Annotated in this window: 59 protein-coding genes (2 of these 59 only partly in view); 42 read left to right on the top strand and 17 right to left on the bottom strand. The window is 32.3% G+C overall.

The window, feature by feature from the left end; translation table 11 throughout:
• A protein-coding gene (locus FQU21_RS04565; RefSeq protein ID WP_147676808.1) for a DUF2911 domain-containing protein crosses the window boundary here: on the top strand, positions 1-532 show its 3' portion. Its footprint begins 320 nt before the window's first position; 532 of the gene's 852 nt are visible here — the last part of the coding sequence; the start codon falls outside the window, past its left edge; its stop codon occupies positions 530-532.
• Positions 533-827: 295 nt separating this feature from the next.
• Here FQU21_RS04565 and FQU21_RS04570 read toward each other — a convergent pair whose 3' ends face one another.
• The 3 genes from FQU21_RS04570 to FQU21_RS04580 are packed head-to-tail and all read right to left on the bottom strand — an operon-like array spanning position 828 to position 2,163.
• Positions 828-1,271 carry a MarR family winged helix-turn-helix transcriptional regulator gene (locus FQU21_RS04570; protein WP_147676809.1) on the bottom strand — a complete coding sequence of 148 codons (444 nt, stop codon included), beginning with the start codon at positions 1,269-1,271 and terminating at the stop codon, positions 828-830.
• A 2-nt stretch (positions 1,272-1,273) separates the two neighbouring features.
• Positions 1,274-1,804, bottom strand: coding sequence for an NADPH-dependent FMN reductase (locus FQU21_RS04575; RefSeq protein ID WP_147676810.1), 531 nt, complete (start codon positions 1,802-1,804; stop codon positions 1,274-1,276).
• Between the two features lie 2 nt (positions 1,805-1,806).
• Entirely contained in the window at positions 1,807-2,163 is a 357-nt protein-coding gene (locus tag FQU21_RS04580) for a DoxX family protein (protein ID WP_147676811.1), read from the bottom strand.
• A gap of 144 nt (positions 2,164-2,307) precedes the next feature.
• Between FQU21_RS04580 and FQU21_RS04585 the strand changes: the two genes are divergently transcribed.
• The 5 genes from FQU21_RS04585 to FQU21_RS04605 all read left to right on the top strand — a co-directional run bounded on the left by FQU21_RS04585 (position 2,308) and on the right by FQU21_RS04605 (position 8,277).
• Positions 2,308-3,936, top strand: a complete 1,629-nt coding sequence (locus FQU21_RS04585; protein ID WP_147676812.1) for an acyl-CoA carboxylase subunit beta — start codon at positions 2,308-2,310, stop codon at positions 3,934-3,936.
• Between the two features lie 68 nt (positions 3,937-4,004).
• Positions 4,005-4,490: a SixA phosphatase family protein gene (locus tag FQU21_RS04590; protein WP_147676813.1), complete on the top strand. Its 486-nt coding sequence runs from the start codon at positions 4,005-4,007 to the stop codon at positions 4,488-4,490.
• A gap of 167 nt (positions 4,491-4,657) precedes the next feature.
• Positions 4,658-6,721 carry a polyphosphate kinase 1 gene (gene ppk1 / locus FQU21_RS04595; protein WP_147676814.1) on the top strand — a complete coding sequence of 688 codons (2,064 nt, stop codon included), beginning with the start codon at positions 4,658-4,660 and terminating at the stop codon, positions 6,719-6,721.
• Between the two features lies 1 nt (position 6,722).
• Entirely contained in the window at positions 6,723-7,628 is a 906-nt protein-coding gene (locus tag FQU21_RS04600) for a Ppx/GppA phosphatase family protein (RefSeq protein WP_147676815.1), read from the top strand.
• Positions 7,629-7,749: 121 nt separating this feature from the next.
• Positions 7,750-8,277: a porin family protein gene (locus tag FQU21_RS04605; protein WP_147676816.1), complete on the top strand. Its 528-nt coding sequence runs from the start codon at positions 7,750-7,752 to the stop codon at positions 8,275-8,277.
• Between the two features lie 27 nt (positions 8,278-8,304).
• Here the strand turns inward: FQU21_RS04605 and miaE are convergent, their stop codons facing one another.
• From miaE to smpB, 7 genes are all read right to left on the bottom strand, one after another.
• Positions 8,305-8,886: a MiaE family protein gene (miaE, locus tag FQU21_RS04610; RefSeq protein ID WP_147676817.1), complete on the bottom strand. Its 582-nt coding sequence runs from the start codon at positions 8,884-8,886 to the stop codon at positions 8,305-8,307.
• A gap of 154 nt (positions 8,887-9,040) precedes the next feature.
• Positions 9,041-9,298, bottom strand: coding sequence for a DUF6952 family protein (locus FQU21_RS04615; protein ID WP_147676818.1), 258 nt, complete (start codon positions 9,296-9,298; stop codon positions 9,041-9,043).
• Positions 9,299-9,346: 48 nt separating this feature from the next.
• Positions 9,347-9,655, bottom strand: coding sequence for a thioredoxin family protein (locus FQU21_RS04620; RefSeq protein ID WP_147676819.1), 309 nt, complete (start codon positions 9,653-9,655; stop codon positions 9,347-9,349).
• Between the two features lie 60 nt (positions 9,656-9,715).
• Positions 9,716-10,354 (bottom strand): peroxiredoxin, encoded by a 639-nt coding sequence (locus FQU21_RS04625; protein WP_147676820.1) that lies wholly within the window; start codon positions 10,352-10,354, stop codon positions 9,716-9,718.
• Positions 10,355-10,494: 140 nt separating this feature from the next.
• The gene (gene nhaC, locus FQU21_RS04630) at positions 10,495-11,961 is read right to left on the bottom strand and encodes a Na+/H+ antiporter NhaC (protein ID WP_147676821.1); all 1,467 of its coding nucleotides are present in this window, start codon (positions 11,959-11,961) and stop codon (positions 10,495-10,497) included.
• Positions 11,962-12,143: 182 nt separating this feature from the next.
• Positions 12,144-12,707, bottom strand: a complete 564-nt coding sequence (locus FQU21_RS04635) for a hypothetical protein (RefSeq protein WP_147676822.1) — start codon at positions 12,705-12,707, stop codon at positions 12,144-12,146.
• Between the two features lie 6 nt (positions 12,708-12,713).
• Positions 12,714-13,172, bottom strand: coding sequence for an SsrA-binding protein SmpB (gene smpB, locus FQU21_RS04640; protein WP_147676823.1), 459 nt, complete (start codon positions 13,170-13,172; stop codon positions 12,714-12,716).
• 393 nt (positions 13,173-13,565) lie between these two features.
• Between smpB and FQU21_RS04645 the strand changes: the two genes are divergently transcribed.
• The 3 genes from FQU21_RS04645 (at position 13,566) to FQU21_RS04655 (ending at position 16,601) form a co-directional block, all read left to right on the top strand.
• Positions 13,566-15,143, top strand: coding sequence for a S41 family peptidase (locus tag FQU21_RS04645; RefSeq protein WP_147676824.1), 1,578 nt, complete (start codon positions 13,566-13,568; stop codon positions 15,141-15,143).
• A 93-nt stretch (positions 15,144-15,236) separates the two neighbouring features.
• Positions 15,237-15,911 carry a toxin-antitoxin system YwqK family antitoxin gene (locus FQU21_RS04650; protein ID WP_147676825.1) on the top strand — a complete coding sequence of 225 codons (675 nt, stop codon included), beginning with the start codon at positions 15,237-15,239 and terminating at the stop codon, positions 15,909-15,911.
• 69 nt (positions 15,912-15,980) lie between these two features.
• Entirely contained in the window at positions 15,981-16,601 is a 621-nt protein-coding gene (locus FQU21_RS04655; protein WP_147676826.1) for an L-threonylcarbamoyladenylate synthase, read from the top strand.
• 131 nt (positions 16,602-16,732) lie between these two features.
• On the opposite strand, the gene FQU21_RS04660 is transcribed toward FQU21_RS04655, so the two are convergent.
• The 3 genes from FQU21_RS04660 to FQU21_RS04670 form a co-directional block, all read right to left on the bottom strand.
• Complete coding sequence (locus FQU21_RS04660; RefSeq protein ID WP_147676827.1) at positions 16,733-17,569, bottom strand: OmpA/MotB family protein; 837 nt, start codon at positions 17,567-17,569, stop codon at positions 16,733-16,735.
• A 106-nt stretch (positions 17,570-17,675) separates the two neighbouring features.
• Entirely contained in the window at positions 17,676-18,662 is a 987-nt protein-coding gene (locus tag FQU21_RS04665; protein ID WP_147676828.1) for a glycosyltransferase family 2 protein, read from the bottom strand.
• Between the two features lie 98 nt (positions 18,663-18,760).
• On the bottom strand, positions 18,761-19,234 hold the full coding sequence (locus FQU21_RS04670; RefSeq protein ID WP_246124760.1) for a type I restriction enzyme HsdR N-terminal domain-containing protein: 474 nt from the start codon (positions 19,232-19,234) through the stop codon (positions 18,761-18,763).
• A gap of 82 nt (positions 19,235-19,316) precedes the next feature.
• Between FQU21_RS04670 and holA the strand changes: the two genes are divergently transcribed.
• Positions 19,317-20,321, top strand: coding sequence for a DNA polymerase III subunit delta (holA, locus tag FQU21_RS04675; protein ID WP_147676829.1), 1,005 nt, complete (start codon positions 19,317-19,319; stop codon positions 20,319-20,321).
• Here the strand turns inward: holA and FQU21_RS04680 are convergent, their stop codons facing one another.
• On the bottom strand, positions 20,322-20,756 hold the full coding sequence (locus FQU21_RS04680) for a DUF1801 domain-containing protein (protein WP_147676830.1): 435 nt from the start codon (positions 20,754-20,756) through the stop codon (positions 20,322-20,324).
• 68 nt (positions 20,757-20,824) lie between these two features.
• Between FQU21_RS04680 and FQU21_RS04685 the strand changes: the two genes are divergently transcribed.
• On the top strand, positions 20,825-21,499 hold the full coding sequence (locus FQU21_RS04685) for a uracil-DNA glycosylase (protein ID WP_147676831.1): 675 nt from the start codon (positions 20,825-20,827) through the stop codon (positions 21,497-21,499).
• A gap of 31 nt (positions 21,500-21,530) precedes the next feature.
• On the opposite strand, the gene FQU21_RS17395 is transcribed toward FQU21_RS04685, so the two are convergent.
• Together FQU21_RS17395 and FQU21_RS04690 are read right to left on the bottom strand one after the other, a co-directional pair.
• Positions 21,531-21,698, bottom strand: a complete 168-nt coding sequence (locus tag FQU21_RS17395) for a hypothetical protein (protein WP_187269321.1) — start codon at positions 21,696-21,698, stop codon at positions 21,531-21,533.
• A gap of 154 nt (positions 21,699-21,852) precedes the next feature.
• Positions 21,853-22,974 carry a C1 family peptidase gene (locus FQU21_RS04690; RefSeq protein ID WP_147676832.1) on the bottom strand — a complete coding sequence of 374 codons (1,122 nt, stop codon included), beginning with the start codon at positions 22,972-22,974 and terminating at the stop codon, positions 21,853-21,855.
• 55 nt (positions 22,975-23,029) lie between these two features.
• On the opposite strand from FQU21_RS04690, the gene FQU21_RS04695 reads away from it, so the two are divergent.
• From FQU21_RS04695 to scpA, 27 genes are all read left to right on the top strand, one after another.
• Entirely contained in the window at positions 23,030-23,869 is an 840-nt protein-coding gene (locus FQU21_RS04695) for a 1,4-dihydroxy-2-naphthoyl-CoA synthase (RefSeq protein WP_147676833.1), read from the top strand.
• The gene (gene menA / locus FQU21_RS04700) at positions 23,870-24,772 is read left to right on the top strand and encodes a 1,4-dihydroxy-2-naphthoate octaprenyltransferase (protein WP_147676834.1); all 903 of its coding nucleotides are present in this window, start codon (positions 23,870-23,872) and stop codon (positions 24,770-24,772) included.
• A 41-nt stretch (positions 24,773-24,813) separates the two neighbouring features.
• On the top strand, positions 24,814-25,491 hold the full coding sequence (locus tag FQU21_RS04705; protein ID WP_147676835.1) for a metal-dependent hydrolase: 678 nt from the start codon (positions 24,814-24,816) through the stop codon (positions 25,489-25,491).
• A 232-nt stretch (positions 25,492-25,723) separates the two neighbouring features.
• Positions 25,724-26,770 (top strand): o-succinylbenzoate synthase, encoded by a 1,047-nt coding sequence (locus FQU21_RS04710; RefSeq protein ID WP_147676836.1) that lies wholly within the window; start codon positions 25,724-25,726, stop codon positions 26,768-26,770.
• Positions 26,761-27,717, top strand: a complete 957-nt coding sequence (locus FQU21_RS04715; RefSeq protein WP_147676837.1) for a CPBP family intramembrane glutamic endopeptidase — start codon at positions 26,761-26,763, stop codon at positions 27,715-27,717. Before FQU21_RS04710 ends, FQU21_RS04715 begins: the two co-directional genes overlap by 10 nt.
• A gap of 2 nt (positions 27,718-27,719) precedes the next feature.
• Positions 27,720-28,790, top strand: a complete 1,071-nt coding sequence (locus FQU21_RS04720) for an AMP-binding protein (protein WP_147676838.1) — start codon at positions 27,720-27,722, stop codon at positions 28,788-28,790.
• A 152-nt stretch (positions 28,791-28,942) separates the two neighbouring features.
• Entirely contained in the window at positions 28,943-30,706 is a 1,764-nt protein-coding gene (sppA, locus tag FQU21_RS04725) for a signal peptide peptidase SppA (RefSeq protein WP_147676839.1), read from the top strand.
• A gap of 321 nt (positions 30,707-31,027) precedes the next feature.
• Positions 31,028-32,332, top strand: a complete 1,305-nt coding sequence (locus FQU21_RS04730; RefSeq protein ID WP_147676840.1) for a voltage-gated chloride channel family protein — start codon at positions 31,028-31,030, stop codon at positions 32,330-32,332.
• 318 nt (positions 32,333-32,650) lie between these two features.
• Positions 32,651-33,271: a MarC family protein gene (locus FQU21_RS04735; RefSeq protein WP_147676841.1), complete on the top strand. Its 621-nt coding sequence runs from the start codon at positions 32,651-32,653 to the stop codon at positions 33,269-33,271.
• A gap of 49 nt (positions 33,272-33,320) precedes the next feature.
• On the top strand, positions 33,321-34,184 hold the full coding sequence (locus tag FQU21_RS04740) for a helix-turn-helix domain-containing protein (protein ID WP_147676842.1): 864 nt from the start codon (positions 33,321-33,323) through the stop codon (positions 34,182-34,184).
• Between the two features lie 100 nt (positions 34,185-34,284).
• On the top strand, positions 34,285-34,734 hold the full coding sequence (locus FQU21_RS04745) for a MoaF-related domain-containing protein (RefSeq protein WP_147676843.1): 450 nt from the start codon (positions 34,285-34,287) through the stop codon (positions 34,732-34,734).
• Positions 34,735-34,737: 3 nt separating this feature from the next.
• Positions 34,738-35,367, top strand: coding sequence for an O-methyltransferase (locus FQU21_RS04750; RefSeq protein ID WP_147676844.1), 630 nt, complete (start codon positions 34,738-34,740; stop codon positions 35,365-35,367).
• A 4-nt stretch (positions 35,368-35,371) separates the two neighbouring features.
• Complete coding sequence (locus tag FQU21_RS04755) at positions 35,372-35,563, top strand: hypothetical protein (RefSeq protein ID WP_147676845.1); 192 nt, start codon at positions 35,372-35,374, stop codon at positions 35,561-35,563.
• Positions 35,564-35,709: 146 nt separating this feature from the next.
• On the top strand, positions 35,710-36,324 hold the full coding sequence (locus FQU21_RS04760; protein WP_147676846.1) for a ferric reductase-like transmembrane domain-containing protein: 615 nt from the start codon (positions 35,710-35,712) through the stop codon (positions 36,322-36,324).
• Position 36,325: 1 nt separating this feature from the next.
• The gene (locus FQU21_RS04765; RefSeq protein WP_147676847.1) at positions 36,326-37,054 is read left to right on the top strand and encodes an SIP domain-containing protein; all 729 of its coding nucleotides are present in this window, start codon (positions 36,326-36,328) and stop codon (positions 37,052-37,054) included.
• Between the two features lie 2 nt (positions 37,055-37,056).
• Positions 37,057-38,205, top strand: a complete 1,149-nt coding sequence (egtB, locus tag FQU21_RS04770) for an ergothioneine biosynthesis protein EgtB (protein WP_147676848.1) — start codon at positions 37,057-37,059, stop codon at positions 38,203-38,205.
• Position 38,206: 1 nt separating this feature from the next.
• Positions 38,207-39,208, top strand: coding sequence for an L-histidine N(alpha)-methyltransferase (locus FQU21_RS04775; RefSeq protein WP_246124762.1), 1,002 nt, complete (start codon positions 38,207-38,209; stop codon positions 39,206-39,208).
• Between the two features lie 20 nt (positions 39,209-39,228).
• The gene (locus tag FQU21_RS04780; RefSeq protein WP_147676849.1) at positions 39,229-39,897 is read left to right on the top strand and encodes an aspartate/glutamate racemase family protein; all 669 of its coding nucleotides are present in this window, start codon (positions 39,229-39,231) and stop codon (positions 39,895-39,897) included.
• Between the two features lie 76 nt (positions 39,898-39,973).
• On the top strand, positions 39,974-40,822 hold the full coding sequence (locus tag FQU21_RS04785) for an SDR family oxidoreductase (RefSeq protein ID WP_147676850.1): 849 nt from the start codon (positions 39,974-39,976) through the stop codon (positions 40,820-40,822).
• Positions 40,823-41,227: 405 nt separating this feature from the next.
• Positions 41,228-41,632, top strand: coding sequence for a methylmalonyl-CoA epimerase (mce, locus tag FQU21_RS04790; protein ID WP_147676851.1), 405 nt, complete (start codon positions 41,228-41,230; stop codon positions 41,630-41,632).
• A 41-nt stretch (positions 41,633-41,673) separates the two neighbouring features.
• Positions 41,674-43,233, top strand: a complete 1,560-nt coding sequence (locus tag FQU21_RS04795) for an acyl-CoA carboxylase subunit beta (protein ID WP_147676852.1) — start codon at positions 41,674-41,676, stop codon at positions 43,231-43,233.
• Positions 43,233-43,592: an OadG family protein gene (locus tag FQU21_RS04800; protein WP_147676853.1), complete on the top strand. Its 360-nt coding sequence runs from the start codon at positions 43,233-43,235 to the stop codon at positions 43,590-43,592. Before FQU21_RS04795 ends, FQU21_RS04800 begins: the two co-directional genes overlap by 1 nt.
• Positions 43,593-43,595: 3 nt before the next feature.
• Entirely contained in the window at positions 43,596-44,015 is a 420-nt protein-coding gene (locus FQU21_RS04805) for an acetyl-CoA carboxylase biotin carboxyl carrier protein (RefSeq protein WP_147676854.1), read from the top strand.
• A gap of 61 nt (positions 44,016-44,076) precedes the next feature.
• The gene (locus FQU21_RS04810; protein ID WP_147676855.1) at positions 44,077-45,399 is read left to right on the top strand and encodes a sodium ion-translocating decarboxylase subunit beta; all 1,323 of its coding nucleotides are present in this window, start codon (positions 44,077-44,079) and stop codon (positions 45,397-45,399) included.
• A 58-nt stretch (positions 45,400-45,457) separates the two neighbouring features.
• The gene (locus FQU21_RS04815; RefSeq protein ID WP_147676856.1) at positions 45,458-46,747 is read left to right on the top strand and encodes an acetyl-CoA hydrolase/transferase family protein; all 1,290 of its coding nucleotides are present in this window, start codon (positions 45,458-45,460) and stop codon (positions 46,745-46,747) included.
• Between the two features lie 11 nt (positions 46,748-46,758).
• Complete coding sequence (locus FQU21_RS04820; RefSeq protein WP_147676857.1) at positions 46,759-48,558, top strand: methylmalonyl-CoA mutase family protein; 1,800 nt, start codon at positions 46,759-46,761, stop codon at positions 48,556-48,558.
• Positions 48,555-50,687: a methylmalonyl-CoA mutase gene (gene scpA, locus FQU21_RS04825; RefSeq protein ID WP_147676858.1), complete on the top strand. Its 2,133-nt coding sequence runs from the start codon at positions 48,555-48,557 to the stop codon at positions 50,685-50,687. Before FQU21_RS04820 ends, scpA begins: the two co-directional genes overlap by 4 nt.
• A 210-nt stretch (positions 50,688-50,897) precedes the next feature.
• Here scpA and mgrA read toward each other — a convergent pair whose 3' ends face one another.
• Positions 50,898-51,911 (bottom strand): L-glyceraldehyde 3-phosphate reductase, encoded by a 1,014-nt coding sequence (gene mgrA, locus FQU21_RS04830; protein ID WP_147676859.1) that lies wholly within the window; start codon positions 51,909-51,911, stop codon positions 50,898-50,900.
• Positions 51,912-52,061: 150 nt separating this feature from the next.
• On the opposite strand from mgrA, the gene FQU21_RS04835 reads away from it, so the two are divergent.
• From FQU21_RS04835 to FQU21_RS04850, 4 genes are all read left to right on the top strand, one after another.
• A complete protein-coding gene (locus FQU21_RS04835; RefSeq protein ID WP_147676860.1) occupies positions 52,062-53,615 on the top strand; it encodes a DEAD/DEAH box helicase in 1,554 nt (517 codons plus the stop codon).
• A gap of 47 nt (positions 53,616-53,662) precedes the next feature.
• On the top strand, positions 53,663-54,637 hold the full coding sequence (locus FQU21_RS04840; RefSeq protein ID WP_147676861.1) for an MBL fold metallo-hydrolase: 975 nt from the start codon (positions 53,663-53,665) through the stop codon (positions 54,635-54,637).
• Positions 54,638-54,703: 66 nt separating this feature from the next.
• Entirely contained in the window at positions 54,704-55,813 is a 1,110-nt protein-coding gene (locus FQU21_RS04845) for an MBL fold metallo-hydrolase (protein WP_147676862.1), read from the top strand.
• Positions 55,814-56,084: 271 nt separating this feature from the next.
• Positions 56,085-57,671 carry the start of a PAS domain S-box protein gene (locus FQU21_RS04850; RefSeq protein ID WP_147676863.1) on the top strand. 2,751 nt of this gene lie beyond the right edge of the window, so only the first 1,587 of its 4,338 coding nucleotides appear in the window; the start codon lies at positions 56,085-56,087; its stop codon lies beyond the right edge, outside the window.

A 57,671-nucleotide genomic window follows, 5' to 3' on the forward strand; every position in this document is an offset into this window, starting at 1 on the left:
ATTTATTTTCTATAAAGATACCAACAACTGGGGTACACCAAAAACTATAGAGGCTAACAAAATAGCAACCACAGCAAAAGTTGAGGTGGAAAAAATTCCGTTTACAGTTGAAAATTTAACGATTGATATAAATAATATGACTAATAATGGTGCCACATTAGAGCTTATCTGGGAAAACTCGTATGCTGCTGTACCATTTACGGTGCCTACAGAAAAACTAGTTTCTGCAGCTATTGATAAAGTAATGAATGGACCAGGTGAAGCAGATTATTATGCGGCGGCTGCCTATTATTTATCCGAAGGTAAAAACATGGCAGTGGCCATGGAGTATATCGATAAAGCGGTTGAAATGACAAAGGATAAACCAAAATTCTTTTATTTGCGTCGTCAAGCGTTAATTCATGCTGCAAATGGCGATAAATCAGGGGCTATTAAAGCTGCTAAATTATCTTTAAAACTATCTGAAGAAGCAGAAAATGCTGGATATATTAAAATGAATAAAGCATCGCTAAAAGCTTGGGGTGCACTATAGTTTTAACGATTTTAAATAGTATATAAAAGCAAAAGCCTGAACATTATAAAAATGTTCAGGCTTTTTTATGAAATAATATTACCAAATAGGTTGTTGTTTTTTGGGTTATATTTTGATATTCTAAGGAGATGTTTTTAAAATAAATCTGCTATATTTTTATACTATTATTCAGTAGGATTCTCATACAATTTTGTGGGAAAAGTGTTGGTTATTTGGTCTAAGCATCTTTAAAAGTATAATGCTCTATGGGAATAATACATATACTAATTGGAGTTTTGCAATAATCATATGGTATTTATAGTATGCGCATTTTATCCAATAAATCACTTAACTGTTCCGCTTCATCTTCATTTAAATTTTTAAATAAATCGGAATTAAGATTTGAAGGAATTTCAGACAATAAATCTTTCCCTTCCTGTGTAATCTCAATATGTACCACACGTCGGTCATGCTCGCAAGCTAAACGCTTAATATAGTTTTTAGCGTGTAATTTATCCATTAATCGCGTGGCATTTGGAGCGCGCTCTACCATACGTTCTTTAATGACTTGAACACTTAAGGCCTGATTTGCACCATTCAAAATTCGTAAAATATTGAATTGCTGTGGCGAAATACCAAAGGGTTTAAAATATTCATTTTGTAAACTCGAAATCCAATTGGCTGTATAAAGGATATTCAGCAAAGCTTTCACCTTGTTGTTCGGAAATTTCGAATTTATATCTTTACTAATATTGCCCACTTTTATAGACTGTTTTGAAATTTAGTCGCCGCACTTTGCAATTGTGTGTTCAATGCTTCATCTACTATTTTATTAGCCTTAAAATGTGCTCCGAAAAAAGGTAATGAAAAACTTTCTATAATGTTAGCATCATGGAAAGGGAATCTGCCTTTTGCTATGTCTAAAACCGATAAACCACCGCGACCTCCGGGAGAAGTAGCCATTAATAACATGGGTTTTTTAAAGAATAATTTTCCATCAATTCGAGACATCCAATCGAATAGATTTTTAAAAGCGGTTGAGTAAGCCCCGTTGTGTTCTGCTAAGGATAAAATAATCCCATCTGTGTTTTTTAATAGACCGATAAATTTATGAGCATTTTCTGGAATGCCGTGTTCATTTTCATAATCGATACCGTAAAGCGGTAATTCAAAATCGTTTAAATCTAATACGGTCGTTTCTACTTTTTCTACTAAACTGGCTGCATAAATGGCGAGTTGTTTATTAATTGATGTTTTGCTATTACTTCCAGCGAAAGCGATAATGTTTTTCATAATTATTTGTTTATTTTTTTGTTGAATATATACGATACTATAAGTAAAATCATGGCTACTAAGGCTGCTCCTTGTCCACCATCATGCACCATAATATGTGCTGTAAAGGCTAAAATTATGGCAAAAAAGAATGCAGAATACGCCCATTCTTTAATAATTCTAAATTTTGGATGCCATAGCGCAAACAAGCCGAATAACTTTAAAGAGGCATAAGGATATATAATATATGTTGGATATCCTAAATGTGTAAATGCTTTTTCAATATTTTCATGATTAAAAAAATACATACCAGCAGAAAATAGGATGATTACCGAAAATAACCCGGTAGCAATGTAAAATATTATGTTGTTTGTTTTCATAATTTGCTATTAATGGAGACATCAAAAGTATTCATATTAATTATATATTCCAAGGAATATATTTCCGTGGATTGTTTTTTAACAAAATATTCGCTTTATAATTGGTTTTTGGTTTTGTAAATTCGTGCACACAAAATTTCGACAATGGATATTAACTTCAATAAAAACGAAGATCATAACAAGCTTTTACTTTCCGAATTAAAAAAACGATTGGTTAAAGTAAAACTAGGAGGCGGGAAAAGTCGTATTGAAAAACTGCATGCTAAAGGAAAAATGACGGCTCGAGAGCGTATTGATTTTTTATTGGACTCCAAGAGAGAATCGATTGAAATAGGAGCTTTTGCCGGAGAAGATATGTATGCCGAGCATGGCGGATGTCCTTCTGGAGGCGTGGTTGTAAAAATAGGTTATATACAAGATAAGCAATGTATTGTAGTGGCTAATGATGCTACCGTAAAAGCAGGAGCGTGGTTTCCTATTACTGGGAAAAAGAACTTACGTGCACAAGAAATAGCTATTGAAAACAAATTACCCATAATCTATTTAGTAGATTCGGCAGGTGTGTATTTGCCTTTACAAGATGAAATTTTTCCAGATAAGGAACATTTTGGACGTATTTTTAGAAATAATGCCAAAATGAGTAGTATGGGAATTACTCAAATTGCAGCGGTTATGGGAAGTTGTGTGGCTGGAGGTGCTTATTTACCTATTATGAGTGACGAAGCTTTAATTGTTGATAAAACAGCCAGTATTTTTCTTGCCGGAAGTTATTTAGTAAAAGCCGCTATTGGTGAAAGTATAGATAACGAAACTTTAGGAGGCGCTACGACACATTGCGAAATTTCGGGAGTGACGGATTATAAAGCAAAAGATGATGCTGATGCTTTAACGACCATTAAAAATATTATCGATAAAATTGGTGATTTTGATAAAGCAGGCTATAATCGACGTGAAGCCAAAAAACCTAAAGAAAATCCGGAAGATATTTACGGAATCTTACCTAAAAGTCGTGCCGATCAATATGATACTTATGAAATTATAAAGCGGCTTGTTGACGATTCGGAGTTCGATGAATATAAAGCGGGTTACGGCAAAACCATTATAACCTGTTATGCAAGAATAGATGGTTGGGCGGTTGGTATTGTCGCTAATCAACGGAAATTAGTGAAAACGGCTAGCGGAGAAATGCAGTTTGGTGGTGTTATTTATAACGACAGTGCCGATAAAGCTACGCGTTTTATTGCCAATTGTAATCAAAAGAAAATTCCGTTAGTGTTTTTACAAGATGTTACCGGTTTTATGGTGGGCAGTAAAAGTGAACACGGGGGTATTATTAAAGATGGAGCAAAAATGGTAAATGCTGTGAGTAATTCGGTAGTGCCAAAATTCACCATTATTATGGGAAATAGTTACGGAGCAGGAAATTATGCCATGTGCGGAAAAGCTTATGATCCTAGATTAATTGTAGCGTGGCCAAGCGCCGAACTTGCGGTTATGAGTGGGAATTCGGCAGCTAAAGTGTTGCTTCAAATAGAAACCGCTTCATTAAAAAAGAAAGGGGAAATTATTACGCCAGAAAAAGAAGCTGAATTATTTAATAAAATTAAGGCAAGGTATGATAATCAAGTATCACCGTATTATGCGGCGGCACGTATTTGGACCGATGCTATTATAAATCCGTTAGATACAAGAACGTGGATTAGCATGGGGATTGAAGCTGCTAATCATGCGCCAATTGAAAAGCCTTTTAATTTAGGCCTTTTACAGGTTTAGTGATTTGTATAGTTGTTGAATATTTTAAATATATTCATTAAAAAATAATACACGATTAATTCTATTTTATGAAAAAACTAATTTTAGTACGTCATGCCAAGTCTTCTTGGAAACATGATGTTATCGATCATGAACGTCCTCTAAACGATCGCGGATTGAAAGATGCGAATCTTGTTTCTAAACATATTAAAGCGCATTTGGATAAACCAGACGTGGTACTTTCAAGTGATGCTTATCGAGCAAAACATACAGCAGAAATTTTTATTTCTAATTTAAAGATAGCCTCAGAAATAGTTTCCTTTAATCATAATTTATACGATTTTTCGGGTGAAATGTTAACCGAAGTTATCAAATCTTCTCCCAAAACCGTTGATTGTTTAATGGTTTTTGGTCATAATCATGCTATTACAGACTTTGTAAATACTTGCGGCGATCAATTTATAGAGAACGTTCCAACTAGTGGACTTGTCATTATAGACTTTGATAGTAGCGATTGGCAGACTATAAAATCTGGACATATCATTAAAACGGTATTTCCAAAAGATTTAAAATAAGACGATTAGCTTAGTCTTAAACTTTTCGTGTTTTTATTTATTAAAATATCGTGTTAATATTATGATTATAATTCAAAATTTTAGAATTTGATAACTCTAAATGTTTCTTATTTTAGATGTAAATAGAATATATTTGTTATACACATGTTTTTCAACTTAAAAGTACAATGATAAAAACGACACCACCAACAAATAGCTATATAAATAGAGAGGTAAGCTGGTTACAATTTAACGCAAGAGTTTTACAAGAGGCTTCGTCTGCCAATGTACCCTTAATAGAACGTTTACGTTTTTTAGGTATTTTTTCGAATAACTTAGATGAGTTTTTTAAAGTACGCTATGCTACAGTTAAACGTATTGTGGAAGCTGGAAAAGGAGGTAAAAACGAATTAGGAGGAATAAAAGCTAAAGAATTACTAGATATTATTACTCAAATTGTAATTAAACAGCAAAGTGATAGTTTGGATATTCTAACCGATGTAAAATCTAAACTTGAAAAAGAAAATATTTATATTATTGATGAAACGCAAATAGAGGCCTCTCAGCACGATTTTATTAATAATTATTTCATTAAAACGGTAAGTCCTGCATTGGTTACTATTATTCTTAATGATTTGGTGGTATTGCCAAATTTAAAAGATAGTGCAGCTTATTTGGCCGTACGTATGGTAATGGCCGATGATAAAAAGCAATTTGCACTTATAGAAATTCCAAAATCGATAGATCGTTTTATTGAATTACCAAAACAGGGAGATAAAAGTTATATTATTTTAATTGATGATTTATTAAGGCATTGTTTACGAGATATTTTTAATATATTCGATTATAAGACAATATCGGCTCATATGGTTAAAATTACTCGCGATGGCGAATTAGATTTTGATAGTGATTTAAGCAAAAGTTTTATTAATAAAATATCCGATAGTGTTAAACATAGACAGCTAGGTGAACCTGTGCGATTTGTATATGATAAAACCATACATAAGGAAACTTTACAGTTTTTAATGTCTAAAATGGGAATTGATGATACCGATAGTATTATTCCTGGAGGACGTTATCATAACCGACGTGATTATATGGGATTCCCAAGTTTAGGGAGACAAGATTTACTTTATGATAAAATAGAACCTTTACCTATAAAAGGATTAAGTTTTCAGGAGAGTATTTTTGAGGCTATAACAAAAAAAGATTATTTGCTTTATACACCGTATCAAACATTTTCTTACGTTGTTAAGTTTTTAAGAGAGGCGGCATTAGATCCAAAAGTAAAAACTATAAAAATAACCATTTATAGACTCGCTCAAATTTCTCATATAGCAAGTTCATTGATAAATGCGGCTATTAATGGCAAAGCGGTTACAGTATCTATCGAGCTACGTGCCCGTTTTGATGAACAAGCTAATATTGATTATGCAGAGCAAATGCAAAGTGAAGGTATTAACTTAATTTTTGGTGTTGCTGGCCTTAAAGTACACAGTAAAATGTGTGTTGTGGAACGTGAAGAAGGTAAAAAACTGAAACGTTATGGTTTTGTTAGCACTGGAAATTTTAATGAATCTACTGCTAAAATTTATACGGATTATACATTATTTACGGCAGATCAGCGTATTTTAAAAGATGTTAATAAAATATTTAGCTTTTTTCAAGCCAACTATAAAATATACAGTTATAAGCATTTAATTGTTTCGCCTCATTATACTCAAAAAAAGGTTTTTAAATTAATTGATAAAGAGATTGAGTATGCTAGAAATGGACAAGAAGGACTAATTCGTTTAAAAATGAATAGTATTTCGAGTTATACCATGATTGATAAACTTTATGAAGCAAGTCGGGCAGGAGTTAAAATACAAATGATTGTTCGAGGTATTTGTTCTTTAATTCCTGGAATTAAAGGCATGAGCGAAAATATTGAAGTTATTAGTGTTGTCGATAAATTTTTAGAGCATTCTAGAGTTTATATGTTTGGAAACGGCGGTGATTTAAAAATTTATATTTCGTCTGCCGATTGGATGAGTAGAAATATTGAAAATAGGGTTGAAGTAAGTTGCCCTATTTATGATGAAGATGTAAAACAGGAAATTATAGATACATTTAATATTAGCTGGAGCGATAATGTAAAAGCTAGAATATTATGCGAAACACAAGAAAATAAATATAAAGTAAGTGATAAAGAGAAGGTAAGATCTCAATTTGTTGTTTACGATTATTATCTAAAAAAATTAAAAAATTAATATGCTTTCAATTAAAAAATACGCGGCCATTGATATTGGTTCAAATGCAGTAAGATTACTCATTTCAAATATTATTGAACAGAAGGGCAAACCCGTGCAGTTTAAAAAAAACTCATTGGTTCGTGTGCCCATTCGTTTAGGTGCCGATGTATTTATTAAAAATAAAATATCAAAAGAAAATACAGCTCGTATTTTAGACACCATGTTAGCGTTTAAATTATTAATGAAATCGCATAAAGTGGTTAAATATAAGGCTTGTGCAACTTCAGCAATGCGCGAGTCTGATAACGGCAGTAAAGTGGTTGCCGCAGTTTTGGAACATGCAGGAATAAGTATTGATGTAATTAATGGTGAAGAAGAAGCCGCTATAATTGCAGCTACAGATTTAAACAAATTTATAGACCCAAATAAAATTTATTTATATGTTGATGTTGGAGGGGGAAGTACTGAATTTACAGTAATAGACCATGGTAAACAATTAGCTTCTAGATCGTTTAAAATTGGTACGGTACGCTTGTTGAATGATATGGTTAAAAAGGAAACCTGGAAAGAATTAGAAGCTTGGATTGGTGTAAACGCCAAACATTATGATAAAATAGAAGTTATAGGGTCTGGAGGGAATATTAATAAAATATTTAAAATATCAGGAAAAGCTATTGGAAAACCGTTGACGTATTTTTATATGACATCCTATTACAATACATTACAAAGCTACTCCTATGAAGAACGTATTACAGAATTAGACTTAAATCAAGATAGAGCAGATGTTATTATTCCAGCCATGCGTATATATATGTCTGCCATGAAATGGAGTGGAGCAAAGAATATTTATGTTCCAAAGATTGGTTTGGCCGATGGTATTATTAAAAGTATTTATTATGATACAGTATCAAGTAATACACAGTAGATTTTAGTATTTTAACCTGTTAATTTGAGCATTTCATTTTTTGCGTTTATCTTAGTTCTTTAGAATAAAAACGTACAAATAGATTTTAGTTTTTATATTTATCCTCTAAAAAAAATGTTTTATGAAAAAAAAATTATTAATTCTTTTATGCGTGGCTGTTTCTATCGTGGCTTCAGCACAAGAAACATCCTTTGGTATTAGAGCCGGTATTAACGTTTCTAATTTAGATATTGATCCTTATCCTACAGTAGAGAATGGACATAGAAATGGTTATTTCTTTGGAGGGTTCGTTAACTGGAGGCTTTCAGATCAATCGGCACTTCTTACAGAGTTACAATACTCACAAGAAGGAGCAAAGGCAGAAGCTTTACACGGCGATTATATTCAAATGCCCCTTATGTTTAAATTTCAAGTAACGCCTGGTGTTTCTGTTGGAGCAGGAGCTATGCCAGCAGTAAAAACTTGGGGTTTTGAAGATGGGTTTTCAACATTTACTTTTTCTGGTATTGCTGGTGTTGAGTATTTATTTAGCGATATGTTATTTGTAGATGCCAGACTTCATTATGGTTTAACCAGTGTGTTTGATGAAAAATCGGCTAACGACGCAACTAATGTTACTTTACAATTTGGTATAGGTATTAAAATTTAAAATAATATTGTATTAATTATGTCTTATTTAGCCATGAACGGTTTCCGATTTACCTAAATTTTTCATAATATCAGCTTCATATTCAAGAAGTTGCTGCCATTTGGTGTCAACTTCTTTTTTTTCTCCATATTGTCTGGCAAAACCTAAAAACATGGTATAGTGGTTTGCTTCACTAATCATTAAGTTTTTGTAAAATTCAGCCAATTCTTTATCTTGAAGTTCTAAAGAGAGTAGTCTAAAACGTTCGCAACTTCTAGCTTCAATTAAAGCAGCGTATAGTAGGCGGTGCACTAATTGAGTTGTTCTACTACCTCCTTTTGGGAAAAATTTTAATAATGCTATAACATAGTCGTCCCGACGATCTCTACCTAAGGTCCATCCGCGTTCTAAAATTTTATCGTGTACCATTTTAAAATGGCTAATTTCTTCCTTTACCAAGGCCACCATTTCTTGTACAAGTTCGGTGTATTCTGGAAAACTAACAATTAAGGAAATAGCTGTACTTGTTGCTTTTTGTTCGCAAAAAGCATGATCGGTTAATATGTCTTCAATATTTTTTTCTACTATATTTACCCAGCGTGGGTCTGTTGGTAATTTTAAGCCTAGCATAATAAAAAGTATTTAAAGCAAATTTATTTCTTTAATTCTAATTTCGGCATATCTCTAGCCTAAAATATTAAAGAATGATGATTTTTATAAATAAAAAAAGGTTAAACTATAAATAGCCTAACCCGTTCTCTTTTCTTTTTCAATTTTTCTTTTACTATTTGTCAATAGAGCCTAAAACACGTTGCATAAAACCGTTTATGGCTTCTTTTTTCGGGGTGCCTTCTTTTATCATTTTGTTCACTTCTATGGCGCCGTACATATTAGAAATAAGCTCACCAATAACATCTAATTCTTCATCTTTTAGTGAAGAAACTTCGGTTAAAGCTTCTAATGTTTCAATAGTTTCAACAACGTAATCCTCGTCGTTTTCTTCAATAAATTGTGTTAAATGTTTTATTACTGGTAATTTCATAAATAATATTCTTTTTTTTTCCGCGAAGGCGAGAATCTTTTTGACTTGTTAGATAACTTCGCTAACTAATTCTTTTAAAACATCGAATTTGTTAGTTTGAACTTGATTAATCAACTTTCCTCCTTTGAAAGCGGCAAAAGTTGGTAAATTATCAACAGTAGCTAATTTTCTAGACTCAGGAAATTTTTCAGCGTCAGCAATAACAAAAGATACACCTTCATTTTCTGTTGCTAATTTTTTGAATTTAGGTTTCATAATTCTACAGTTTCCACACCATGTAGCAGAAAATTGCACAATTACCGTATCATTATCAGAAACGATTTCCCCTAAATTATCTTGGTTTAATTCATTTATCATAATTCTTTTTTTTAGAAAGACTTATCCGGTTTTTTAAACCGGATAAGTCTTTAATGTTTACTAGTGAGATGCTAAATAAGCAGCAGTTCCTTTAGCATTAGGTGACATAGCGTCTTTTCCTTCTTCCCAGTTTGCAGGACAAACTTCACCTTTTTCTTGTACGTGAGTTAAAGCATCTACTAAACGAATGTACTCACCAACATTTCTACCTAAAGGCATGTTGTTAATGCTTTCGTGTTGCACAATACCATCTTCATCAATAATGTATGTAGCTCTGTAAGTTACGTTATCACCTTCAACTTGTACCGTTCCAGTTTCTTCATCAAAGGTTTCGTTGGTAATGTCTAAAATCCCTAAAATACTAGATAAGTTTCTGTTGCTATCTGCTAAAATAGGGTAAGTTACACCTTCAATACCACCGTTATCTTTGGCTTGGCTTAACCATGCAAAATGTACTTCAGGCGTATCACATGAGGCTCCAATTACTACGGTGTTACGTTTTTCAAATTCTGGTAGTGCTGCTTGGAAGGCGTGTAATTCTGTTGGGCATACAAAAGTAAAATCTTTTGGGTACCAAAATAATACTACTTTTTTCTTATTGTTAACCGCTTCTTCTAGAACGTTTACTTTAAAAGTATCGCCCATTTCGTTCATTGCGTCAACGTTTAAATCTGGAAATTTTTTTCCTACTAATGCCATGTTTTTATGTTTTAATTGTTAAATATTTTCTTGATACAAATATAAAACACATTAAAGGTTTTTAGTGGATTCCAAAATTTTAATTTTTTATTATAGTATAGTTTTTGTCTATGAGATCAAAATTTAATGATAATTTAACTCTATTTATGTTTAAGTTGTTTTATTTTGATATTTAAGGCAGCAAACAGAAGTGTGGTAAACGGACTTAACCAGTTAAAAATAGCGTAAATAAAATACTCTGAAATACCAACACCAAGAACGCCAGATTGATAAGCTCCACAGGTATTCCACGGGATTAAAACAGAAGTTACTGTTCCAGAATCCTCTAAAGTTCGGCTTAAATTTTCGGGTGCTAAACCACGATCTTCATAGGCTTTTTTAAACATTTTTCCGGGAATTACTATTGCTAAATATTGGTCGGATGCGACAATATTTAAACCTAAACAACTTACTACAGTACTGGCAAATAAACCAAAAATAGTACTGGCTATAGATAGAAGAGCTTTAGTAATTCTGGCTAAGGCGCCAATACCGTCCATGGTACCTCCAAAAATCATGGCACAAATAATTAAATATATAGTCCAGAGCATACCTTCCATACCACCAGCGGAAAACAGCTCATTAAGTTTGTCATTATCAGTTGTAATCTGTGTATCTGTTAAAATAGCAGTAATTATTGTCGATGTTTTAGATTGTCCTAAATTACTAAGTATTTCTGACTGAAAAATAAAAGCAAAAATGGCAGCTAATAAAACACCAGAAACTAATGCGATTAGTGGTTTTGTTTTTAATAAAATTAACGCTATTACCGTTATTGGAACAAGAAATAGCCAAGGTGTAATATTAAAGGTGTTTGCTATAGTTGCTAGTAAATTAGAGACATCGGCGCTTCCTGTTGTTTCAACACGCATACTTAAAATAGCGAATGCTATTAAAGTAATTGCTATGGTAGGTATGGTGGTCATGGACATATACCTTATGTGTGTAAATAAATCTGTGCCTGCCATAGCAGGAGCCAGATTGGTAGTGTCGCTTAAAGGGGACATTTTATCGCCAAAATAGGCTCCTGAAATTACTGCTCCGGCAATCATACCAGGAGTGATACCTAAAGCTGTGCCAATACCAACTAGCGCAATACCAACGGTAGCCGACGTGGTCCAGGAGCTTCCCGTTGCAATAGAAATTACAGCGGCAATAACGACCGATGCAGGCAAGAATATATTAGGGTTTAAAACTTGCAAACCATAATAAACCATAGCTGGAATAACACCACTTATTAACCAAGTTCCTGCCAAAGCTCCAACTAAGAAAAGAATCATTATTGGGATAAAAACGCTTTTTAAGTTTTCCCAAATTTCATAAAGGATATTGTTAAAAGAGGCCTTATTATAGATACCAACAGCAGCAGCTATAAGGCCTCCAATAAGTAAAATTAATTGGTTGGAATAAGCACCAAACCATTCACCATCTTTAAAGGTAATATTGTAAAACAACAAGCTCATTAAGATAATAACAGGAATTAGGGCTTCGTATATGTTTAATTCCGAATTTTCAATAATAGTTTCATGGTCTGCATTTATTTTAGAAATATTCTTGTCGTCTTGCATATTATCAATTTAGTGTTGTAATGTTACGGTTTTAGTTGAATTTATGCAAATAGAAAAAAGCCCTTTTATTGAAAAAGCACCTGTTTTGCTACTATTTGTAGCCAAATAAAACAGTAGTAGGCTAAATTATTTTCTATTAAAATAAAACCTTAATTCTAAAAAGATATCTTACCTATTAAAAGTTAATCTAAATATTTTCCAGGAATAGGGTGCAACCAAGTTTCGTGACTCCAATATAGGTTAAGAATCCACCAGCGTTCACCATCATTTAGTAATTGAATACTATAAATACCACGTATAATAGGTGCTTCATCGGTTTTACTATTAAAAGCTTCAAAAGTGCTAAATACATGAGCCATTTTTCCAAAAACCTCCGATTTTCTATGAATTTCTTTTTCAATAAAACCATTAGAAATCATCCATTTTTCAGAACTTTTAATGTAGTCGCCACTTCCCATAAATTTTACTTGAAATTGACGTTCATCATTCTTTCCCGCAGTAATTAATTTGGCATCAGGATGAAACAAGAATTTAAATAACTTCCAATCACGTTCATCCTCTTTTTCACCAGAAATTTCATGATAAAATGTTTCAATGACATCACTTACGGTGGCTACATTTTTTGAATAATCAACAACGTGTTCTTTATGTTCTTCGCCCTGTTTATTAGGGTTTTCCTTGTTTTTTTGTGCCGAAACAGAAATTGAAATAACACTTAAAAAAAGTATAAAAACGTATTTTTTCATAGAAATTTATTTGTAAATTTTCTTTATCCTGTCTAAGTTTCGCTTGTTATCACGGTCCTTAATAGTTTCACGTTTATCATATAGTTTTTTACCTTTAGCTAAGGCAATAACTAATTTGGCGTAACCATTATCGTTAATAAATAAGCGTAATGGAATTATAGTTAACCCCTTGTTTTGCACTTCTTTATGTAGTTTTTTTAACTCCTTTTTATTAAGTAGTAACTTGCGTTCTGCTTTGGGTTTATGGTTGTAATAATTACCATAAATGTACTCTTCAACGGTCATGTTTATTACAAAAAGTTCGCCAGCCTCATTAAACTCGCAAAAACTTTCAGCAATAGATGCACGACTACTTCTAATCGATTTAATTTCAGTACCCGAAAGTACAATTCCCGCGGTGTACTTATCTAAAATCTCGTATAGAAAGCGCGCCTTTTTGTTCTGTATGTTTACCTTATTTTGCATGACCAACAAAATTACAAAAATTATTATGGCATTCCCTTTTTTAATGCTATAAGATTTTTAAAAATAAAACCTTATAGCTTTAAAAAACGTCGGGCTATACGCTACAAGTCCTCGCGCTACCAATTCTCATTGGTAGCACTGTGGGCTTTCCACTTCTATCCCTAATGCGAGTGCCAAGGTTATATTAAACAATAACCATTGTGGCCTCCTGCTATTTTTTTTTAATGTTAATTTAGAATTATTATTAAAACGCATGAAACCATTATACACTATAATTCTGTTATTTCTCTACCCGAAATTCTCATTTTTTATAGAAGCTTAAGCGCATAATTTTAACTAAATTTGAAATTAATATATCACAGATTTCAAACAATAATTCAACACTTTGCTTCTATGCGAAAACTAATTTTGTTTTTATTTTTTATTCTTCAACTCGTATCCTGCGTTAGTGTAAAAAAACACAATGAACAGATTGAAACTTTACATTCACCAGAAAGCTTACGTCGCGATATAGACCAAGTTTATAATCAATTAAAAAAGCATCATCCTAATCTTTATCAATACACTTCAAAAACCGACTTAGATTTTAAATTCGACAGCTTAAAAAAAGCCATACAAACCCCTATTAATTCGCGCGACTTTTACAAAAAGCTAGCACCAGTAGTGGCGCAAGTAAAACAAGGACATGTTTCCTTAGGTTCGGCGTACCAGGAATTTACAAGGAAGGAACGAAAAACATTGAAAAAGAAAAAATTTGAATTTTATGATTTGGATTTCGAATATTTAAATAACAAACTTTGGGTAGTAAATACCAAAGGAAAAGATTCTTCTTTAATAGGTGCAGAGGTACTAAAAATTGATAACGAAAATGTTTCAAATATTATACAAAGTATTAAAACTCGTTTCGCTTCAGATGGTTACAATCAAACTTTATATAATAGAGTGGTTGGACGTCATTTTTCAACCTATTACTATAAAGAAAAAGGTTTTATTGATAGTTTGAATATCCAATTTAAGTTGAAAGATTCTATTTTTTCAAAACTATTAAAGCGTATTTCAAAACATAAAAAAGAAGCAGAAAAGGATTCATTTCCTCAAAAACCAGCAATAAAATTAACCAAATTAGAACGTAAGCAAAATAGAATTGCCGCTAAAAACAAACGTAAAAAAGATAGAATATTTGGTTTTATACCAAAGGAAAAAGAATACACACGAAACTTTAATTTTATTGGTAAGGACAGCAGTACAGCTTACATGAAAATTAGAAGTTTTAATAACGGAAACTATCGTAAATTTTATAAAGACAGTTTTAAAAAACTAGATTCGGCCAAAACTAAAAACCTAATTATCGATTTACGTGATAATGGGGGTGGGCGTATAGCCGAAATAAATTATTTGTACGCTTATTTAAGTAAAACAGCATATACTTTTATGGCACCAAGTCAGGTGAATAATAGATTGTCTTTTTTTCCTGCGTTTATGAATAATACCAAATCTATTTCATTTAAAATGGTGACAGGAATTTTTTCACCCCTTATTGTCATCGATAATATATTAAAAACAAAAAAACAAGACGGGAAATGGCATTATAATTTTCGATATGCCAAAGTTCAAAAACCAAAAAATCTAAATTATACAGGCAACTTGTATGTATTAATTAATGGAAATTCGTTTTCGGCATCCTCGTTAATTTCAACAAATTTACAAGCAACAAATAGAGCTATTTTTGTTGGAGAAGAAACCGGAGGCGCTTTTAATGGCTGCGTTGCAGGTTTGTATAAAATATATCAATTACCCGAGTCGAAACTAAAAATTAGAATGGGGTTAATGCAAATAGAAACCCCTTTTAAACAAAATCCCGATGGTTATGGTGTAAAACCAAATATTGAAATTACTCCAACTATTTCGGATAGACTTTCAGGTAAAGACCCAGAAATCGATTGGGTTTTAAAGCACATTTCCGAAAAGTAAGAATGTTTGATTATATATTGCGGTAAAACAATTTAAGAACAATAATACCGTTTTAAATAGCCTAACAATCCATATTAAATTAAGATTTTAAACATGAATTTATTTAAAATAGTAGCAGCAGTATTTTTTCTTTCAAGCTTAGCGCTTTCAGCTCAAAATATCAATCAGTTTGATAGTGACGGAAAGCGTCATGGTATTTGGACTAAAAACTTCGAAAATACGGATGTTATTCGTTACGAGGGCGAGTTTTTTCATGGTAAAGAAGTAGGAACATTTAAATTTTATAAAAACATTAAAATGAAACCTGTATTATCTGCGGTAAAACAATTTAATAAAGAAAACAATATAGCGGAAGTTTCTTTTTTAGCTTCAACAGGAAAAGTGATTAGTACTGGTAAAATGGCAGGGAAGGCTTACATTGGTACATGGAAATATTATCATAAAAATAACGATAACCTACTTATTTTAGAGCATTTTGATGATTTGGGACAATTAACCGGAGAGCGTTTTGTTTATTATGAAAACGGACAAATTGCTGAAAAACAATTTTATATTTCAGGGGAATTACATGGAGAACTCATTGGTTATTCTGAAAAAGGAGTGGTTTTAAAATCATTCATTTACGAAGCTGGTGAACTTCACGGACTTTCAAAAGTATTTAACGGAAAAGGCGAATTAATTATTGAAGGAGCATATAAGCGCGGTAAAAAATATGGAGCTTGGAAATACTATGAAAACGGTAAATTAAAAGAGGAAAAAAGATTTTAATAATATACAGTATGTTAAAAATTAATATTTACTTTGTACTTGTAAATATCACAAAGTAAGATTGTTATTATGGCTGAGTTTATTAGAATTTATGAGGAAAATCCTAACCCGAAGGAGATTGAAAAGGTTGTTGCTATTTTAAAACAAGGCGGACTTATTATTTACCCGACAGATACGGTTTATGGATTAGGTTGCGATATTACTAATGTAAAAGCTTTAGAGAAAATTGCAAGGATTAAAGGGGTTAAACTTGAAAAGGCTAATTTCTCTTTTGTATGTCAAGATTTAAGTAATTTAAGCGACTATGTAAAGCAAATAGATACGTCTGTTTTTAAAATATTAAAACGCGCTTTACCGGGACCGTATACTTTTATTTTGCCTGGGTCTAAAAATTTACCAAACCCGTTTAAAAAACGAAAAACCGTTGGAATTCGAGTTCCTAACAATGCTATTGCATTGGATATTGTAAAACTTTTAGGTAACCCAATAATTTCAACATCTATTCATGATGAGGATACCGTTTTAGAATATACTACCGATCCCGAATTAATACATGAAAAATGGGATAACTTGGTCGATTTAGTTATCGATGGTGGTTATGGTGATAACGAAGCTTCTACAGTTATAGATCTTTCCGATGGTGATCCTGTGGTTTTACGGGAAGGCAAAGGAGCCTTAGATATTTTATAAAAAGTTTACAATGTAGTTTAAGCTAGTATAAAGTAGAGATATAAAAAAATCCACTTCAAATTGAAGTGGATTTTTTTATAACTAAAATTCTTAAAAAAAGAATTATGCTTAAATTATAATAACTATAAAGCTTATTGTCCTGCTTCTAAGTTTTTCATTTCTTTTTCAATCATCTCGTAAAACTGATCAATTTTTGGTAATAAAATAACGCGTGTTCTACGGTTTCTTGCTCTATTTGCAGCGGTATCATTATCAACTAAAGGCGTGTAAGAACTACGCCCTGCAGCAACTAATTGAGTTGGACTTACATCATATGATTGTAAAATACGGACTACAGATGTTGCACGTTTAACACTTAAATCCCAATTATCTAATAGTAAACCTTTTTGGTAAGACCTGCTATCTGTATGGCCTTCAATCATAGCTTCAAAATTAGGTTTGCTATTTATTACTTTGGCTACTTTAGCTAATATTTCTTTAGCTTTTGCTGTAACGGTATAGCTACCACTTTGGAAAAGTAATTTATCTGCAATAGAAATAAATACTACGCCCTTTTCAACGCTAACCTCAATATCAGGATCATTAATTCCAACTTCACGTTTTAAACTAGTCACCAAAGCTAAAGTAATACTATCTTTTTTGGTTACTGCTTCTTGTAAACGTGAAATTTTAAGTTCTTTTTCTTTTATACTTTCTAATGTTTTCTCTATACTACTAGCGCCTTTGGCAGATAATATTTGTAGGTTGTCATTATTTTTACGTAAATCACTTACTTGAGATTCTAGTACACCAACTTTTGCTGTTGCAGCTGCACGATCTTCTAAACACGAGTTTAATTTTACAGTAGCCGAGTTAAGCAGGTCTTGAGTTTCCTTTTGTTTAGCTTGTAAATCAGTAAATTGTCTTTTGGTTACACATGAGCTAAGAAGTAACATGGTTGACACACTTAGTAATAACACTTTTTTCATAAGTTATTTTATAATTATTGGGTTTAAAAAAATACGTTGATAATTAACAAAAGTATATAAAAATAGGTTGTTAGCAGAGTTATTAACAAAACTTTTACTAATTTTTTTAACTTTTGTAATACTTATTTTTATTTACGAAGTAATCTATTACAATAGACGTTTTTTGGTAGTAAATAATTTTATTTTTTATGTTTTTACGCGGTTTTAATAGTTTTTTTAAATTTTTGTAATAATTAAAGTGCGCTTTTAAAATAGCTAAAGTATGTTTGGGTTTTAATTCGAATAAAAATTTTACACCAGCAATGCCATCGAGAACCAAGCGAATAAAAATTATATAAAATAAAGGTCCCGTAGCGTTTTTGGTAAGAGCAAAAAGACTATTTCTAAAATTGAGGTAGGTTTTTTTAGGATTTAAAGCGTTAAGTGTAGCTCCACCAACATGATATATAGTAGATGTGCCAACGTATTTTATACTATACCCTTCGTTTTTTGCGCGCCAACAAAGATCTATTTCTTCCATGTGAGCAAAGAAAGATTCATCAAAACCATTCAATTTATTAAAGACGTCACTTTTTATAAATAAACAAGCGCCAGATGCCCAGAAAATTTCAGTGGTATCATTATATTGTCCGTTATCCTTTTCTAGAGTATTAAAAATTCGGCCACGACAATAAGGGTATCCAAATTTATCCAGAAATCCACCAGCCGCACCGGCATATTCAAAGTTGGTTTTGTTTTTAAAATCTAATAGTTTAGGTTGAAGTATGGCTGTATTTGGATTGTTTTTAAAGGTGTTTACAATAGGAGTTAACCAGTTTCTTGTTACTTCTACATCGCTATTTAATAAGCAAAACACATCGGCTTTTATATGCTTTAGGGCATCATTATACCCTTTGGCATAACCGCCATTTTCTATATTCTGAATAATTTTAACTGAAGGAAAATGAGTTTTCACAAATGTTACAGAATCATCAGTAGAAGCGTTATCGGCCACATAAATTTCGGCGTCTTTCGAGTTTTCAATAACCGAAGGTAAAAACTGCTCTAAAAGTGCTTTTCCATTCCAGTTTAATATAACGATGGCAAGTTTCAATAGTTATTTTTTTTGTTTTAAGTTAATTAAAGATTTATGTATTTATGATATTTTAAATAATTTAGGCGACTGCGACTGCGACTGCGACTGAAAACTAATTACCGTCTAGCATATTCGGGAATATCTTTTAAAAATTGATACCGCTCATTTTCAAAATCCATTTGGCAATAATAATGATTTAATCCGTTAGTCACCATTAAATAGCTCGCGTTTAACTCGGTATTATAACGAGCAATTTGATCGAATGTACTCTGGGTAATATTTATTTTGGGAGCTTTGCATTCTACAATTATATGAATGCTACCATTGGGATTAAAAATGACAATATCGTAACGTTTTTTTAAATCGTTAATAGTGAGTTCTTTTTCAACATTAATTAAAGAAATAGGATAGCTTTTAACCTCCATTAAATAACGTACGCAATGTTGCCGCACCCATTCTTCGGGTTGTAAAATCACAAATTTTTTGCGAATGCAATCGAATATAGATACTTTATTTTCGCTATTTTTGAAGCGAAATGAAAACTCAGGAAAATTTAATTCTTGTAACACTGAAATTGTAACTTTTTTCAAAGTTAAGGAATTAATCAATTTTTAAGGACTGTAAATTGTTTCTTAGTAAATTGAAATTTATAATTAGGAATTTATACCAGATTTGGACGAAGTAAAGCAAATAGCAGCAGACATAAAAAATAAAAACTTAAAGCCTATTTATTTTTTAATGGGTGAAGAGCCTTATTATATTGATAAAATTTCCGATTATATTGAAAGCTCTGTTTTGGATGAAGCCGAACGCGGGTTTAACCAAATGCTAATCTATGGTCGTGATGCCACAATTGATGATATTGTTGGGCATGCCAAACGCTACCCGATGATGGCAGAATACCAAGTGGTTATTGTTAAAGAAGCTCAAGATTTATCCCGAAGTATAGAAAAATTGGCAGAATATGCCAAAAACCCACAGCCAACGACAGTTTTAGTTTTCAATTATAAATACAAAAAAATTGATAAGCGTAAAGCACTTTATAAAACGCTTAAGAAAACAGGAGTTGTTTACGAAAGTAAAAAACTTTATGATAATCAAGTAGGAGATTGGATACGTCGGGTATTAGCACCAAAAAAATATGAAATAACTCCAAAAGCAGCGCAAATGCTTGTTGAGTTTTTAGGTACCGATTTAAGTAAAATAAATAATGAGTTAGAAAAACTTCAAATTATTTTACCAAAAGGTACACAAATTACACCAGAGCATATTGAAGAAAATATTGGAATTAGTAAAGATTACAATAATTTTGAGTTAAGAAAAGCAGTTGGTGAACGCAATACCGTTAAAGCCTTTAAAATTGTACAATATTTTGGTGAAAACCCTAAAGATAACCCTATGGTAGTTACGGTATCTTTATTATTTTCATATTTTTCGCAATTGCTTACCTTTCATGGTTTAAGTGATAAATCGCCAAGAAATGTAGCTTCAGCTCTTAAAGTGAATCCATATTTTGTAAATGATTATATCACGGCTGCCCGGAATTTCCCTATGAGAAAAGTGAGTGGGGTAGTCGCTGTTTTGCGAGAATTTGATGTAAAAAGTAAAGGTGTGGGCTCTAATGCTGTTCCGCAAGGCGATTTACTTAAAGAGCTTTTAGTGCGTATTTTTAGTTAGTTATAAGCCTAATAATGGTAATTGTTTCACTTTATGATATCTTAGAGCGACTTCAATACATTGCTTAAGTTCTGTTTCAGGAATGTTGTCTTCTAATTTAAAAATAATGGCACGGTGACCTTCAAACTCAAAAGTGTTTTTAAAAACAATTTTAAACGTTTCTACTAATTTACTGGTGCATTTAAAATACATGGCATATTGATCCGGGTTTTTCGGTTTCCAATCTATTCTAATAGTACTGCCTTTTTTTACTAAATAACTAGGTTCTCCCCATTTTAGGGTTTCTTCAATTTCAGAAATAACATCGATATTGTTGGCTACTTCTAAAATAAGAAATCTTAAGTGTTGTATTTTCTTTTTTACAAATTCGGGGTAATTATTAAACACCGTTTCAACTCTCGGATCTATTTGTACCTTTAATGATCTAAATGTCATTTTTTTCTTTTTAATTGAAATAGGCTTAAAGATAATATTAATTTAGTGTCCTATTAAAAATAATATAAATGAAATTAAAGATTCACAAGAGTTGGAAACCATATTTGGAAACCGAGTTTGAAAAACCATATTTTAAAGATTTAATGGTATTTGTTGCCAAGGAGTACAAAACAAAGACCTGTTTTCCTCCGCAAGAAGCCATTTTTAATGCTTTTAATTATTGTCATTTTAACGATGTAAAAGTCGTTATTATAGGTCAAGACCCCTATCACGATTACGGGCAAGCGAATGGTTTGTGTTTTTCTGTTGCAGAGGGTGTTAAACATCCGCCATCATTAGTTAATATTTTTAAAGAAATTGAAAGCGATTTAGGAATTCCATACCCTGAAAGTGGTAATCTAGAAAACTGGGCAAAACAAGGAGTATTACTTTTAAATGCGACATTAACAGTGCGGGCTCATGAAGCTGGAAGTCATCAAAAGCAAGGTTGGGAAACTTTTACAGATGCCGTTATAAAAACAGTTAGTGATAAGAAAGAAAATGTGATTTTTTTACTTTGGGGCGGTTTTGCAAAAAAGAAAGTAAAGCTCATAGATGCCAAAAAACATTTTGTTTTAAGTAGTGGGCATCCATCTCCATTATCTGCAAATAGAGGATATTGGTTTGGGAATAAGCATTTTTCGAAAGTGAACGAAAAACTTAAACTGTTAGAAATAAATACACTTAACTGGCAAATTAATTAGAGGGAGAATTATAAAAGCCAAGTTAAATTTATTAACTTCCTGTGGCAGCAAGATTTTCAGACACATTATCAAAAAAAGGTGCTAAAATTACCGGCTTTTTACTGGCCTCCTTTTTGGCCGTTTTGTTACAGCTAAACTTTAAAAGTAACAAGTTAATAAATACAAGTAGGGAGAATGCTAGTGTAATTGTTAGGATCATGTTAAATAAGTTTTAAATGTCTGTTAATATACGGTTTACATTAAAAGTATGTCACTTCCAATACGCCAAAAATAGTAATTAATTTAACACGGCTTTAAGATTTTTAAAATCGTTTTCAACTTTTATGATATCCGCAAATTCTTATGACAATTACCTATTGTTTCTTCAAAATAGTATCATGTTTTTTATCAACTACATTTTTATGAAGTGTGACCGATATCATTTTTAGTTTAAAATAAGCTTCACTCATATATATAAAGCCATTATTTGCAACCCGCTTAGAGTTGCCTCCCCATGAATTCTTTACTTTAAAGTACATAGTTCCATTTTGATCTTTTACTAAACCTGTAATATGCATTAAATGATCGTCGGTTGTATTAAAATTCTCAAATTCTTGTTGTCTGTAAACTTGTGTAATATTTTTTTCCTTTGCTATTTCCGATAAGGTTATTAAATTTAAGTTTGGTTCTTCCGGAATTATAGCCATACCTGGGTTTGCTGTAAAGGTTTTTTCACTAACATCGCAATCTAAGGCTACAGTGTAACCTTTTTTTAGTGCCTGTACTACGGTTGTAAATAATTCGTTTATAGGGAGGTTTAAATAACTACCATTTGAGAAATTATCAGGAATGTTTAAAATAAAGTTGGTATAAAAAGGTTCTTGGGTAAATGATGTTAAACTCACATAATCGTCTGGATTAATTTTTGTGAATTCCAAAAAAGATTTAGGTGTGTATTGTACGCCTTCATAATTAAAGGTTTCAATATTTTTACCCAAATAAATATCTAAAACCGATTCGATAACTGGTTTCCATTTTGGAGACAATGGTTTTTTAACATCCTTATTATAAGTATTTAATAAACCTCTTAAAACGGTAAGCATTTCAGAATGATTATGTGTAGTTTCCGTTTCATTAAGTCCTGTAAAAGTATAAGCAGGAACTAAACCATGTGTTTTTACACTATTTAAAACATCGTGAGCTAAACCACCATCGCTAAACTGCGTTTTTCCTTGGCGCATTATATAATTCCACGCCTTTTTAGGATAGGTGTTTCTTACGGTGTACATTTCAGATAAATCAATGGTTTTACCTGTAATCCTCATGATTTCACTTTCTAAAAACGACGAGGTAGAAAAACTCCAGCAGGTGCCCGTTTTTCCCTGACTAATAACATTGGTAGTTTCTAAATCTATAAGGGTTTCAAACTTATACGTTTGCGCATTTACAGAGATACAAATGAAGAGTAAAACGAGGAATGATATATTATTTTTCATAAGGAATGAAGGGTTTTTAATGAAATAAAATTTATTTTTGGCTAAAATATAGAAAATGAGTCAAGAAAATTGGATAACCGTTAAAGAATACACCGATATTACATATAAAAAATGTAATGGTGTAGCGCGTATAGCGTTTAACAGACCAAATGTGCGAAATGCATTTAGACCAAAAACCACTGCCGAATTATATGATGCGTTTTACGATGCTAATGAAGATGTCAATATAGGCGTGGTATTATTATCTGCCGAAGGGCCTTCAACAAAAGATGGCGTTTATTCCTTTTGTAGTGGAGGCGATCAAAAAGCTCGTGGACACCAAGGTTATGTTGGAGAAGATGGATATCATCGTTTAAACATTTTAGAAGTACAACGTTTAATTCGTTTTATGCCAAAAGCTGTAATAGCTGTAGTTCCGGGTTGGGCTGTTGGTGGCGGACATAGTTTACATGTGGTGTGCGATTTAACTTTAGCGAGTAAAGAACATGCTATTTTTAAACAAACTGATGCTGATGTAACCAGTTTTGATGGCGGTTACGGATCTGCCTATTTAGCAAAAATGGTTGGACAAAAAAGAGCACGCGAAATTTTCTTTTTAGGAAGAAATTACTCGGCGCAAGAAGCTTACGAAATGGGCATGGTGAATGCCGTTATTCCTCACGATGAGTTGGAAAGTACCGCTTATCAATGGGCGCAAGAAATATTAGCAAAATCGCCAACATCTATTAAAATGCTGAAATTCGCGATGAATTTAACAGATGATGGTATGGTGGGGCAACAAGTTTTTGCCGGAGAGGCCACACGTTTGGCTTATATGACTGATGAAGCCAAAGAAGGGCGCGATGCTTTTCTAGAAAAAAGAAAGCCTAATTTTCCAAAAAAATGGATTCCATAAATGAATAAAACAAAAGTTTGGATTTCTTCCATGCGTTTGCGCACCTTACCTTTATCTATTTCCGGAATTATTTTAGCTTCGTTTTTAGCCGCTTATCAAGGTGTTTTTAATTGGGGGATTTGTGTATTGGCTATTTTGTCTACACTAAGTTTTCAAATATTATCCAATTTAGCAAACGATTATGGTGATGGTGTAAAAGGAACAGATAACGATGATAGAATAGGGCCAGAGCGCGCTATACAAAGTGGAGAAATATCTCCAAAAGAAATGAAACGCGCTATTAAACTAAATGTATTTATTTCTATAGTTTTAGCTTTACTAACCATATATGTTGCTTTTGGACGTTCAAATTTTTTACTTTCAACGTTTTTTATAGCACTAGGTATAGCGGCAATTATAGCAGCTATTAAATATACGGTTGGTGGAAATGCCTATGGCTATAATGCTATGGGAGATATTTTTGTGTTTCTGTTTTTTGGTTTAGCAAGTGTTATAGGAGGTTATGTATTGTTTGCAAAAAGCATCGATTTTATAGTCGTTTTACCTGCAATATCTGTGGGATTGCTTAGTACAGCAGTGCTTAACCTTAACAATATGCGGGATATAGAATCTGATACAAAATCCAACAAAATTACTTTAGCTTTAAAACTAGGGGCTAAAAAAGCCAAAACATATCATAATATTTTGATTATTTCGGCAATTGTTATTTCTGTTTTATTTGGACTGTTATTTTATAAGTCGGTTTATAATTTCATTTTTATTATAGCTTTTGTTCCTTTGTTTGTTCATCTTAAAAAAGTGAATCAGACTAAAAACCCACAACATTTTGATCCCGAATTGAAAAAGTTAGCACTAACAACCGTGCTTTTAGCCATTTTAATGGGGGTTGGACAATTGTTATAAATTTTCACTAAATTTAAGGTTCAATTTTTAATTTATTTCTAATGAAAATTACATTCTACGGTCATGCTAGTTTAGGCATTCAAATAGATGATATTAATATTCTTGTAGATCCTTTTATTACAGGAAACGAAAAGGCTAGCCATATTGATATTAATAGGCTTAAAGCAGATTATATCATGGTAACGCACGCGCATCAAGATCATATTTTAGATGTTGAAGCCATTGCAAAACGCACTGGAGCTGTCATTATTTCTAATTTTGAAATTGTAACGCATTTTAATAATTTAGGCTTAGAAGGTCACCCAATGAATCACGGTGGGCAATGGGATTTTGAGTTTGGAAATGTGAAGTACGTAAACGCCATTCATACATCCTCTTTTCCCGATGGTACTTATGGTGGGCAGCCCGGAGGTTTTATTATAGAAAGTGAACATAAAAATATTTATATCGCGGGTGATACGGCTTTAACTTTTGATATGAAATTAATTCCGCTACAAACAAAACTCGATTTAGCAATTTTACCTATTGGTGATAATTTTACCATGGGCATTAACGATGCTATTTTAGCTAGTGATTTTGTAGAATGCGATAAAATTTTAGGTTGCCATTTTGATACTTTCGGATATATTGAAATAGATCATGAAGTAGCAAAACGTAAGTTTTTCGAAAAAGATAAAGACCTGATGCTTTTAGAAATAGGAGAGAGTATTGAACTTTAAAAGAGGCGGTTTGTTTTAATTTCAATTTTAAAACATCTGATTTCTAAAGTCTTATTGTGTTTTATTTTAATAATTACTGCATCCATATTAAAACTGCTTTTTTGTTATATTTTAAGACAATTATTATTAATTTTCTATTAAAAGAATAAAGGATTAGTCAATCCGAAATATTTATAAGAATCCTTCTTAACTTTTGATGTTCCTTAGAATAAATTGTTATTTTAGCAGGACTATGACGGCAACGTACCAACCTTATACTTTAAATTTTAAACAAGCCAGCGGAACATCGCGAGGTATATTAAAAACTAAGGATACTTGGTTTTTAATTATAAAAGAAGGCCAAAAAAAAGGCATTGGTGAATGTGGTATGTTTCGAGGACTTTCGGTTGATGATAGACCCGATTATGAAACCAAACTACAATGGGTTTGCGATAATATCAATCTTGGTTTAACGGAGTTATTATCGAAGTTAGAAGCATTTCCAAGCATTCAATTTGGATTAGAAATGGCTTTTAAATCTTTAGAAAGTCAAGATGGCTTTGATTTATTTCCTTCAAAATTCACAAAAAATGAAGATTCAATTTCTATAAATGGCTTAATTTGGATGGGCAGTGAGCAATTTATGAAGCAGCAAATTCAAGATAAATTAGAAGCTGGATTTCGTTGTATAAAAATGAAAATTGGAGCTATAGATTTTCAAACAGAAATTAATCTCTTAAAATCTATTCGAAAACAATTCAGTGCTAAAGATATTGAATTACGTGTGGATGCGAATGGAGCATTTAAACCTTCGGAAGCTTTAGAAAAATTAAAGATTTTATCCGATTTCAATTTACATTCCATAGAACAACCTATTAAACAAGGGCAGGTTGAGGACATGGCAAAATTGTGTCAAGCCACACCTTTACCGATAGCCTTAGACGAGGAGTTGATTGGTGTGTTTTCCGAAGAAAAAAAGAAAGCTTTATTAGAAACTATTTGTCCGCAGTACATCATTTTAAAACCGAGTTTAATTGGAGGATTTAGTGGTAGTAACAGCTGGATAAATTTGGCAAATAAGCAAAATATTGGTTGGTGGATTACTAGCGCTTTGGAGAGTAATGTAGGCTTAAATGCCATTGCTCAATATACCTATAGTTTAAAAAGTGATTTACCTCAAGGCTTGGGTACAGGAAGTTTGTTTTCTAACAATTTTAAATCGCCACTTGTAGTTAAAAATGGTACATTGCAATATAATAATGTTGAACATTGGGAATTTAATTTAGAAACATGTATATAGAACAGGCCTTTAAAGGTTTACATGATTGGTGGCGGTATATGGTAGGCATTGTAATTATTTTTACAGCTTGGCAATTAATAGGTATGATTCCGCTAGGACTGGCGTTAGGAATTAAGGCCTTTGAAACGGGAGATATGCCAGGTACTATTCCACAAATGATTGAAGTTTTAGGAAGTAATTTATTTCTGTTTTTAATGTTATTGTCTTTTGTGGGCGGTTTAGCAGGTGTTATTTTATCGGCTAAAATTTTACACAACCTGTCATTTTTACAATTAACCACATCAAGAAAAAAAATAGATTGGAAACGGTTTTGGTTTGTATTTATTTTGTGGGGCGTCGTGTCGTCGGGCTTTGTACTTGTCGATTATTTCTTTTTTACTCCAGAAGATTACGTGCTTAATTTTAACTTAAAACCATTTTTAATATTAGCGGCCATTGCCATTTTACTCATTCCTTTGCAAACCAGTTTCGAAGAGTATTTTTTTAGAGGCTATTTAATGCAAGGCATTGGAATGATATTTAAAAATAAATGGGCACCACTTTTAATAACCTCAATTGGTTTTGGACTCATGCATATAGCAAACCCAGAAGTAGAACAATTGGGGCCTATTATTATGGTATATTATATAGGAACAGGTTTGTTTTTAGGTATTTTAACCTTAATGGACGATGGTCTAGAGCTGTCCTTGGGTTTTCATGCGGCCAATAATTTATTTACAGCTTTATTGGTTACTGCCGATTGGACAGCCTTTCAAACCGATTCCATTTTAAAAGATATGTCCGATCCAAAAACCATGGTTATTGGCGAAATAATATTTCCTGTATTCGTAGTTTTTCCGATAATTTTATTGATACTTTCAAAAAAATATAATTGGAGTGATTGGAAAACTAAATTATTCGGAAAAATAGAAGAACCACCAAAAGATAATTATAAAATAATAGAATAATTATGATACCAGATTATACTAAAGTACATGTAAGATTTAAGTTAAATGATTACCATTATTCACACGACGATTTAATGGAAGTAGCCTATAGTTTTGTTAAAGAAGGTGTTAGTTACGAGCGAGAATTGGGCGAATTTTTACTCGATTGGTTAGATCAACACGATTATGTTAAAGTGCGCACTTCCGGATCTACAGGTAAGCCAAAGGAAATCATGATTAAAAAAGAAGCCATGATAAAATCTGCCATTGCTACTGGAGATTTTTTCAATCTTACACCAGGTAAAAAGGTATTACACTGTTTACCTTCAAATTTCATTGCAGGTAAAATGATGATTGTAAGGGCTATTGTTTTAGGGCTCGAATTAGATATTGTAGAGCCATCTGCTTTACCTAGAATCGATTATGAAAAAGATTACGAGTTTTGTGCTTTTACACCTATGCAGCTTAAAAATTTTGCAAAATATTTTAATAAAATAAAAACGGTAATTGTTGGTGGTGGACGTGTCTCGGATAGTATAAAAGCGTTAATTCAAGATAAAAAAACAATGGTTTACGAAACCTATGGTATGACCGAGACAGTATCGCATATTGCTATCAAAAAAATAAATAATTTTACAGATTCAGACTCTAAAATATGTTTTAAAACCTTACCCGGTATTACAGTATCTACAGACGATAGAAATTGCTTAGTTATTCATGCTCCAGAACTTTTAGATGAAAAAGTAATTACCAACGATATTGTAAAAATACATTCCGATACCAGTTTTGAGTGGCTAGGACGGTTTGACAATGTAATTAATTCGGGTGGAATAAAATTGTATCCCGAGGTTATTGAAAAAAAACTTCAATGTAAAATAGATAAACAATTTTTTATAACGTCTATTCCAGATGAAATTTTAGGCGAAAAGGTGATATTAATTATTGAAGGCAATGATAATAACATAGATCAATCTATTTTTGATGGTTTGGATAAATATGAAAAACCTAAAGCCGTTTATTCTGTAGAAAAATTTATTGATACGGCATCGGGAAAAATTCATCGAAAAAATACGTTAGACCAAATTGTTTTATAAATCGACATAAAGAAACTATTACAATACACCTATTAGATTATAAAGCCTAATAGGTGTTTTTTTATTTAATCTATAACAGTGAAAAATAAATATTAATAAGGCAAAGTTGTAACTTAGTCTATTATATTTATACCAATAGAAAAATTATTATTATGAATTTTATAAAACGTGTATTATCAACCGTTACCGGAATTATTGTGTTTTTTGTGCTTTTCTTTTTAGGACTTGCAGTTTTAGGGCTTGTTGTAGGCTCTGGAGCAGATGATGTTGTAAAAGTTAAAGACAATTCGATACTGGAATTAAAATTAGATTTCCCAATTAAAGATTATGCGGGTAAAACAGAATTTGCAGAATATCCTTTTTTAAATGAAGATAAGAAAAATGGACTTTTCAATATTATCGATGCTATTAATTATGCGGCTACCGATAGTAAAATTAAAGGAATTTCTATTGATAATAATTTTATTGATGCTGGAATATCTCAAGCTAAAGCCTTAAGAAAAGCCCTTTTAAAATTTAAAGAATCTGGCAAATTTATTGTGGCTTACGCCGATATTTATACGCAAAAAGATTATTATTTGTCGTCGGTTGCCGATACTATTTATATGAATCCTGCTGGGATGATGGAATTTAAAGGTTTGTATTCCGAACAATTATATTTTAAGGATTTTCAAGAAAAATCTGGAGTTAAAATGGAAGTCGTGCGCTTCGGAAAGTATAAGAGTGCCGTTGAGCCATTCTTAGAAAATGAAATGAGCGATAATAATCGGGAGCAAATTTCGGTGTATTTAAAATCACTTTGGAATGAAATGAAAAAAGACATTTCTAAAAGCAGAAGTATTGAGGAAACCCGATTAGATATTATAGCCGATAGTCTTTTAGCTCGAAATGCAACCTTGGCTAAATCTTCCAAAATGATTGATAAAATAGCTTATCATGATGAGTTTGAGAACGGATTGAAATATGCAGTTGGTATTGGAAAGGATGAAAAATTAAAACAGATTTCAATTTTTGATTATGCGATTTATACAGCAGGTAAATTGAAATTAAAATCAAGCGAAAACAGAATTGCTGTTATTTATGCCGAAGGTGAAATTATTTATGGTGAAGGAGATGAAAACAATGTCGGCCAAGGGACTATGAGTACCTCGCTTAAAAAAGCGCGAGACGACGATAAAGTAAAAGCAATTGTTTTACGTATTAATTCACCTGGTGGAAGTGCTTTGGCAAGTGAATTAATTTGGCGAGAAATTGAATTAACAAAAAAAGTAAAACCTGTTATTGTTTCTATGGGGAATCTTGCGGCATCTGGCGGTTACTATATTGCCTGTAATGCCGATAAAATTATAGCCGAACCAACAACCATTACTGGAAGTATAGGGGTGTTTGGCGTACTGCCAAATGCTTCTGCTTTAGTTAGTAAAATGGGTATAAATGCAGAACAAGTGGTGACTAATAAAAACGCGGTAACTTATAGCTTTTTTGAACCTATGAATGAAGAGCAGCGTGCTTTTATTAAAGAAGGTATTATTGATATTTATGAATTATTTACAAATCGTGTAGCAGAAGGACGTGGTATGGATCAAGATGACGTTAAAGCCATTGCGCAAGGTCGTGTTTGGACGGGTGCCGATGCAGTTAACAATGGCTTAGTAGATGAATTGGGCGGGTTGGATTTAGCATTAAAATATGCCGCTGAAGCTGGAGGAATTGAAGATTATAAAATAAAAGAATTCCCAGTATTTGAAAAAGATTTGGATAAAATGCTTCAAGATTATGGCTTAGTAAAAGCTAAAGAAACGATTTTAAAAGAAGAACTTGGCGAGGCGCAATACCGTATTTATAAAGACGTTAAGGCTCGTACCCAACGTAAAGGTATTCAGTTATTGTTTCCTTATAATACAGATGTGAAGTAAGAATAAAACCTATAATCTTATAATATAATATTCTCTTTTAAAAAGCTTCATATTCAATGTAATATGGAGCTTTTTTTATTCATTAATATTTGCGTGTTGGTTTCATATAAAAGGGTTTAATAGCCTAAATAAAACGTATTATAATATATGCCATGTAAATAAGGTAAGCAATCCATCAGAATCAGGGCTTAAAACCATTTTTTATTTATATTTGCATTTCAATTTCAGCAATGAGGTCTGCTTATAACAGTTCCAGCAAGAACTACTGACATCTACTTTTTAAAGGCTTGTGTCTCCGTAGAATCATGTATTAAAAGCAATATGAAAAAAAATAAAATTAAAGATTTTTTATTCTCATTCGAACAAATCCCTTCTTTATTATATCTTTTTAAATGGGTTTTAATTTGTTTAACTCTTGGCGTTTTAGCGGGTAGTGTTTCTGCTTTTTTTCTGTTGAGTTTAGAATGGGCGACCAATTGGAGAGAAGCTCATTTGTGGGTGATTGCTTTATTACCTGTAGGCGGATTTATTATTGGTATATTTTATCATTTATATGGTAACAGTGTTGTAAAAGGAAATAATTTATTATTAGAAGAACTTCATTCTCCTAAAAAAGTAATTCCGTTTAGAATGGTTCCTTTGGTTTTATTTGGGACTATTTTAACACATTTTTTTGGTGGATCTGCAGGTCGAGAGGGGACAGCAGTGCAGATTGGAGGCGCTATTGCCGATCAGTTTACCAAAGCTTTAAAACTATCAAAACGGGATCGTAAAATTGTATTAATAGCTGGTATTAGTGCTGGTTTTGCTTCTGTTTTCGGAACCCCATTGGCTGGAGGTATTTTTGCTTTGGAAGTCTTAATATTAGGTAGAATTCGCTTAGACGCCATTATACCGAGTTTTATGGCGGCCATTTTTGCTAATTATTTCTGTGAAATCTGGGGCGTATCGCATACGCATTATCATATTAGTGCAGTTGCCGAAATGACACCTATTAATTTATTATGGTCTTTATTAGCTGGTATTATTTTTGGATTGGTTGCCATGCTTTTTTCTAAATCAACCCATTTTTGGGGACACCTTTTTGGCAAACATATTAAATATCCACCGCTTCGTCCTGTAATTGGTGGTACCATATTAGCTATCGCTATTTACTTTATGGGTACAACTAAATATATTGGACTAGGTATACCTACTATTGTTGAAGCTTTTGATGTAAACCTTAATTCTTACGATTTCCTTTTGAAACTGTTATTTACATCATTTACGCTTGGCGCTGGTTTTAAAGGGGGCGAGGTAACCCCATTATTTTTTATAGGCGCCACTTTAGGTAATGTGTTAATTTGGTTTATTCCGTTACCCATGGGCTTACTGGCAGGCATGGGGTTTGTTGCTGTTTTTGCAGGGGCAACCAATACACCAATAGCTTGTACTATAATGGGGATAGAACTTTTTGGTATAGAATCGGGGGTTTTTATCGCATTGGCTTGTGCTACGGCGTATTTGTTTTCTGGACATTCTGGCGTGTATTCTTCTCAAATTATTGGAAGTCCAAAAAACAATGCTTATATTAAAGAAAAAGGGCTTTCATTATCTGAAATAACTAAAAAAAGAGAGCAGGAATGAAAGGATCTAAAACAATTTTAGGACATTTAAAATAGTGTTAAAAATTAAAAATCTAGGCATTTTTTAAGAAAATGTATACCACTTTGCTATTTATTCACGCACTATAAAAGATCAAAAAAAATGGTTTATTGTACATTTTGTATTTAAACTGGCTTAAAACTATTTTTTGATAAATCATCTGAAATGCAATGTTTTCTTATTTAGTTGTGGGATTTATTTTTATTCCCTTTCTTAATTTCGTATTATTAAATTTGAAAAGAAAATTAACTTGTTAAAACAATTAAGTCCTAATTTGTTGTTAACAAAAATAAATTATTAATGGATAACCTACTTACATTTTCAATTACGGTATTTACTGGCTTTTTTGCAATAACAAACCCTATTTCTAATATGACGGTTTTTTTATCTTTAACTCAAGGTTACGACAAAAAAAATAAGCGGGATATAAATAAAAGAGCCAATATTACTGCATTTATAATTGTTACTGTTTTTGTGCTTTTAGGAAAGTATATTTTTGAGTTGTTTAATATTAGTATTCCTGCATTTAAAATTACAGGTGGAATTTTAATATTTTATATAGGTTTTGAAATGTTACAATCTAAAAAGTCAAATGTTAAAAGCCTAGAACATGTTAACGTGGATGAAAATATAGCAGTTTCACCACTTGCTATTCCTATTTTAGCAGGACCAGGAACTATTGTAACGGCCATGAATTTTGTGGCAAACGTTCAAACCATTCATATTATATTGGTGATTGCAATATTTGGCTCTATGAGTTTGTTAACCTATTTTACCTTTCGATTAAGTGATGCTATTGTAAGGATAGTGGGGAATAATGTTATTTCTGTTATAGGAAAAATAATGGGATTAATTATCGCTATTATTGGAACCGGTATGGTGATTACAGGGATAAAAATTTCGTTTAACTTATTATCTTAACTTACCTCGTAAAATATTTATATTTAATAGAATTTAGAGAAAAATAGATTTGAAATATATAACTAACATATCATTTCAAAGCTCGGAAGAGTCAACAGATTTTGAGTTTTTGAATTTAAGCAATTTTTTTGCTAGAATACCAGAAATTCAAAATCATAACCCTACCGATCCACATAGAGTAAATTTTTTCGCTTTACTCATGGTTACCAAGGGAACAGGGAGCCATCAAATTGATTTAAAGGATTACACTTTAAAAGCAGGATCGGTATTAAAAATAGCAAAAGGTCAGGTGCATGCTTTTCAGAAAGGTGCAGACTATGAGGGCGTTTTAATTATATTTACAGAGCGTTTTGTACTTAATCATTTTTCGAAATCTTCAATTAATATTATTTCACACCTATACAATTATCATATAACTTCTCCTATTTTTAACGATACATTGGGGAATGAGTTATTTATAAAAGAACTAACATTAGAATTAACTCATGATAATACCTATGCTCAAAAGAATATTGTGGCGGCTTTATTAAATTTGTATTTATTACGATTGGAACGTCAATCTAATACAGGCAAATTGCTAAGTATAAACCAAAAGTATCATGCCATTTTTATTCAGTTTAAAGATTTGGTTGAAGCGCATTATATCAAAACAAGAAATGTTAAAGATTATGCTGAACTCATGTTTATTTCTGCTAAATATTTAAATAAAACAGTAAAGGATTTCACCTTGAATACGGCAAAAATATTTATAGATCAGTACGTTATTCTAGAGGCTAAAAGAGCCATTGTAATTACCGATAAAAGTTTTAAAGAAATTGCGTTTGAAGTTGGTTTTGATGAAGTTACTAATTTCACTAAATTCTTTAAAAAACATACAGGAATGACTCCAAAACAGTTTAAATCGAGTTTGTAAAAACCAACTGTTCCCACATTTACCATTTTCATTCGAATATTAACCTTTCAGGTTCTAGAGTAATGATGCAATTTTGTATCAAACTTTAAAACCTAATAAAATGAATACAAAATTTATAGCCTGTATGGGTTTGGTACTATTTAGTATCGGGCTCAGTTTTTCACAAGAAAAAACTTTAGAAAACACAAAATTTCAATTTGGAGTAGATGAGCATTATATGGATGGTTATTCCTTAAACTTTCAGTATCAAAATGGGACTGCTTTACACATGGAATTTAAAAACGGAAAGGCACAATACGAATGGATTATCGGGCCAAGAAAAGGTAATGGTAACCAAGATATTCCATACCGTTCTCGTAAAATTGGGAATAATATGTATTTAGTAAATTGGCACGAAACGGGATTAAGCGATTATTTAACTATTGTTTTTGATTTGGAAAAAATGACAATCCACAGCTCTATAATAGTGGGGTATAAAAATAAACCGGAAAGAACTTTAAAAACGGTATTTAAAACAGGAGTTATCGATCATTTAAAAAAGATGAATTGATTTATGTTGATACAACCAACAAGCCAGATAGAATATACGTTAAATCATTTATTTAACGATTCTAAAAAAGATCAAATTAAAATTCTAAAAGCTTTGTCTAAGAGTGTATTTCGGCCCATGCAACTTCTAGATTTTAAAGATATATATCTTTCAATAACAAAAACACAAGGTGCGTTTCTAAAAAGCTTAATTGTAGAAAATCAGTATAAAAATATCGTGGAATTTGGAACTTCTTTTGGTATTTCGACCTTGTATTTAGCACAAGGCGTTTTAGAAACCAATGGTCATATTATAACAACAGAATTAATTGAAACTAAAGCTAAACGGGCTGTAGAAAACTTTAAAAAAGCAGGTGTAGAAAACCATATTGAAATGAGGATAGGGGATGCAATGGAAGCATTAAAAGGTCATGATAAGCCTATTGATTTATTGTTTCTGGACGGTTGGAAAGATTTGTATTTAATATTATTTCAAATGCTTGAACCTAATTTTAGAAGTCATACTTTAATTTATGTGGACAATGCAAATATGAAAGCATCGCAGGTGTTTTCAAACACCATTTCTAAAAACAAAACCTACCAAATGACCTCGAAATTTAAAGGTAAAGTGGTATTAATACGTAATAAAAGATAATCTTATGAGTGATATAGCAAATTGCCCAACTTGTGCGGCGAAAGCAGTAATAAAAACTATTAACGGTGAAACTATTTATAAAGCGGTTCAAGATGAAGATGCCTTAAAAAAAGTAGGGCAACTAAAAAAAGCCATGCAAAAGTTTAAAGAAAAAGCAGAAGCCTTAGAAAAAGAATTAGCGCAATTAAAATCTTAATAGTTCAAATTAAGGATTTGCATTAGAATAATAATGCGGTAGCAAAAGGCCTATCCTGTGAAAGCTATGGGTTTCGTAAGAAGTGTGGCATATAACAAACAGCAAAACAGACCTTGAATAATAACACCATGTATTAAAAATAGACTATGAATATTTTGAAAAAAAATTACGGATGGATCATTGTAACCATTTTGGCAAGCTTACCATTATTGGTTATTTTGAGAATGATAAACATTGATTTTTCTAATGGTATAGCACTTTCTTTTGCAGAAAATACCGTTGGAGAAGGAAGAACTACCATAGAAATGCTCTATCATGTTTCGGGTGAATTCGCTATTCGTTGGATGACGGCCGTATTAACCTGTACACCATTTTTTATTCTTTTTGGTGTTAATAATCTCTTTGTAAGACAGGCTATGGGGATTGCAACTGCTATTTGGAGTTTAATTCATTTTATAATTTTTATAGCAGCCGAAGGTTTTTCTGAAACCTTTACTCAGGTTAATTATATCGCTGGTTTTATAGCCGTTTTAATACTTATTCCATTGTTTTTTACTTCCAATAGAAAGTCCATGAAAAAACTTAAAAGGAATTGGAAAAAACTCCAAAGTCTAGCTTATGTAGCTATCTTTTTAAGTCTACTTCATGTTGCTATTTTAGATAAAACTTGGATTATATATGCTGTAATAGTTGGTTTAGGCTTTATAATTCGAGTGCCTATAGTGAAAGAAAAATTAATAGCGATACGCCAAAAAAAATAAAATGAGTTTAGTAGAAAACCTATTAAAAAAGATGGTGCTAGAAAAAGCCATCATTGATAAGAAGGAAAAATTATCGAACATTGTTTATAAAGTAAGGATTAAAAGTGAAGGCATAAAAAAACAAGATTTTGAGCCCGGTTATTTTATACGTTTAGGTATTGGTATTGGAAATGACGAGCTGTCAATGAAAGACAAAGTGAGGAGTTATAGCGTTTGGGATATTAACAAAACCGAAGGTTATTTAGATCTGGCCATTTCAACCGAAAGCCGAGGTATTGGCGCGCAATGGGTCGAGCACTGTAAAGTGGGTGAAACCGTTTATTTCAAATGGAAGAAAGGTCATTTTTTAATTGATAATTCCGCAGACAGCTATTTGATGATTGGAGATTTATCGGCATTATCGCATTTATATATAATAAATCGTAATTTACCAAAGTCTAAGCAAGTTGAAAGTTTAATTTATAGTCAAGATTCTAATGATTTTTTTGAAGATATTAATGGCAAAAAACCATTTAAATTCTATCAATTAGAAGAAAATGACATAGATGAAATTTTAACTATAGTAAAAGAACTTGTGGCTAAGATGAAAGGAAATAAAATGGTTTATATAGCAGGGTATAGTCGTATTTGTGTACCTTTAAATCATTATTTTAGAAAAGAATTGCATTGGAATTCCAAACAGATAAAGATTAAACCGTTTTGGAATCCAGAAAAAAAAGGATTGGAATAAAAATGAGTATTCGTAAAAAGTATAAAGACATTAGAGAAGCTACTATCCAATTTTGTAGCCATTTAGAAATTGAAGATTTTTCTATTCAAGTCGTGCCATTTGTGAGTCCAGCAAAATGGCATTTGGCACATACTACTTGGTTTTTCGAAACTTTTATTCTTAAAAATTATTCAGAAGATTATGTGGAATTCGATTCTAATTTCAACTTTCTATTTAATAGTTATTATAATAATGTTGGTGATAGAATATTGCAAAATAACAGAGGTAATATGTCTCGGCCTAGTACAGAAAAAATCTTTAAATATCGTGAGTACATAGATTCTAAAATGCAAGATTTTTTAGAGCAAACAACCGATAAACAAATAATAGATTTAGTTATCTTAGGATTAAATCACGAACAACAGCATCAGGAATTACTAGTAACAGATGTAAAATACATGTTGGGACATAATCCTATTTTCCCTGTCTTTAATGAGGACTTCAATTTAATTGAAGATAAAAATAAAAGTGATAACATTGTAAAAATAAATGCAGGTATTTATAAAATAGGACACCAAGGACAAGACTTTTGTTATGATAATGAGCTTGGGGTACATCAAGTTTATGTGGACGATTTTGAAATACATAATCAGTTAGTTACCAATGGTGAGTTTCTAGAATTTATGGAAGCTGGCGGGTATTCCAATTTTAACCTTTGGTTAGATGAAGGCTGGTCTTGGGTAAATACAAATAAGATAAAAGCACCGCTATATTGGCATAAAATTGAAGGCGAATGGTATAATTATACCCTTGCAGGATTACAACAAATAGATAAAACCTCCATATTAAGTCATATCAGTTATTTCGAAGCTCACGCGTTTGCAGAATGGAAAAATATGCGATTACCAACCGAGTTTGAATGGGAGATTGCAGCAAAACACTTAGATTGGGGAAAACGTTGGGAATGGACTAACAGTGCATATTTACCATATCCAAACTTTAAAAAAGAAAATGGAGCTGTTGGCGAATACAACGGCAAATTTATGAGTAATAAAATGGTGTTGAGAGGCGCTTCTGTAGCGACATCACAGCAGCATAGTCGGCCGACTTACAGAAACTTTTTCGGCTCAACCACCAAATGGCAATTTACAGGAATTAGATTAGCAAAATAATATGATTGAAACAGTAAAAAATAAGCCGATTTTCAAAGTTTTAGAAAATTCAGAAATGCTTAATACTTTTAAAAAAGATGTAGAAAATGGACTCAATGCATCTCCTAAAACACTGCCCTCAAAATATTTTTATAATAAAGTGGGTGATGCGCTTTTTGTTGAAATCATGAATCTTCCAGAGTATTATTTAACCCGAAGTGAATTGGATATTTTTCAAAATAAAACAGAAGGTTTAATTAAAGAATTGGCTTTAAATAAAGACTCTTATTTTGAATTAATAGAACTTGGAGCTGGCGATGGTTTAAAAACAAAAAAGTTATTAAGTGCATTAGATGCCCAAAATTTCGATTTTGATTATTTGCCTATCGATATTTCAAAAAACGCATTGCATTTATTAGAAGAAGATTTAAATAAGGTTTTACCTAATGTATCAGTAAAAACGCAGCAAGGTGATTATTTTGAGGTTTTATTGAATTTAAAAGCGAGTGCGAATCCTAAAATTATCTTGTTTTTAGGGTCCAATATTGGAAACATGAACGATGCTATGGCTGCACAATTTATTTATAATTTAGGTGCTAATCTAAAAGCTGGGGATAAATTACTACTTGGAGTCGATTTAATAAAATCTAAAGATATTGTTTTACCTGCTTATAATGATAGCAAAGGCATTACCGCTAAATTTAATCTTAATCTTTTAGAAAGAATTAACGAAGAGCTAGGTGGAGATTTTAATCTTGATAACTTCAAACATCAACCAGAATATAATGAGACCGATGGTGTTGCAGAAAGTTTTATTGTTAGCAAAAAGAATCAAACGGTAGAGATAAAAGCATTAGAAGCTACGTTTCAATTTAAAGCTGGTGAAAAAATTAATACTGAAATTTCAAGAAAATATAATGACGTCTTAATTGAGGAAATCATTTCAAATACCGATTTTACATTAGAAACTAAAATTATGGATAGTAAAAATTATTTTGCAGATTATATTCTTTCAAGACATTAAAAATTGATAAGTTATTTATAATGGATAAACCCAAATTAGCCGTTTTAGGCTTAGGCAGTCGTTCAACTTCATTTTACTTAAGTAGATTAAATGCTGAATTTCAGGACAAAAAGGGGAGCTACAGTACATGCCCATTATGGCTATTAAATACTAATTTTAATGCAATTAATACGCTTTTACCAAATACGTCTAAACAATTAGATTCCATTGTTAATGCATATATAAAAGAGATAGAACAACTAGATATCGAGTATATATTAATTCCGAATATCACTCTTCACGAAACTGTGGATCGGTTAAAAATTAATAAAAAGATACTGCATCCTATTGATTTAACCATTTCAAAAATTAAAGAAAATAAATGGAATAAAGTCGTTTTATTCGGTTCTCTTTTCAGTATGAAATCAACCTATATTAGTGATGCTTTTAAGGCTGAAGGTATTACCGTTATTGCTCCTTCAGAAAAGGATATGAAGTTTATAGATAGGGTGAGAACAGAGATTTATAATGAAGCAGAAACTGAAGATTTAATTGAAGCCTACCATCTATTAATTAATCAATACGCGACTAATACGCCTGTAATAATGGCGTGTACAGAGTTGTCCATTTTAAAGCCAAATAACCATAAACACCTTTTGGATATGGCAGATGCTCAAATAAAAGGGGCGGTAAACATTTACCATTTTTAGCCTTACATGCATCAATATATAATAATCAAAAAACCAGATCTTTGTCTTTATTAATAGGTTATAAATACATTTAATTATGAAAATAGCAGTAACATCAGCAAGTGGAAAATTAGGCGCTTCAATAGTTAATCATCTCATTACCCAAATTGGCAAAGAAAATGTAATAGGTATTGCTAGAACACCAAAGAAAGCCGAATGTTTAGGTGTTGAAATTAGAAAAGGGGACTACAATAACCGCAAAGATTTTAATACAGCTTTAAAAGGTGTTGATGCCGTTTTACTTGTTTCTGGAATGGACGCGCCTGATAAACGAATAGAACAGCATAGAAATGTAATTGAAGCAGCCAAAACTAATAGTGTTAAAAAAATAGTGTATACCAGTATTGTTGGAGCAGAACAGGGTAATGCGTTTAGCCCGATAGTACAAACCAACCGACAAACAGAAAATGACGTCAAAAATTCTGGTTTAGAATGGGTAATAGGACGAAACGGTATTTATATTGAACCCGATTTAGAATACATAGATACGTATGTTAAAGAAGGTGAAATAAGGAATTGTGCGGCCAATGGAAAATGCACGTACACAAGTAGAGATGAATTAGGATATGCCTATGCCAAAATGTTGATTGAAGATAAGCATACCGGACAAGTGTATAATCTTGTTGGTGATGCAATAACGCAAACAGAACTTACACATAAAATAAATCAAGTTTTTAATACAGATCTTGTTTTTAATTCTGTTTCTGTAAATGAGTATAAAGACGAAAGAACCAAAGCTTTGGGCGATTTTATGGGAACTATTATTGCTGGAATTTATGAAGGTATCAAAGGTGGGGCTTATAACGTTACTTCAGATTTTGAAAAAGCAGCGGCACGACCACATATATCAACTATAAATATGATGGAAGTGTTTAAAAATATATAGCCTATTATTTTTAAAGCGTAGTGTTGTGCTAAAGGCTCTTTATATTTTGAGATTATAACTTTATTGAACCATCTAAAAATAAGATCAGGATTATTTTAGGACTTAAAAGTTGAGTTCAAAAAAAAATATAGAATTGATTTATAAAAAAAAGGTGTATTGTTTTTAAACAATACACCTTTTTTTTGTTATCTATTTAAAAATTAACACATTAAAAGAATCGGGTTTTTAAGAAATAGATTATTTTAAAAAACAAGAAATTATAGCATAAAAATAAAAAAATATGATTTTGATAATTATTTTAATTAATAATTAAAAAATAATAAACATAATCTTACATAACGTGATATCTGTCATGTTTTTAAAACTTGATCTATACTAAATTTGTTGAAATTAAACATCACAGTTATGAATATATCGCATATAGAACATTTAGGTATTGCAGTAGAAAATCTAGAAGAATCCATAAAATATTATGAGGACGTTTTAGGATTAAAATGTTATTCTATAGAAGAGGTTGTCGATCAGAAAGTGAAGACAGCCTTTTTTTTGGTAGGTACTACAAAAATTGAATTATTAGAAAGCACCTCTCCCGATGGCCCTATTGGTAAGTTTATAGAGAAAAAAGGCCCTGGAATACATCACTTAGCTTTCGCCGTACCAAATGCAACCGAAGCATTAAAAATAGCCGAAGATCGTGGCGTAAGACTTATAGATAAGGAATCTAGAAAAGGCGCTGAAGGTTTAAATATTGGGTTTCTACATCCAAAATCTACTTTAGGTGTTCTTACGGAACTATGTTCAAAAGAATAATAATTTGAATAAAAAAAATAGATAAGCAAAATATTAAATTTATGGCAAATCAAGACAAAATTAACGAGCTTATAGAAAAAAGAGCAGAGGCCAAGTTGGGAGGTGGAGAAAAACGTATCGACTCTCAGCATGCAAAAGGTAAATTAACCGCTCGTGAACGTATAGATATTCTTTTGGACGACGATAGTTTTGAAGAATTCGACATGTTTGTTACTCATAGAACAAAATCTTTTGGTTTAGATAAACAAGTTTACCTTTCGGATGGTGTGGTTACCGGACATGGTACTATTGATGGAAGGATAGTATATCTTTTTGCCCAAGATTTCACCGTTTTTGGAGGTTCATTATCTGAAACCTATGCTCTAAAGATTTGTAAAGTTATGGATATGGCCATGAAAATTGGCGTACCGGTAATAGGTTTAAATGATTCTGGTGGTGCTCGTATTCAAGAAGGTGTAAGATCTTTAGCAGGATATGCAGAGATTTTTCAAAGAAATATAATGGCTTCGGGCGTTATTCCTCAAATATCATCCATATTAGGACCTTGTGCTGGTGGAGCCGTTTATTCTCCAGCATTAACAGACTTTACTATTATGACGGAAGAAACAAGTTACATGTTTGTTACCGGACCTAAAGTCGTAAAATCGGTAACAGGTGAAGTGGTAACAGCAGAACAATTAGGTGGTGCTAAAATTCATTCAACACGATCTGGGGTGTCTCACTTTTTAGCGGAAAGTGATGAGGAAAACTTATTATTAATTCGTAAGATATTAAGCTACATGCCTTCTAATAATTTAGAAGAAGCACCAGTACTTGAATGTAATGACCCCATCGATAGATTAGAAGATGCTTTAAATGATATTATACCAGAAAATCCTAATCAACCTTATGATATTGTGGATGTCATTTCAATATTAACCGATAATGGTGAGTTTACAGAAGTTCACAGAAACTACGCGAGAAATATTTGTGTTGGTTTTGCTAGATTTAATGGTCATCCAGTTGGTATAGTTGCCAACCAACCAAAATATTACGCTGGTGTTTTAGATATTGATGCTTCAAGAAAAGCGGCCCGATTTGTTCGTTTTTGCGATTCCTTCAATATTCCAATAGTAACCCTAGTTGATGTCCCTGGGTTCTTACCTGGAACGGGGCAAGAATATGGTGGTATTATTTTACACGGTGCTAAATTATTATTTGCTTATGGCGAAGCTACAGTACCTAAAGTAACTATTACGTTACGTAAATCTTACGGTGGTGCTCACGATGTTATGAGCTGTAAACAATTAAGAGGCGATTTAAATTACGCATGGCCAACAGCAGAAATTGCCGTTATGGGGGCTAAAGGTGCAGTTGAAGTTTTAGAAGGCTCTAATATTAGAAAAATAGAAGATGCTTCTGAAAAAGAAGACTATATCCAGAAAAAAGAAGACGAGTACACGCAACGATTTGCAAACCCATACCAAGCAGCGAAATACGGCTTTATTGATGATGTTATCGAACCTAGAAATACACGTTTCAGAATTGTTAGAGCATTAGAATTGCTTCAAAACAAAAAAGAAGTAAATCCACCTAAGAAACATTCAAACATTCCATTATAATGATACACATACTATTAACTACAGATCCAATAAGTGAAGGTTACGTGATACTAATTACAGGGTTGTTAATTGTTTTTAGTGCCTTAATAACACTAGCGCTTTTCTTTAATTTCGGATTACCAATATTACTTTATGTATATAAAATAATAACAAAAGGAAAAGATAAAAAAGTAAGCGAAATTAAGGTTAAAAGCGATAGCGGTTTTACAGGAGAAATATCGGCTGTTATCGGCGCTGCCGTTCATATGTACACAAGCGAACAGCATGATTTTGAAAGTGCTATTTTAACAATAAAACAAGTTAAAAAACCATATTCACCTTGGAGTTCTAAAATATATGGAACTCAAAATAGATTATAAAATATGAAAAGTTATAAATTTAAAGTCAACGAAAACGGGTACACCGTAAATATAAAATCTCACGAAGATAACATCATCAAATTAGAAGTCAACGGAACGATTTATGATGTGATTATGGAAGCCGATATTAAGAAAAGTAAAACTCCTACGCTGGTACGTTCTGCCTCTAAGCAACCGGTTCAGCCTTTAAAAGTAAATGCTAAGTCGAAAACAAGTAAAATTGTTGCACCCATACCAGGGGTAATAATGTCTCTCAATATAAAAGTAGGAGATACTATTAAAGAAAACGATTTATTATTAGTTCTGGAAGCTATGAAAATGGAAAATAATATAGTTGCAGAAAAATCTGGAGTCGTTACAGCTATACATGTTGCGGTGGGCGAACAGGTTTTACAAGACGCTTTAATGATAGAACTAGAGTAGTTATTTTAAAGTTCATGTTATTAAAAAAAGTAAACTAATTATTATCTAAAAAGATAAAAAAATGAAGAAACTAATATTAGTATTTAGTGTTTTATCCTTATTGATCTTTATTAGACCAGTATTCGGATTAGGCGCAGATACGAACTCTACAAACAATACTTCTGTATCAACAACGCAAGTTGAACTTTCAGAAGGTGAAGGTGTTTTCGATGGAGCTCTTAATGGAATAAAAACGTTTTACAGTTACACAGGGTTTGCTAATTCAAGCTCAGGAAATGTCATTATGATAATTATAGGAATCGTTTTTATTTATTTAGGAATTAAATACGATTACGAACCTTTATTATTAATTCCAATTGGCGCCGGTGTTATACTCGGTAATATTCCTTTTGTGGCCGGAAATCAAACGGGGATTTATGAAACAGGATCTGTTTTAAATTACCTTTATTTTGGTGTCGTCAAAGGGATATATCCACCACTAATTTTCTTGGGTATTGGTGCTATGACGGATTTCTCGTCACTAATTGCAAATCCTAAATTAATGCTTTTAGGCGGTGCGGCACAAATAGGTGTATTTGCAACGTTTTTAGGTGCTCTTTATTTAGGCTTTAATCTTCCTGAATCGGGTGCAATAGGTATTATTGGTGGTGCCGATGGCCCAACAGCCATATTCCTTTCATCTAAACTAGCAAACGGAGTTAACATTATGCCAGATGGTACAACGGTTAAAAACTTAATTGGGCCAATCGCTATTGCAGCATACTCTTATATGGCATTAGTACCCGTAATTCAACCGCCTTTAATGCGCTTGTTAATTTCTAAAAAAGATAGAAAAATTAGAATGAAACCACCAAGAGCGGTAACACAAAAAGAAAAAATGATTTTCCCTGTAGTGGCTTTAATTTTAACAACTTTTATTTCACCTAGCTCATTACCGTTATTAGGGATGTTATTCTTTGGTAACTTACTAAAAGAATCTGGAAGAACAGAACGGTTAGCTGATACAGCACGAACCAAATTAATTGATATTGTTACTATTTTACTTGGGGTAACTGTTGGTGCCTCTACACAAGCAGATATTTTTATCACCAAAGATTCTATGTTAATATTTGGACTAGGAGCTACCTCCTTTGTAATTGCTACTTGTGGCGGACTATTATTTGCTAAATTTATGAATCTATTCCTAAAAGGCGATAATAAAATAAATCCTTTAATTGGTGCGGCAGGCGTTTCTGCTGTTCCCGATAGTGCCCGAGTTGTACATACCGAAGGATTAAAATCAGATCCAACAAACTATTTATTAATGCACGCTATGGCTCCAAATGTTTCAGGAGTTATTGGGTCTGCTATTGCTGCAGGGATCATATTAAGTTTCTTAGGTTAAAACATGGTTCTTTTAATTATTAAAATGAACAAACAGCAATTTTTAAATTTTTTATAAAATGAAAATACCAAATAAAATGACAGCAGATGAGGCTGTTAAGTTAATAAAATCTAACGATAGAGTTTTAATTCAAGGAGGTTCGGCAACACCACAAGCACTAATAAACGCAATGGTGGCTAGAGCTCATGAATTAAGAAATGTTGAACTTGTACATTTGCATACAGAAGGAGCTTGTGGATATACCGCACCAGAATTAAGAGAAAGTTTTCATACCAATGCTTTTTTTATCGGTGGAAACATTCGTAAAATGGTTGGAAATACCGTAGATTATATTCCCGTTTTTTTAAGTGAAATTCCTAGTTTATTCCGTCAAGGTTATATGGATTTAGATGTGGTAATGGTAAATGTGTCGCCTCCAGATAAACATGGGTTTTGCTCATTGGGAGTGTCCGTAGATATTGTTATTTCGGGTATTGAACAAGGTAAAAAGGTTATCGCTCAAATTAATTCGCGTATGCCTCGTACTTTTGGTGATGCTCAAATACATTTAAAACATTTTGATGCTTGTGTTGAAATAGAAGAAGAAATCTATGAAATGAGTTTTGTAGAACCTTCAGAAATTGAAAAATCAATAGGTAAAAACATTGCAGAAATTATTGATGATGGCGCAACGCTTCAAATGGGTATTGGTGGTATTCCAAATGCTGTTTTAACATTTTTACATAACCACAAAAATTTAGGGGTACATACCGAAATGTTTTCTGAAGGTGTGGTAGATTTAGTAAAAAAAGGAGTTGTAAACGGTTCTAAAAAGAAAACTAATCCTTATAAAATAGTTTCTGGTTTTGCTATGGGAACACGTCGTTTATACGATTTTATGGATGATAATCCTGAAATTGAAATGAATGATATTGGATATGTAAATGATACCTCTATAATTAGAAAGAATCCAAAGGTAACCGCGATAAATTCTGCGATTGAAGTAGATTTAACAGGACAAATTTGTGCCGATTCTATTGGGCAAAGAATGTTTTCCGGAGTTGGTGGGCAAATGGATTTTATGCGTGGTGCGGCATTATCGGAAGGCGGAAAACCAATTTGCGCCATTACTTCTACAACAGGAAAAGGGGTTTCTAAAATAACACCAGTGTTAAAAACCGGTGCCGGTGTAGTAACAACCCGTGCACACGCTAGGTTTATAGCTACAGAATATGGTATAGCCGAATTATTTGGCAGAAACCTTAAACAACGTGCACAAGCGCTTAGAGACATTGCACATCCCGATCATAGAGAAGAATTAGATAAAGCTATTTTTGAAAGATTTGGAAGTAGTTTAATGATAAAATAATATTAATTATTATGGACAATAAAAACAAAAAACTTTTTTCAGATTTCCCTCCGGTTTCTACCGAGCAGTGGATGGAAAGAGTGACCGCAGATTTAAAGGGGGCCGATTTTGATAGAAAACTAGTTTGGAAAAACCTCACTGGAATTAATTTTCAGCCTTGTTATAATCTTGAAAACAAAATTACACAGCTTAAAAATACCGGCGAAAATTCGCAGTCTTTAGTGAATTACCGTAAGGTGGCTGTTTGTTGTGCAGAATCTGGAAATGAACTAGCTTTAAAAGCGATTGAAGAAGGTATAACCGGTATTATTTTTCAATTATTAGAAACGGTTTCTGTTGAAGAACTTTTAAAAGGTATCGATTTAGAAGCTATAACAGTTTCGTTTGAACTTTATAATAACGCCGTCGTTTTTACTAAGGATTTAGTTGCTTTTGCAAAGGGTAAAGCCTTAAAAGGATACATAAATACAAGCGTTATTTCTAACTATGTTACTACTGGAAATTTTAACGATAGTAAAATAGATGAACTAGCAGAACTTATAAAATTAACTGAAGATTTTCCAAAATTTAAAGCTATTACCATCTCCGGAACCGAGTATTTAGATTCAGGAGCCAATCAAGTTCAAGAAATAGCTTACACCTTAAATTCTTTAGTTTTTTTAATTGAAAAATTAAATAAAAAAGGCATTTCGGTTCAATATATTTTAAATAATTCAAACTTTTTATTAGCTATTGGTTTGGAATATTTTGTTGAAATAGGCAAATTTAGAGCCTTTAATAACTTATTAGCCGAAGTGGCCAATAAATATGGCGTTGCAAAATATAGCAATATTATTACCGCTAAAACTTCTATTTGGAGCAAATCTATTACCGATGCCGAAACTAATTTATTGCGTTGTACTACCGAAGCCATGTCGGCCATTTTAGGAAATGTCGATGGGGTTTTAATCGATCCTTACGATAAGGAATTTAAAACGCCTTCAGATTTTTCTAGTCGAATAGCGGGTAATATTACTACTATTTTAAAAGAAGAATCGTACTTCGGAAAAGTTTCAAATCCAGTCGATGGTTCTTATTATATTGAAGAAGTAAGTTCTAAAATAGCAGAGAAAGCTTTAGAATTATTTAAAGCAATTGAAGCGGACGGTGGTTTTTATAAAGCATTTGAAGCTGAAGCTATTCAAGAACAAATTGCTGAAATTCGCTTGAAAAAATTAAAATTAATTAGTCAACGTAGAACACCGATGGTTGGGATAAATAAATATCCAAACCTTATGGAAACTGTGGATGAAAATTTACTTTCCAAAGGAGACGTCACAAATTCTAAGGTATTAACGCCACGTAGAGCATCTTTAGAAATTGAAGCCATGCGTAGAGTAACCGAAGAGTTGGTAAAAGAAACGGGAAAACGTCCTATAGTTCAATTAGCTAGTTATGGTAATTTAACCATGCGTAAAGCTAGAGCTGCTTTTGCTTACGATTTTATTGGTGTTAGTGGTTTCGATGTGCATCAAGAAGAAAGCTTTGCCGATGCAGTTACGGCTGCCGATGCGAGTGCTAAATCAGATTCACAAGTAGTGGTTATTTGTAGTTCCGATGAAGATTACGATGCTACAGCTACAAACTTTATAAAAGCATTTAGAGCTATAAATACTAATAAAGTATTATTGTTAGCCGGTGCGCCAAAAAACATGGACGAATTAACTGAATTAGGTTTAGATGGTGTTGTAAATATGAGATCGGATGTACTTGTAACACTTTCTGCCATTCAGAATAAAGTTCAAAAAACCTTAAAAACTTTAGAAGTATGAGACCCGATTTTTCAGATATAAAATTAAATTCAGCCGTTAAACAAACCGCTGCAGTTTCAGAAGATCATCACGTTTGGAATACTCCCGAAGGCATTCCCGTAAAAAAACATTTCACAAAAGAAGACATTGCAGAGGCTGAGCATTTAGGTTATGCTGCTGGTGTGCCTCCTTTTTTAAGAGGGCCTTATAGTGCTATGTATGCCATGCGTCCTTGGACCATTAGACAATATGCTGGTTTTTCTACTGCCGAAGAGTCTAATGCCTTTTACAGAAGAAATTTAGCGGCTGGTCAAAAAGGACTTTCTGTTGCTTTCGATTTGGCTACACACCGTGGTTACGATTCCGATCATCCTCGTGTAACGGGAGATGTTGGTAAAGCTGGTGTTGCCATAGATTCTATTTTAGATATGGAAATTTTGTTCGATCAAATTCCATTAGATAAAATGTCGGTTTCTATGACTATGAATGGTGCTGTATTACCAATTATGGCTTTTTATATTGCAGCAGCAAGAAAACAAGGTGTTGCTTTAGATAAACTTTCTGGAACCATCCAAAATGATATTTTAAAAGAATTTATGGTGCGTAATACATACATTTATCCACCATTACCTTCCATGAGAATTATTGGTGATATTTTTGATTACACCACGAAAAACATGCCTAAGTTTAATTCCATTTCAATTAGTGGTTACCACATGCAAGAAGCAGGGGCAACGGCAGATATTGAGTTGGCTTATACTTTGGCCGATGGTATGGAATATATTAGAACGGGATTAAAATCTGGTTTAAAAATTGATGAATTTGCACCGCGTTTATCCTTCTTCTGGGCAGTAGGAATGAATCACTTTATGGAAATTGCTAAAATGCGTGCGGCACGTATGCTATGGGCAAAAATCATTAAGTCTTTCAACCCAAAAAATCCAAAATCAATGGCATTGCGTACGCATAGCCAAACGTCTGGATGGAGTTTAAGTGAGCAAGATCCTTTTAATAATGTTGCTAGAACTTGTGTAGAAGCTATGGCTGCCACTTTAGGTGGAACACAATCTTTACACACCAATGCCTTAGATGAAGCGATTGCATTGCCAACCGATTTTTCTGCGAGAATAGCGCGTAATACTCAGATTTTTATTCAAGATGAAACACAGATGACTAAATCTGTAGACCCTTGGGCTGGTTCTTATTATGTTGAATATTTAACCCAAGAAATCGCTAAAAAAGCATGGGCTTTAATTGAAGAAGTTGAAGAACTTGGTGGCATGGCAAAAGCTATTGAAACTGGTGTTCCTAAACTTCGTATTGAAGAAGCTTCGGCTCGTAAACAAGCGCGTTTAGATTCTGGTCAAGATATTTTAGTTGGTGTGAATAAATTTAAAACAACTGAAAAATCTAACATAGAAATTTTAGAAGTAGATAATACGGTGGTTAGAGATTCTCAAATTGCCCGTTTAAATAAAATGAAAGCGGAACGTAATTCTGAATTGGTTGCAGCTAATTTAAAAGCATTGGAAGATTGTGCTGGTAGCGGAAAAGGTAATTTATTAGAATTAGCTGTAGAAGCAGCTGAAAATTTTGCTACTTTAGGTGAAATTTCAGATGCTTTAGAAGTTCATTTTGGAAGACATAAAGCGGATACTAAATTAATAAGTGGTGTGTACGGAAAAGAAGTAAATAACGATGATACTTTTGCTAAAGCGCAAAAATTAGCCGATAAATTTGAAGAAGTTGAAGGGCGCAGACCAAGAGTTATGATTGCAAAAATGGGGCAAGATGGTCACGATAGAGGCGCTAAAGTAGTCGCTTCTAGTTTTGCAGATTTAGGTTTCGATGTGGATATGGGATCTTTATTTCAAACGCCAGAAGAAGTGGCGAAACAAGCCATAGAAAATGATGTACATTTTGTAGGAGCCTCAAGTTTAGCGGCGGGTCATAAAACTTTAATTCCTCAATTAATTGGTGAATTAGAAAAATTAGGACGACCAGATATTATGGTTTTTGCTGGAGGTGTTATACCTGCTCAGGATTACGATTATTTATTAGAAAGAAAAGTAGCAGCCATTTTTGGTCCTGGTACTGTAATTTCAGAATCGGCCATTACCATTATGGAAAAATACCTAGAGCAAGAATAAGTTTTAAATAATCCCATGATATAAATTTTTTAATTAATTGTTTGTCTTAAAAGAGGCTATCTAAACGTATTGTTTGATGTTGTTTTGAGGTGTTGAAGTTTTATAATTATCATAAAATTAGCTTCAACAAGTTAACCTATCGAAACAAAACATCACATAATGTTAAGATAGCCACTTTTTATTTTGAATTGGAAATTGATAATCGAAATGCTAAGAAATAATTTGTGCAATCAACTTTAATTCGTCTTCATTAAACTCTAAATTATTTAAAGCTTTTACATTTTCTTTTAATTGATTTGTGGAACTGGCACCAATTAAAACCGATGCAACTTGCTTTTGCCGTAAAATCCAGGCAATTGCCATTTGAGATAATTTTTGGTCACGCCCTTCAGCAATTTCAGATAATTTTTTTATTTTTTCTATATTATTGTTTACCGTTTCTGTATCCAAATAGGTTAAATTTTTTGCTGCTCTCGAATCTTTTGGGATACCGTTTAAATATTTATTAGTTAACATACCTTGGGCTAAAGGGGAGAAAGCAATACAACCTATACCATTATTTTCTAAGGTTTCTAAAAGGCCATTTTCAACCCAACGGTCTAACATAGAATATCGTGCTTGGTGCAATATAAAAGGCACGTTGTATTCACGCAATAATTGGGCTGCGCGTTGTGTTTCGGCAGGCTGATAATTCGATATACCAACATATAAGGCTTTGCCTTGGCGTACAATATCAGCAAGAGCACCCATGGTTTCTTCTAATGGCGTATCTGGGTCTGGACGGTGATGATAAAAAATATCGACATAATCCAAATTCATTCGTTTCAAACTTTGGTCTAAGCTAGACATCAAATATTTACGAGAACCATAATTACCATAAGGTCCTGGCCACATATCATAACCTGCTTTTGTGGCTATAAATAATTCATCTCGATAGTTTTTAAAATCGTTTTTAAAAATTGTTCCAAAATTTTCTTCAGCCGAACCATATGGAGGACCGTAGTTATTCGCTAAATCAAAATGTGTAATGCCTAAGTCGAATGCACATCGCAAAACATTTCTAGCATTTTGGATATTATCAATAAACCCAAAGTTATGCCATAAACCTAAGGAAAGAGCAGGGAGTAAAACACCGCTTTTTCCAGATCGGTTATAGGTCATATTATCATATCGTTTTGGGCTCGCTAAATAGCTTTGGATTTCAGACTTATCGTTAATTTGCATCCTGTTAAATTTTATTAAATGTAAATGTATAAATTACTTTTTATATAAGGTTAAAGCAGGAAAAACAAATTCATTTCAAATTTTCACTAAGAACATACTGTAAAAAACCTTTAAAGGTGTTATTTTTGCAGCCACTTTAAAGAATATTTCATGTCCGTTTCCAAAACCGAATTAGAAGAAAGAAAAGCAGGAAAAGATTTATATAGCTACCAAAAAGGGGCTATTGATAAAATTTTTAAAAGTTTTGAAGAATCTCCAGCCGATTATCATTTACTATATCAGCTTCCTACAGGAGGAGGAAAAACAGTTATATTTTCTGAAATTGTTCGACAATTCTTAAAAACACACAAAAAGAAAGTTTTGGTGATGACGCACCGTATTGAGCTGTGCCGTCAAACTTCTAATGTGCTTACCGAGTTTGGAGTAAACAACAAAGTGGTAGATAGTAAAGCCGATTTAAGCGATCAGGGAGATTACAGCTGTTTTGTTGCCATGGTAGAAACCTTAAACAACCGTTTAAATGATAACAAACTTGATATTTCGGATATTGGGTTAGTAATTATTGATGAGGCTCACTACAATTCCTTTACAAAATTATTTAAATTCTTTAGCCAATCGTTTATTTTAGGAGTTACAGCAACACCTTTAAGTTCGAGTATGGAATTACCAATGACCGATAATTATGATGAGCTCATTGTTGGTGAAAGTATAGAGTCGCTTATAGAAAATGGCTTTTTGGCTCGTGCCGAAATGTATTCGTACAATGTAGGTTTAACTTCTTTAGTTGTTGGAGCCAATGGGGATTATACGGTAAAATCTTCAGAAGATTTATATACGGCCAGCGATATGCTTTCAAAGCTTGTACAAGCCTACGAAGAGCGTTGTAAAGGCAAAAAAACTTTAATTTTTAACAATGGTATTAATACCTCTTTACACGTTTATGATTCTTTTAGACGTGCAGGGTATCCTATTGCGCATTTAGATAATACAAATACCAAAAAGGAACGCGCCATGATTCTAAAGTGGTTTAAGAAAACGCCGGGAGCTATTTTAACTTCGGTTAGTATTTTAACTACAGGTTTCGATGAGCCAACGGTTGAAAGTATTATTTTAAATCGTGCCACAAAATCGTTAACGCTTTATTACCAAATGATTGGTCGTGGCTCGCGTATTTTAAAAGACAAGAAAAGTTTTACAGTAGTCGATTTAGGTAATAACTTTCATCGTTTTGGAGCTTGGGGAGAAGATTTAGACTGGCAACGTATTTTCCGCTCTCCAAACTACTATTTAGATGCTATTTTAAGTGATGATGAGTTAGAAAGCAACTTTAGGTATGAAATGCCAGATGCTTTGCGAGCAAAGTTTTCAAAATCTAAAGATGTGTATTTCGATATTCAGAAAACCTATGTAAACTCAATTAAAAATGGAGAATCGTCCAAAGTGGTTTTAGAACGTTCTATTGAGCATCATGCCAAGATATGTATCGAAAATAGTGAAGATGTTTATGATGCCTTAGCCTTAGCAAAATTGTTAGGAGACGATATTGATTTCCGTATACAGCGTTATACCAAATGTATCAGTAAAAGTACTTATAATTTTGTAGATTGGCTTAAAGGAGATTATCGTAAAAAACTAAATAGCTATTTGCGAATCAATTTTGATGACGTTTTCGAACAAATACATGGATATCCACCTGAAGAATAAATTACTTTATTTAGAAATATTGATTTTTATTGGTTAACCTATTTTTTATGAAATATTTTTATATCTGTTTAATAATTGTATCCGTATTTTCCTGTTCAACTGAAAAAAAATCTAATAAGTTAGAGAGAGATAATAAAAAAACAGCACCTCATATTTCTTCAACATCTTTAGTGATATTGGGTACTATTCAAGATGCTGGCTCACCTCAAATAGCTTGTAAAAAAGTTTGTTGTGAACATTTGTTTGAAACACCAGATAATAGTCGTAAAATAGTCTCGTTAGGCTTAATAGATGCTCCAAATTCAAAATCTTATTTGTTCGATGCTACACCAGATATTGGTACACAAGTAAAATCTCTAACCAAACTGGTTGAAGGAAACAGCAACGAAATGGTGGATGGTATATTTTTAACCCATGCCCACATTGGGCATTACACAGGTTTAATGTTTTTAGGAAAAGAAGCAATGGATGCCCAAAAAGTACCCGTATATGCTATGCCTAAAATGCGAGATTTCCTAAAGCATAATGCGCCATGGAGTCAACTTGTAAATAGAAATAACATTGCAATTAAAGCTTTAGAAAACGAAAAAGCACAGCAACTATCATCCCACTTAAAAGTGATTCCTTTTTTAGTACCACATCGCGATGAGTACTCCGAAACGGTAGGTTATAAAATTATAGGGCCAAACAAATCGGCTTTATTTATTCCAGATATTGATAAATGGAGTACATGGAAAAAGGATATTGTTGCCGAAATTAAAACAGTAGATTATGCATTTTTAGATGCCACATTTTATAGTGGGAAAGAAATTAACAATAGAGATATTTCTCAAATTCCTCATCCTTTCATCATAGAAAGCTTAGAAAAGTTTAAAAACTTAGAAAAAAAAGATAAGAATAAAATAGTGTTCATCCATTTTAACCATACAAATCCTGTAATAAATACCACTAGTAAGGAAGCCCAAAACGTGATAGCGGCAGGATTTAGAATAGCTCAAATTCATGATGTTTTCGAATTATAGCTTTTAGGAACAGATTTTATTTAAACCTTTTAGATATTTATAGGTCTAAACAGAAATGTTTTAAAGATGACCAAATATATCACCAGTTTAATTATCTGTTTAAGTTTTCAATTATTTTCACAGGCTCAAAGCCAGCTCAGCGCAACCATTATAGGTTCGGGTTCACCAAAATACAATGTCGAACGAGCAGGACCTTCGGTACTAATTTCTTATGAAAACACCCATATTTTGATAGATATGGGAAACGGAACTCAAGCAAATTTAGAAAAATTAAACATTAAGAATAAAGATTTAAATGGCTTGCTTTTCACACATCATCATTTAGATCATAATGAAGAATTTACGCCACTTTTTATAAAAACTTTGCTTAGCGGAAATCACTTTGATATTGTTGGGCCAAAACCTACTACCGATTTAGTAAACACCATTTTAAAAAACTACGAAGAAGATATTGCCTATCGACTTTCTAAAAAACAACGTACTTTTAGTGATGTGGAAACGCACTTTACTATTAACGAATTAAAAGGCGGTGAAACTTTTAATATTGGCGATATTAAAATTACATCAACCCCCGTAAATCATACCATTTCAACACTAGCTTACCGTTTTGATGCTGGAGGCACATCTATTGTTATTTCCGGCGATTTATCTTATTCTGAAACCTTGGCACCATTAGCAAAACAGGCCGATTATTTAATTATAGATTCGGGAGGAAGTATAGAATTAGGAAAAACAAATAGAAGGAAAGCGAGTAATAAAATTCGAACTAATAAAGAATTTGCCCATGTAAATTTATATGAAAGTTCGCTTATGGCAAAAGAAGCCGAAGTGAAAAATTTAGTGCTTACTCATTTCAATTTTACAAATGTAGATGAAGATGCTACTAGTGCAGAACTACATAAAAATTATTCCGGAACTATATTTTATGCGGAAGATTTAATGTCTTTTCCAAAAAATTCGAAGAATCAAAAAAACACAGTAAAACCTAATAAGGCCGATAATACCAATCAGCAAGCCCCAAATTTTAAAAAAATGTTGAGTAGAATGGATACCAATAAAGATGGTAAAATCTCAAAAACTGAAGCCAAAGGGCGTTTAAAAGAGAATTTTGATAAACGAGATGGAAACAAGGATGGTTTTATTGCTGAAACAGAATTTAGTAGAAGTAACCCATAAATTATTTCTAATTATAAATTTTTTGTCTTAATATTTATCTGTAGTCTATATATTACAATAATTTTGTTTGATTACTTTTTGTGAATAATAATATGTTTTAAATCAGTCATAATCTTGCTATAGTAGTTTTTTTCTTTCTAATTTTAGTGTAAACACAAAGAAATATTTAAATTATTTTTTCATTTTCAATTAATATAGTTATTTTTTCAAATTATTAGTAACTTTTATTATTATCAATAAGAGCCCCACTCTAATTATTGACTACTTAACCATGAAAAAAGAAAAAGAAAGACTAAAAGCTTTAAAATCTTATGATATATTAGATTCTAAGAGCGAAGTTGAATTCGATAGAATTACCAAATTAGCCTCCTTAATATGTGAAACTCCCGTTTCTTTGATATCATTGATTGATGAAAACAGACAATGGTTTAAATCTAAAACAGGTCTAGAGGTTGAGCAAACCGATAGAGATATTGCATTTTGTAACTTAGCTATACAACAAGACGCAATTTATGAGGTATTTGATGCTAGCACAGATGAGCGTTTTAAAAATAATCCTCTTGTTTTAAATGACCCACATATAAAATTTTATACGGGTCAGCCCTTAATAGACCCTAAAGGCTATGCATTGGGAACATTGTGCGTTGTAGATAATAAACCTAAAAAACTTACCGATAACCAAAAGGCCGCCCTTAAGTTATTAGCAGATGAAGCCATAGACCTTATTGTTAGTAGAAAAGCAAAAGAAAACCATAAACACTTTGGAAGATTGTTTGAGCTCTCTAACGATTTAATCTGTATCGCAGGAATCGATGGTTATTTTAAAAAAGTAAATCCAGCTTTTGAAGAAAACCTTGGTTGGGATACCCAAGCGCTCTTAGAAACTTCTATTTTCGATTTTATTCATCATGCAGATGTTGAAATAAGCGCTAAAGAAATAATGAAACTTGCAGAAGGCTCTGATACCGTTAATTTTACCAATAGATTTAGAAATGTAAAAGGTGAGTATAGGGTTTTGCAATGGGTGGCTTCTCCAGAACCCAATACAGGAAATATTTTTGCAATTGCAAGAGATATAACCAATGAAGTAAATAAATCCAAAGCTTTAAAAATTAGTGAAGAACGGTTTAAAATATTTTTTGAAAACTCTCAAGGACTTATGTGTACCCATGATTTGGAAGGAAATTTTATAACTGTTAATAATTCTGGAGCAAAATCCTTAGGTTATACAAAAGATGAGGTTAAAAACTTTTCCCTTTATGATATTATTCCAAAAGAAAGATATTCAAAATTAAATAATTATCTTAAAAATATAGCCGAAAATAGAACGTTTAAAGGAGAAATGATAACGGTTAAAAAAGATGGGACTAAACGCATTTGGATTTTTAGTAATACCCTAGAAGCTCAACATACAGATGCTCCTTATGTCATTGGAAATGCGGTTGATATAACAGAACAGTACCATTTAGAAAAAAATCTTAAAAAGGTTAAACAACTTTTAGAACAAACAAATAAGGTTGCTAGAGTTGGAGGTTGGGAAGTAGATTTAATCAAACAAAAAGTCAATTGGACTTCCATGACTCGAGAAATTCACGCTGTTTCAGATGACTATACCCCTAATGTAGAAGAAGGTATTTTATTCTATAAAGAAGGTGTCCATAGAGATCGTATAGAAGCCGCTGTTAATAGAGCTATCACAGAGAACAAAAGTTTTGATCTGGAACTCATTATTATTGATCAAAATAACAATGAAGTATGGATTAGAACTATAGGCTATCCTGAATTTAAATACGGGAAATGCGTGCGGTTATTTGGTGTTTTTCAAGATATAAACGCTCGTAAAATTACCGAAATTCAA

The organism is Algibacter pacificus, assembly GCF_008033385.1.
Lineage (GTDB): Bacteria > Bacteroidota > Bacteroidia > Flavobacteriales > Flavobacteriaceae > Algibacter > Algibacter pacificus.

Excerpts from the sequence above, each read along its gene's own strand:
- FQU21_RS04575 (WP_147676810.1), bottom strand. The coding sequence starts at position 1,804 with ATGAAAAACATTATCGCTTTCGCTGGAAGTAATAGCAAAACATCAATT.
- FQU21_RS04580 (WP_147676811.1), bottom strand. The coding sequence starts at position 2,163 with ATGAAAACAAACAACATAATATTTTACATTGCTACCGGGTTATTTTCG.
- FQU21_RS04585 (WP_147676812.1), top strand. The coding sequence starts at position 2,308 with ATGGATATTAACTTCAATAAAAACGAAGATCATAACAAGCTTTTACTT.
- FQU21_RS04590 (WP_147676813.1), top strand. The coding sequence starts at position 4,005 with ATGAAAAAACTAATTTTAGTACGTCATGCCAAGTCTTCTTGGAAACAT.
- ppk1 (WP_147676814.1), top strand. The coding sequence starts at position 4,658 with ATGATAAAAACGACACCACCAACAAATAGCTATATAAATAGAGAGGTA.
- FQU21_RS04600 (WP_147676815.1), top strand. The coding sequence starts at position 6,723 with ATGCTTTCAATTAAAAAATACGCGGCCATTGATATTGGTTCAAATGCA.
- FQU21_RS04605 (WP_147676816.1), top strand. The coding sequence starts at position 7,750 with ATGAAAAAAAAATTATTAATTCTTTTATGCGTGGCTGTTTCTATCGTG.
- miaE (WP_147676817.1), bottom strand. The coding sequence starts at position 8,886 with ATGCTAGGCTTAAAATTACCAACAGACCCACGCTGGGTAAATATAGTA.
- FQU21_RS04615 (WP_147676818.1), bottom strand. The coding sequence starts at position 9,298 with ATGAAATTACCAGTAATAAAACATTTAACACAATTTATTGAAGAAAAC.
- FQU21_RS04620 (WP_147676819.1), bottom strand. The coding sequence starts at position 9,655 with ATGATAAATGAATTAAACCAAGATAATTTAGGGGAAATCGTTTCTGAT.
- FQU21_RS04625 (WP_147676820.1), bottom strand. The coding sequence starts at position 10,354 with ATGGCATTAGTAGGAAAAAAATTTCCAGATTTAAACGTTGACGCAATG.
- nhaC (WP_147676821.1), bottom strand. The coding sequence starts at position 11,961 with ATGCAAGACGACAAGAATATTTCTAAAATAAATGCAGACCATGAAACT.
- FQU21_RS04635 (WP_147676822.1), bottom strand. The coding sequence starts at position 12,707 with ATGAAAAAATACGTTTTTATACTTTTTTTAAGTGTTATTTCAATTTCT.
- smpB (WP_147676823.1), bottom strand. The coding sequence starts at position 13,172 with ATGCAAAATAAGGTAAACATACAGAACAAAAAGGCGCGCTTTCTATAC.
- FQU21_RS04645 (WP_147676824.1), top strand. The coding sequence starts at position 13,566 with ATGCGAAAACTAATTTTGTTTTTATTTTTTATTCTTCAACTCGTATCC.
- FQU21_RS04650 (WP_147676825.1), top strand. The coding sequence starts at position 15,237 with ATGAATTTATTTAAAATAGTAGCAGCAGTATTTTTTCTTTCAAGCTTA.
- FQU21_RS04655 (WP_147676826.1), top strand. The coding sequence starts at position 15,981 with ATGGCTGAGTTTATTAGAATTTATGAGGAAAATCCTAACCCGAAGGAG.
- FQU21_RS04660 (WP_147676827.1), bottom strand. The coding sequence starts at position 17,569 with ATGAAAAAAGTGTTATTACTAAGTGTGTCAACCATGTTACTTCTTAGC.
- FQU21_RS04680 (WP_147676830.1), bottom strand. The coding sequence starts at position 20,756 with ATGACATTTAGATCATTAAAGGTACAAATAGATCCGAGAGTTGAAACG.
- FQU21_RS04685 (WP_147676831.1), top strand. The coding sequence starts at position 20,825 with ATGAAATTAAAGATTCACAAGAGTTGGAAACCATATTTGGAAACCGAG.
- FQU21_RS17395 (WP_187269321.1), bottom strand. The coding sequence starts at position 21,698 with ATGATCCTAACAATTACACTAGCATTCTCCCTACTTGTATTTATTAAC.
- FQU21_RS04690 (WP_147676832.1), bottom strand. The coding sequence starts at position 22,974 with ATGAAAAATAATATATCATTCCTCGTTTTACTCTTCATTTGTATCTCT.
- FQU21_RS04695 (WP_147676833.1), top strand. The coding sequence starts at position 23,030 with ATGAGTCAAGAAAATTGGATAACCGTTAAAGAATACACCGATATTACA.
- menA (WP_147676834.1), top strand. The coding sequence starts at position 23,870 with ATGAATAAAACAAAAGTTTGGATTTCTTCCATGCGTTTGCGCACCTTA.
- FQU21_RS04705 (WP_147676835.1), top strand. The coding sequence starts at position 24,814 with ATGAAAATTACATTCTACGGTCATGCTAGTTTAGGCATTCAAATAGAT.
- FQU21_RS04710 (WP_147676836.1), top strand. The coding sequence starts at position 25,724 with ATGACGGCAACGTACCAACCTTATACTTTAAATTTTAAACAAGCCAGC.
- FQU21_RS04715 (WP_147676837.1), top strand. The coding sequence starts at position 26,761 with ATGTATATAGAACAGGCCTTTAAAGGTTTACATGATTGGTGGCGGTAT.
- FQU21_RS04720 (WP_147676838.1), top strand. The coding sequence starts at position 27,720 with ATGATACCAGATTATACTAAAGTACATGTAAGATTTAAGTTAAATGAT.
- sppA (WP_147676839.1), top strand. The coding sequence starts at position 28,943 with ATGAATTTTATAAAACGTGTATTATCAACCGTTACCGGAATTATTGTG.
- FQU21_RS04730 (WP_147676840.1), top strand. The coding sequence starts at position 31,028 with ATGAAAAAAAATAAAATTAAAGATTTTTTATTCTCATTCGAACAAATC.
- FQU21_RS04735 (WP_147676841.1), top strand. The coding sequence starts at position 32,651 with ATGGATAACCTACTTACATTTTCAATTACGGTATTTACTGGCTTTTTT.
- FQU21_RS04745 (WP_147676843.1), top strand. The coding sequence starts at position 34,285 with ATGAATACAAAATTTATAGCCTGTATGGGTTTGGTACTATTTAGTATC.
- FQU21_RS04750 (WP_147676844.1), top strand. The coding sequence starts at position 34,738 with ATGTTGATACAACCAACAAGCCAGATAGAATATACGTTAAATCATTTA.
- FQU21_RS04755 (WP_147676845.1), top strand. The coding sequence starts at position 35,372 with ATGAGTGATATAGCAAATTGCCCAACTTGTGCGGCGAAAGCAGTAATA.
- FQU21_RS04760 (WP_147676846.1), top strand. The coding sequence starts at position 35,710 with ATGAATATTTTGAAAAAAAATTACGGATGGATCATTGTAACCATTTTG.
- FQU21_RS04765 (WP_147676847.1), top strand. The coding sequence starts at position 36,326 with ATGAGTTTAGTAGAAAACCTATTAAAAAAGATGGTGCTAGAAAAAGCC.
- egtB (WP_147676848.1), top strand. The coding sequence starts at position 37,057 with ATGAGTATTCGTAAAAAGTATAAAGACATTAGAGAAGCTACTATCCAA.
- FQU21_RS04775 (WP_246124762.1), top strand. The coding sequence starts at position 38,207 with ATGATTGAAACAGTAAAAAATAAGCCGATTTTCAAAGTTTTAGAAAAT.
- FQU21_RS04780 (WP_147676849.1), top strand. The coding sequence starts at position 39,229 with ATGGATAAACCCAAATTAGCCGTTTTAGGCTTAGGCAGTCGTTCAACT.
- FQU21_RS04785 (WP_147676850.1), top strand. The coding sequence starts at position 39,974 with ATGAAAATAGCAGTAACATCAGCAAGTGGAAAATTAGGCGCTTCAATA.
- mce (WP_147676851.1), top strand. The coding sequence starts at position 41,228 with ATGAATATATCGCATATAGAACATTTAGGTATTGCAGTAGAAAATCTA.
- FQU21_RS04795 (WP_147676852.1), top strand. The coding sequence starts at position 41,674 with ATGGCAAATCAAGACAAAATTAACGAGCTTATAGAAAAAAGAGCAGAG.
- FQU21_RS04800 (WP_147676853.1), top strand. The coding sequence starts at position 43,233 with ATGATACACATACTATTAACTACAGATCCAATAAGTGAAGGTTACGTG.
- FQU21_RS04805 (WP_147676854.1), top strand. The coding sequence starts at position 43,596 with ATGAAAAGTTATAAATTTAAAGTCAACGAAAACGGGTACACCGTAAAT.
- FQU21_RS04810 (WP_147676855.1), top strand. The coding sequence starts at position 44,077 with ATGAAGAAACTAATATTAGTATTTAGTGTTTTATCCTTATTGATCTTT.
- FQU21_RS04815 (WP_147676856.1), top strand. The coding sequence starts at position 45,458 with ATGAAAATACCAAATAAAATGACAGCAGATGAGGCTGTTAAGTTAATA.
- FQU21_RS04820 (WP_147676857.1), top strand. The coding sequence starts at position 46,759 with ATGGACAATAAAAACAAAAAACTTTTTTCAGATTTCCCTCCGGTTTCT.
- scpA (WP_147676858.1), top strand. The coding sequence starts at position 48,555 with ATGAGACCCGATTTTTCAGATATAAAATTAAATTCAGCCGTTAAACAA.
- mgrA (WP_147676859.1), bottom strand. The coding sequence starts at position 51,911 with ATGCAAATTAACGATAAGTCTGAAATCCAAAGCTATTTAGCGAGCCCA.
- FQU21_RS04835 (WP_147676860.1), top strand. The coding sequence starts at position 52,062 with ATGTCCGTTTCCAAAACCGAATTAGAAGAAAGAAAAGCAGGAAAAGAT.
- FQU21_RS04840 (WP_147676861.1), top strand. The coding sequence starts at position 53,663 with ATGAAATATTTTTATATCTGTTTAATAATTGTATCCGTATTTTCCTGT.
- FQU21_RS04845 (WP_147676862.1), top strand. The coding sequence starts at position 54,704 with ATGACCAAATATATCACCAGTTTAATTATCTGTTTAAGTTTTCAATTA.